The organism is Bacteroides uniformis, assembly GCF_025147485.1.
In the GTDB taxonomy this organism is placed as follows: Bacteria; Bacteroidota; Bacteroidia; order Bacteroidales; family Bacteroidaceae; genus Bacteroides; species Bacteroides uniformis.
On sequence record NZ_CP102263.1, the window covers coordinates 4426050 to 4483720 of the forward strand.

The 57671-nt window shown below is 47.5% G+C and carries 49 protein-coding genes and 1 pseudogene (2 of these 50 cut by a window edge); 31 read left to right on the forward strand and 19 right to left on the reverse strand.

Going from position 1 to position 57671, the window contains the following annotated elements:
• Positions 1 to 334, reverse strand: the start of a protein-coding gene (gene rpsA / locus NQ510_RS18000; protein WP_005831997.1) for a 30S ribosomal protein S1. 1463 nt of this gene lie to the left of the window's left edge; the window shows 334 of its 1797 coding nt (coding positions 1–334); it begins with the start codon at positions 332 to 334; its stop codon lies off the left edge, out of view.
• A gap of 196 nt (positions 335 to 530) precedes the next feature.
• Between rpsA and NQ510_RS18005 the strand changes: the two genes are divergently transcribed.
• Positions 531 to 1352, forward strand: a complete 822-nt coding sequence (locus NQ510_RS18005) for an alpha/beta hydrolase (RefSeq protein WP_005831999.1) — start codon at positions 531 to 533, stop codon at positions 1350 to 1352.
• Between the two features lie 3 nt (positions 1353 to 1355).
• On the opposite strand, the gene coaW is transcribed toward NQ510_RS18005, so the two are convergent.
• Together coaW and NQ510_RS18015 are read right to left on the reverse strand one after the other, a co-directional pair.
• Positions 1356 to 2186, reverse strand: a complete 831-nt coding sequence (coaW, locus tag NQ510_RS18010; protein WP_005832001.1) for a type II pantothenate kinase — start codon at positions 2184 to 2186, stop codon at positions 1356 to 1358.
• 167 nt (positions 2187 to 2353) lie between these two features.
• A complete protein-coding gene (locus NQ510_RS18015) occupies positions 2354 to 4675 on the reverse strand; it encodes a DUF5686 family protein (RefSeq protein ID WP_005832004.1) in 2322 nt (773 codons plus the stop codon).
• Between the two features lie 416 nt (positions 4676 to 5091).
• Between NQ510_RS18015 and NQ510_RS18020 the strand changes: the two genes are divergently transcribed.
• Together NQ510_RS18020 and NQ510_RS18025 are read left to right on the forward strand one after the other, a co-directional pair.
• The gene (locus tag NQ510_RS18020) at positions 5092 to 7281 is read left to right on the forward strand and encodes a glutamine synthetase III family protein (protein WP_005832915.1); all 2190 of its coding nucleotides are present in this window, start codon (positions 5092 to 5094) and stop codon (positions 7279 to 7281) included.
• 292 nt (positions 7282 to 7573) lie between these two features.
• Positions 7574 to 8275: a Crp/Fnr family transcriptional regulator gene (locus NQ510_RS18025; RefSeq protein WP_005832010.1), complete on the forward strand. Its 702-nt coding sequence runs from the start codon at positions 7574 to 7576 to the stop codon at positions 8273 to 8275.
• 83 nt (positions 8276 to 8358) lie between these two features.
• Here NQ510_RS18025 and trxB read toward each other — a convergent pair whose 3' ends face one another.
• The 5 genes from trxB to NQ510_RS18050 all read right to left on the reverse strand — a co-directional run bounded on the left by trxB (position 8359) and on the right by NQ510_RS18050 (position 14014).
• On the reverse strand, positions 8359 to 9309 hold the full coding sequence (gene trxB / locus NQ510_RS18030; RefSeq protein ID WP_005832012.1) for a thioredoxin-disulfide reductase: 951 nt from the start codon (positions 9307 to 9309) through the stop codon (positions 8359 to 8361).
• Positions 9310 to 9346: 37 nt separating this feature from the next.
• On the reverse strand, positions 9347 to 9997 hold the full coding sequence (locus NQ510_RS18035; protein WP_005832014.1) for a LolA-like putative outer membrane lipoprotein chaperone: 651 nt from the start codon (positions 9995 to 9997) through the stop codon (positions 9347 to 9349).
• A 3-nt stretch (positions 9998 to 10000) separates the two neighbouring features.
• Positions 10001 to 12505, reverse strand: coding sequence for an FtsK/SpoIIIE family DNA translocase (locus NQ510_RS18040; RefSeq protein WP_005832016.1), 2505 nt, complete (start codon positions 12503 to 12505; stop codon positions 10001 to 10003).
• A gap of 271 nt (positions 12506 to 12776) precedes the next feature.
• A complete protein-coding gene (locus tag NQ510_RS18045; RefSeq protein WP_005832018.1) occupies positions 12777 to 13388 on the reverse strand; it encodes an HU family DNA-binding protein in 612 nt (203 codons plus the stop codon).
• Positions 13389 to 13747: 359 nt separating this feature from the next.
• Entirely contained in the window at positions 13748 to 14014 is a 267-nt protein-coding gene (locus tag NQ510_RS18050; protein WP_005832022.1) for a hypothetical protein, read from the reverse strand.
• Positions 14015 to 14187: 173 nt separating this feature from the next.
• Here NQ510_RS18050 and istA point away from each other — a divergent pair, with 173 nt between their 5' ends.
• The 14 genes and pseudogenes from istA to NQ510_RS18120 all read left to right on the forward strand — a co-directional run bounded on the left by istA (position 14188) and on the right by NQ510_RS18120 (position 30422).
• A complete protein-coding gene (gene istA / locus NQ510_RS18055; RefSeq protein ID WP_005829261.1) occupies positions 14188 to 15768 on the forward strand; it encodes an IS21 family transposase in 1581 nt (526 codons plus the stop codon).
• A complete protein-coding gene (gene istB, locus NQ510_RS18060) occupies positions 15755 to 16537 on the forward strand; it encodes an IS21-like element helper ATPase IstB (RefSeq protein WP_005824105.1) in 783 nt (260 codons plus the stop codon). The genes istA and istB overlap by 14 nt, the downstream gene beginning before the upstream one ends.
• A 104-nt stretch (positions 16538 to 16641) precedes the next feature.
• Positions 16642 to 16848 (forward strand): annotated as a pseudogene (locus NQ510_RS18065) (DUF3874 domain-containing protein); the annotation flags it as partial.
• A gap of 64 nt (positions 16849 to 16912) precedes the next feature.
• The gene (locus NQ510_RS18070; RefSeq protein WP_008665189.1) at positions 16913 to 17467 is read left to right on the forward strand and encodes a DUF5063 domain-containing protein; all 555 of its coding nucleotides are present in this window, start codon (positions 16913 to 16915) and stop codon (positions 17465 to 17467) included.
• Positions 17468 to 17470: 3 nt separating this feature from the next.
• A complete protein-coding gene (locus NQ510_RS18075; RefSeq protein WP_005826911.1) occupies positions 17471 to 18094 on the forward strand; it encodes a 3'-5' exonuclease in 624 nt (207 codons plus the stop codon).
• Between the two features lie 39 nt (positions 18095 to 18133).
• Positions 18134 to 19315: a class I SAM-dependent rRNA methyltransferase gene (locus tag NQ510_RS18080; protein ID WP_005826914.1), complete on the forward strand. Its 1182-nt coding sequence runs from the start codon at positions 18134 to 18136 to the stop codon at positions 19313 to 19315.
• Between the two features lie 314 nt (positions 19316 to 19629).
• Complete coding sequence (locus NQ510_RS18085; RefSeq protein WP_005826918.1) at positions 19630 to 20886, forward strand: nucleoside permease; 1257 nt, start codon at positions 19630 to 19632, stop codon at positions 20884 to 20886.
• Positions 20887 to 20912: 26 nt separating this feature from the next.
• The gene (locus NQ510_RS18090) at positions 20913 to 21497 is read left to right on the forward strand and encodes a bifunctional nuclease domain-containing protein (RefSeq protein ID WP_005826921.1); all 585 of its coding nucleotides are present in this window, start codon (positions 20913 to 20915) and stop codon (positions 21495 to 21497) included.
• Between the two features lies 1 nt (position 21498).
• On the forward strand, positions 21499 to 22197 hold the full coding sequence (locus NQ510_RS18095; RefSeq protein ID WP_005826923.1) for a 16S rRNA (uracil(1498)-N(3))-methyltransferase: 699 nt from the start codon (positions 21499 to 21501) through the stop codon (positions 22195 to 22197).
• Between the two features lie 22 nt (positions 22198 to 22219).
• Positions 22220 to 23773, forward strand: a complete 1554-nt coding sequence (locus NQ510_RS18100; protein ID WP_005826925.1) for a DUF4836 family protein — start codon at positions 22220 to 22222, stop codon at positions 23771 to 23773.
• Between the two features lie 41 nt (positions 23774 to 23814).
• Positions 23815 to 24459 (forward strand): ATP-binding cassette domain-containing protein, encoded by a 645-nt coding sequence (locus tag NQ510_RS18105; protein ID WP_005826927.1) that lies wholly within the window; start codon positions 23815 to 23817, stop codon positions 24457 to 24459.
• 11 nt (positions 24460 to 24470) lie between these two features.
• Positions 24471 to 25676, forward strand: a complete 1206-nt coding sequence (locus tag NQ510_RS18110) for a hypothetical protein (protein ID WP_005826929.1) — start codon at positions 24471 to 24473, stop codon at positions 25674 to 25676.
• A 2-nt stretch (positions 25677 to 25678) separates the two neighbouring features.
• Positions 25679 to 27985 (forward strand): helix-turn-helix domain-containing protein, encoded by a 2307-nt coding sequence (locus NQ510_RS18115; RefSeq protein WP_005826931.1) that lies wholly within the window; start codon positions 25679 to 25681, stop codon positions 27983 to 27985.
• An 85-nt stretch (positions 27986 to 28070) separates the two neighbouring features.
• Positions 28071 to 30422 carry a glycoside hydrolase family 31 protein gene (locus tag NQ510_RS18120; protein ID WP_008665178.1) on the forward strand — a complete coding sequence of 784 codons (2352 nt, stop codon included), beginning with the start codon at positions 28071 to 28073 and terminating at the stop codon, positions 30420 to 30422.
• Positions 30423 to 30569: 147 nt separating this feature from the next.
• Here NQ510_RS18120 and NQ510_RS18125 read toward each other — a convergent pair whose 3' ends face one another.
• Together NQ510_RS18125 and NQ510_RS18130 are read right to left on the reverse strand one after the other, a co-directional pair.
• Positions 30570 to 32429: an SLC13 family permease gene (locus tag NQ510_RS18125; RefSeq protein WP_005826934.1), complete on the reverse strand. Its 1860-nt coding sequence runs from the start codon at positions 32427 to 32429 to the stop codon at positions 30570 to 30572.
• Positions 32430 to 32507: 78 nt separating this feature from the next.
• Positions 32508 to 32783 (reverse strand): putative quinol monooxygenase, encoded by a 276-nt coding sequence (locus NQ510_RS18130; protein ID WP_005826936.1) that lies wholly within the window; start codon positions 32781 to 32783, stop codon positions 32508 to 32510.
• A 166-nt stretch (positions 32784 to 32949) separates the two neighbouring features.
• On the opposite strand from NQ510_RS18130, the gene NQ510_RS18135 reads away from it, so the two are divergent.
• Positions 32950 to 33243, forward strand: a complete 294-nt coding sequence (locus NQ510_RS18135; RefSeq protein WP_005826938.1) for a YtxH domain-containing protein — start codon at positions 32950 to 32952, stop codon at positions 33241 to 33243.
• Between the two features lie 169 nt (positions 33244 to 33412).
• On the opposite strand, the gene NQ510_RS18140 is transcribed toward NQ510_RS18135, so the two are convergent.
• Positions 33413 to 33763, reverse strand: coding sequence for a winged helix-turn-helix transcriptional regulator (locus NQ510_RS18140; protein ID WP_005832992.1), 351 nt, complete (start codon positions 33761 to 33763; stop codon positions 33413 to 33415).
• 213 nt (positions 33764 to 33976) lie between these two features.
• Between NQ510_RS18140 and ung the strand changes: the two genes are divergently transcribed.
• On the forward strand, positions 33977 to 34639 hold the full coding sequence (gene ung, locus NQ510_RS18145; protein ID WP_005826944.1) for a uracil-DNA glycosylase: 663 nt from the start codon (positions 33977 to 33979) through the stop codon (positions 34637 to 34639).
• Positions 34640 to 34643: 4 nt separating this feature from the next.
• On the opposite strand, the gene NQ510_RS18150 is transcribed toward ung, so the two are convergent.
• The gene (locus NQ510_RS18150) at positions 34644 to 35351 is read right to left on the reverse strand and encodes a TIGR02757 family protein (protein ID WP_005826947.1); all 708 of its coding nucleotides are present in this window, start codon (positions 35349 to 35351) and stop codon (positions 34644 to 34646) included.
• 193 nt (positions 35352 to 35544) lie between these two features.
• On the opposite strand from NQ510_RS18150, the gene NQ510_RS18155 reads away from it, so the two are divergent.
• Both NQ510_RS18155 and NQ510_RS18160 read left to right on the forward strand, forming a co-directional pair.
• Positions 35545 to 36402 carry an AraC family transcriptional regulator gene (locus NQ510_RS18155; protein ID WP_008665173.1) on the forward strand — a complete coding sequence of 286 codons (858 nt, stop codon included), beginning with the start codon at positions 35545 to 35547 and terminating at the stop codon, positions 36400 to 36402.
• Between the two features lie 342 nt (positions 36403 to 36744).
• Positions 36745 to 37641 carry a DMT family transporter gene (locus NQ510_RS18160; RefSeq protein ID WP_005826953.1) on the forward strand — a complete coding sequence of 299 codons (897 nt, stop codon included), beginning with the start codon at positions 36745 to 36747 and terminating at the stop codon, positions 37639 to 37641.
• 6 nt (positions 37642 to 37647) lie between these two features.
• Here the strand turns inward: NQ510_RS18160 and NQ510_RS18165 are convergent, their stop codons facing one another.
• Positions 37648 to 38664 carry an N-acetylmuramoyl-L-alanine amidase family protein gene (locus tag NQ510_RS18165; RefSeq protein ID WP_005826955.1) on the reverse strand — a complete coding sequence of 339 codons (1017 nt, stop codon included), beginning with the start codon at positions 38662 to 38664 and terminating at the stop codon, positions 37648 to 37650.
• 137 nt (positions 38665 to 38801) lie between these two features.
• Here NQ510_RS18165 and NQ510_RS18170 point away from each other — a divergent pair, with 137 nt between their 5' ends.
• Positions 38802 to 40082 carry an O-acetylhomoserine aminocarboxypropyltransferase/cysteine synthase family protein gene (locus NQ510_RS18170; RefSeq protein WP_005826957.1) on the forward strand — a complete coding sequence of 427 codons (1281 nt, stop codon included), beginning with the start codon at positions 38802 to 38804 and terminating at the stop codon, positions 40080 to 40082.
• 111 nt (positions 40083 to 40193) lie between these two features.
• Here NQ510_RS18170 and NQ510_RS18175 read toward each other — a convergent pair whose 3' ends face one another.
• Positions 40194 to 42698 carry a family 20 glycosylhydrolase gene (locus NQ510_RS18175; RefSeq protein ID WP_005826959.1) on the reverse strand — a complete coding sequence of 835 codons (2505 nt, stop codon included), beginning with the start codon at positions 42696 to 42698 and terminating at the stop codon, positions 40194 to 40196.
• Positions 42699 to 42873: 175 nt separating this feature from the next.
• On the opposite strand from NQ510_RS18175, the gene NQ510_RS18180 reads away from it, so the two are divergent.
• The 3 genes from NQ510_RS18180 (at position 42874) to NQ510_RS18190 (ending at position 48231) form a co-directional block, all read left to right on the forward strand.
• The gene (locus NQ510_RS18180) at positions 42874 to 45162 is read left to right on the forward strand and encodes an NADP-dependent malic enzyme (protein ID WP_005826960.1); all 2289 of its coding nucleotides are present in this window, start codon (positions 42874 to 42876) and stop codon (positions 45160 to 45162) included.
• A gap of 363 nt (positions 45163 to 45525) precedes the next feature.
• Positions 45526 to 46863 (forward strand): NADP-specific glutamate dehydrogenase, encoded by a 1338-nt coding sequence (locus NQ510_RS18185; protein WP_005826963.1) that lies wholly within the window; start codon positions 45526 to 45528, stop codon positions 46861 to 46863.
• Positions 46864 to 47049: 186 nt separating this feature from the next.
• Positions 47050 to 48231 carry a GTP-binding protein gene (locus NQ510_RS18190; protein ID WP_005826968.1) on the forward strand — a complete coding sequence of 394 codons (1182 nt, stop codon included), beginning with the start codon at positions 47050 to 47052 and terminating at the stop codon, positions 48229 to 48231.
• Between the two features lie 95 nt (positions 48232 to 48326).
• Here NQ510_RS18190 and NQ510_RS18195 read toward each other — a convergent pair whose 3' ends face one another.
• From NQ510_RS18195 to NQ510_RS18215, 5 genes are all read right to left on the reverse strand, one after another.
• Positions 48327 to 50531 (reverse strand): beta-N-acetylglucosaminidase, encoded by a 2205-nt coding sequence (locus NQ510_RS18195; RefSeq protein WP_005826970.1) that lies wholly within the window; start codon positions 50529 to 50531, stop codon positions 48327 to 48329.
• Between the two features lie 119 nt (positions 50532 to 50650).
• A complete protein-coding gene (gene nadD, locus NQ510_RS18200) occupies positions 50651 to 51229 on the reverse strand; it encodes a nicotinate (nicotinamide) nucleotide adenylyltransferase (RefSeq protein WP_005826971.1) in 579 nt (192 codons plus the stop codon).
• 22 nt (positions 51230 to 51251) lie between these two features.
• Positions 51252 to 51488: a hypothetical protein gene (locus NQ510_RS18205; protein ID WP_005826972.1), complete on the reverse strand. Its 237-nt coding sequence runs from the start codon at positions 51486 to 51488 to the stop codon at positions 51252 to 51254.
• Positions 51485 to 52048: a guanylate kinase gene (gene gmk / locus NQ510_RS18210; protein WP_005826973.1), complete on the reverse strand. Its 564-nt coding sequence runs from the start codon at positions 52046 to 52048 to the stop codon at positions 51485 to 51487. Before gmk ends, NQ510_RS18205 begins: the two co-directional genes overlap by 4 nt.
• Positions 52049 to 52084: 36 nt before the next feature.
• On the reverse strand, positions 52085 to 52969 hold the full coding sequence (locus tag NQ510_RS18215; protein ID WP_005826974.1) for a YicC/YloC family endoribonuclease: 885 nt from the start codon (positions 52967 to 52969) through the stop codon (positions 52085 to 52087).
• Between the two features lie 91 nt (positions 52970 to 53060).
• On the opposite strand from NQ510_RS18215, the gene tsaB reads away from it, so the two are divergent.
• The 6 genes from tsaB to NQ510_RS18245 form a co-directional block, all read left to right on the forward strand.
• Positions 53061 to 53753 carry a tRNA (adenosine(37)-N6)-threonylcarbamoyltransferase complex dimerization subunit type 1 TsaB gene (gene tsaB / locus NQ510_RS18220; protein WP_005833019.1) on the forward strand — a complete coding sequence of 231 codons (693 nt, stop codon included), beginning with the start codon at positions 53061 to 53063 and terminating at the stop codon, positions 53751 to 53753.
• Positions 53754 to 53874: 121 nt separating this feature from the next.
• On the forward strand, positions 53875 to 54495 hold the full coding sequence (locus NQ510_RS18225) for a DUF4290 domain-containing protein (RefSeq protein ID WP_005826977.1): 621 nt from the start codon (positions 53875 to 53877) through the stop codon (positions 54493 to 54495).
• Positions 54496 to 54586: 91 nt separating this feature from the next.
• Entirely contained in the window at positions 54587 to 55894 is a 1308-nt protein-coding gene (gene murA / locus NQ510_RS18230) for a UDP-N-acetylglucosamine 1-carboxyvinyltransferase (protein WP_005826979.1), read from the forward strand.
• A gap of 1 nt (position 55895) precedes the next feature.
• Positions 55896 to 56432 carry a ribosome maturation factor RimM gene (gene rimM / locus NQ510_RS18235; RefSeq protein WP_005826980.1) on the forward strand — a complete coding sequence of 179 codons (537 nt, stop codon included), beginning with the start codon at positions 55896 to 55898 and terminating at the stop codon, positions 56430 to 56432.
• A complete protein-coding gene (locus tag NQ510_RS18240; protein ID WP_005826982.1) occupies positions 56429 to 57286 on the forward strand; it encodes a M23 family metallopeptidase in 858 nt (285 codons plus the stop codon). The genes rimM and NQ510_RS18240 overlap by 4 nt, the downstream gene beginning before the upstream one ends.
• A gap of 36 nt (positions 57287 to 57322) precedes the next feature.
• Positions 57323 to 57671, forward strand: partial view of a 1-deoxy-D-xylulose-5-phosphate reductoisomerase gene (locus NQ510_RS18245; RefSeq protein WP_005826984.1) — the 5' portion only. Its footprint extends 797 nt past the window's final position; only the first 349 of its 1146 coding nucleotides appear in the window; it begins with the start codon at positions 57323 to 57325; the stop codon falls past the right edge of the window.

Below are 57671 nucleotides of genomic sequence, written 5' to 3' on the forward strand. Positions count from 1 at the left end.
GAGCTTTACGGTGAGACAGAACGAGCTGTCCTTTCTTGTCTTCCTGGTTTTCGATGTATACCTCAACAGTATCACCAACCTTCAGTTCAGGATTGTAACGGAATTCACTCATCGGAATGATACCGTCTGATTTGTAACCGATGTTCACAACTACTTCACGCTTGTTCATTGCGATTACGGTTCCATCAACTACCTCGCGGTCGTTAACCTTGTTCAACGTATTGTCATACGCCTTTTCCAGTTCTTCGTGGCTTGCACTGGCTACTGATTCGCCGTTCTCATAAGCATCCCAGTTGAAGTCTTCAATAGGAGCTACATTCTTTAAATTTTCCATTAATAAATAAATTGTTTAACTCGTTAATTAAGTGAGACTTTATGTTGACTCATTGTAAATCGGGCGCAAAGATAGAAGTATTTTCTTGAACTACAAAACAAAAAGCATTCAAAACAGCAGTGGAATAATCAATTAAAGAATAAAAAAAATGTTACCTTTGCATCGTTTCATTTATACATAATCTCAATAATTTATCATGAAAAAGATAATCGCATGCATTTCCATCATTTGCTATACATTATTATGTTATAGCCAAAATCAGACAACGGACAACAACTACCGTACGCAAAAGAACATTTCCTATCTTCATCCCGGCGAAAAAGACAGTTATAAGCTGGAGCGTTGCAAGCTCGACCTCCATTATCCTACTGATAAAAAAGGATTTGCCACCCTTATCTGGTTCCACGGCGGAGGACTGGAAGCCGGAGAAAAACATTTTCCGAAGGAGTTCCTGGAGCAAGGCTACGCCGTGATAGCCGTAAACTACCGACTCAGCCCGCGTGCCCAAAATCCTGCCTACACGGAAGATGCCGCAGAGGCCGTTGCTTGGACTTTCGAGAATATAGAAGAATTCGGAGGAGACAAAGACAAAATATACATAGCCGGTCATTCAGCCGGTGGTTATCTCTGTCTGATGCTCAATCTGGACAAGAGTTACCTGGCAAAGTGGAATATTGATGCCAACAGCCTGGCAGGCGCTTTCCCCATCAGCGGACAGACCACCACTCATTATACCATCCGCAAAGAACGCGGGCTGCCTTCCGACACTCCGATTATAGATAAATATGCTCCTTCCAATAACGTAAGAAAAGACGCTTCACCCATGATACTTATCACTGGCGACAAAGAGTTGGAGATGCTGGCACGCTATGAGGAAAACGCCCACCTATATGCCCTCCTCAAAGCATTGGGACAAAATACCGTCCTCTACCAGATGGAGGGATTTGACCACGGAACGGTGGCTGCTCCCGCCTGCACCTTGATAAACAGCTACATGAAGAAGGCAGGCAAGAAGTAACCACTACCCTTGCCTTTCTTTTATATATGCCAATGCCGCTCCTATTGCTGTTCTATATTCAGCATAGGGCGGTATATGAAAATGTACATGATAGATGGCTTCCATTTTAGAAAACACCTCCCGGCACTGGGGCAGTTGGGTGAGATTTCCTATCAGAACGAAATCCTTGATAGGACTGTTCAAAGCTGACAGTACAGCAGCTCCTCCAATGGTTTGAAGTACCGTATAAATTATACCGCAGGCAATATCTTCTTGAGAAGCATTGCTATCTGCTTTCCCGAAAAGAGAGGCGGTAGCACTCACTGGCAAGTCAGGCAAAGCAGTGTTGCAAATATCACCTATCTGCAAGTTGACACGAGTTACATCCCCTTTCTCAGCCAACTCGGACACCTGATGAATATCATGAGTTTTCAACAGCAACCTCGATAATCCCTGCAAGGTACCTCCACCAATCCCCAAGCCGCCAATATGCTGCACCTTGTCTCCGTCTATTTTCACAAAAGAAGTGCCGGTACCCATGCTGACTACAATCAGTTGGTCTATATCCGTTGCATGTCTAGCTCCCAAACCATTGGCAATAAACTCATCCGTTTTGCGAGTAGGCAGTCCATATAGAGGGCTGTTGACAAATGCGCTTCCCACTCCCGTCAGCATCACCTGCTCCACATCGGCCAGCTGTATACCATTGTCATAAATATACTTACCGAATGCTCCGAATAAGGAAGTCACCGGGTCGGTAGCCGTAATAAACATTGGAGACTGTATCTGTTCTCCATTGATTCCAACGATTTTCGTGGTACTTCCACCCACATCTATTCCTATTACTATACCCATAGCTCCAAGTAATTTGCAGCAAAGTTACAAAAGAATCAATAATTGACAATTGATTAATGTGATAATGTGCCAATATGCTAATTGGCTAATTGGCTGCGCTATGTTTATGCTACGCCATCACGTCCTGGTCATTGACACATTGGCACATTAATCACATTACCACATTGCTATCTGTTAAACAGTTCGAAGGTAAATTTGCAACCTATTTCCTGATACTTCCAGTTTGCAAAGCTGGCAAACAAGCCAAAGTCAAATATATGTGTACCAATGCCATACCCTACTTCCAGATAAGGTTTCAAGTGAGGAACCACCAATGCATTCAGATACAGACGTTCATTCAATACATATTGGGTATATTTCATCAGATGGCGGAGCAGGAGGAAAGGAGCTTCATAGGTAAGGTGTCCGCGGATATATTTACGGGAAGAGTTATACCAGCGGCCGTCCAGCAACTGGAACACCCCGCCAATATCATCACTCCAACCCATAGGAAGATTGGAACGCCGCAAATTGGCAAAGTCCACAAAGTACAGTTCCTTCTGATTGATAAACTCTCCCCAACCAAAACGCCAATAAATATCACGCATCAAGCCCAAAGAAACCTGATGCTGCAAATCAATCTCTACACGCTCGTACGAACCACTGCTCTGCAACACTCCACTGAGTCCCCGCTCCCAATCTACTGAGATGGAAGGATACTTGGAATGAAGATTTACTTTACGGTCGCCATTCATATAATAGTATTGTCCCGGAGTCCAGGTGAGGCGGACGCGGGGAGCAAAACTATTATAGGTATGGCGGAACTTGTTCAGGATATTCGGGTCAAAATTCGGAAAGAAGGATGAACCTCCGGAACCGGCACGGGTGGCCGACTTGGTAGGCGGCATGCTCGGGTAGTTCAGTTCAAACCGGGAGCGGTTCACTTCCGTACGTCTGTGCATGGATACACCCACTTCCAGCGACAGACCGTTTACTATTTCCCAGCTATGACGCAGATTCAGATACAAATCCTTGAAATAATCCAAGTGTATCTGGTTGAAGTCAAAAATACTGTCGGGGATGGCTTTCAGGTCGTCCAGCACATCACTGCTGTAAATCCGGTTACCGTTACCAAACTCCAGATGCAATGCTGCACGCTTACGGGGCCAATAATCAAAATCGGACCTCACCCTCCAGTAAAACTCTTTTTCCTTAAAATTATAACCTATCCGGGGAACGATGCGCAGCAGGCGATCACCGGTAAAAATACGGTTGTACTTGAACTCCTGCCGATACGAAATTCCATGCTTGCCGCTATAGCTCAAAAGAAAAGGATTGATTAGTGGTGAACAGCGCACACTCCCCAATTTATCAAGGTCTACCGTATAGCGACTGATCAATGCATCTCCAATCTGCCCCCAAAACTCCAAGTTCTTATTCACCGGTTTCTTTTTCCGGGCGAGCGTATCCCGACGCAAGAAGAAATCCTGATACAGTGTCTCCTCATGCGGAGTCAAAGGAATGGGACGCAAAGTTTTAAAGTAAGCAGTATCACGTAGATAAGCATTCGTATCAGTACGCAACGTGTATGAATCGGACAAGTCATATTTACTTTTCTTCACCGACCTCCGTATATCACTGCCAGAAGTTTTCTGAATGATGTTCTTATAATCGAGTACAGCTTCATAAGTGCCATCTACCACATTTCCCAAAAAACGAAACGTTGCATCCACATCATACTGCAACGGAAGAAATTCGTCCGAATCGCCCACATTACCCATCTTCACCAGATTATTGAACCGCACCATCTCATTACGTCCGGAAAAACGCATCTCGCGTACACTCCACACGTTATCACTCACAATCAGATAACCGCCCACCAGCTGAAAGCTTTTGCTTTTTGGCATAAAACGGATTTTATACTGAAGGGCATGCCGTTCCCCCATCACCGTATCAATCCGATAGGTATAATATTTTTTGGCATTGGGTGCTAAAGGAGAGAGTAGTTTGTCATATAATAAGGTAGAAGAATAGATGTTGATGTGAAAATATTCCGGCAGCCGTCCGTCCATTTCCCAAAACTCGGAAGCAGTACCGACACTTGCCTTTACCTTCTGGTCATAGATGTCGGGAGCAGTAAAATGCAAATCGCTATAAGTTTCCATCATATATTCCCGCACCCCTTTCTTGGGCCGGAACATGGAAGGGATGTAGCGGAGAATATGATTCTTCTTACGGATATTCACCCAGCCCTTTATGTAAAGCTCAGCCTTGTAACTTTCAATAATACGTTCATAAAGGGGGGCAAAGAAGATGACTTTCTCCATGATGGAGTCTGCCGAACTCACATGTTTGTCAACCGGATAAGATACACGCTCCGCCCCTGCCTTCTGTACAAAAGAAAACAAGAAGCAAATCCAAATCCATATAAACAACAAACGTTTCAACCGCAATTTCTCCTTATAGAATCGGGACAAATATACGGAAGAATTTGTGTAATGCAAAAACATGTTCCATAAAGAAGCGGGAATGACACTTGTGACACCCTTTATTATAAAACATATGTTACGCGCGAGAGACAATAATACACAAGCACACATAGTTTGTGCGAGATAAATACGAACCTATATTAATTGTTATAAAAAGGGTGCCACAAGTGTCATGTACAGAATGATTCGTAATTGTGACACATGAAAATTACTAATCACGACGCACTAAGATTACTAATCGTGATGCGGAAAGATTACTAATCATGGCATGTAACAAACGCAAGCTTTTGGTCGTTTTTCCATAACAAGCAGACTTTTTTAGGGGGTCTATTCTCAAAAAACACTAATATTTTCGAGAATACCCCCTAAAAAAGAGGGGGTAGTTCAGAAAAAACATGTATTTTTGCGCCCAACAACCAATAAAAGGAGAGACTTATATGTCAAAAATGCGATTTTTTGCTTTGCAAGAACTTGCCAATCGGCAACCTCTTGAAGTGACCACCCCTTCAAACAAACTGTCCGACTACTACGGCAGCCATGTCTTCGACCGTAAGAAAATGCAGGAATACCTGCCTCGTGAAGCCTACAAAGCCGTGACCGACGCCATCGAAAAAGGCACTCCCATCAACCGCGAAATGGCAGACCTGATTGCCAACGGCATGAAAAGTTGGGCAAAGTCCCTCAACGTCACCCACTACACGCACTGGTTCCAGCCTCTGACGGACGGAACAGCCGAGAAACATGACGGCTTCATCGAATTCGGAGAAGGAACGGAAGTGATTGAACGTTTTTCCGGCAAACTGCTCATCCAGCAGGAACCGGATGCATCCTCTTTCCCCAACGGGGGTATCAGAAACACATTCGAAGCACGAGGATATACTGCTTGGGATGTTTCCTCACCTGCCTTTGTGGTAGATACCACACTTTGCATCCCCACTATCTTCATCTCTTATACCGGCGAAGCGCTCGACTACAAGACTCCATTGCTCAAAGCCTTGGCAGCCGTAGACAAAGCAGCGACAGACGTATGCCAGTTGTTCGACAAGAATATCACACGCGTTTATACCAATTTAGGCTGGGAACAAGAATATTTCCTCGTCGACTCGGCACTGTACAATGCCCGCCCGGACCTTTGTCTGACCGGACGTACCCTGATGGGACACTCCTCGGCCAAAGACCAGCAGCTGGAGGACCACTATTTCGGCTCCATCCCCCCACGTGTCACAGCTTTTATGAAAGAACTGGAAATCGAATGTCACAAACTGGGTATCCCGGTCAAGACCCGCCATAACGAAGTAGCTCCCAACCAGTTTGAGCTGGCGCCTATCTTTGAGAATGCCAACCTTGCCAACGACCACAACCAGCTTGTGATGGATCTGATGAAACGCATCGCACGCAAGCATCACTTCGCCGTACTGCTTCACGAAAAACCCTACAACGGCGTGAACGGCTCCGGCAAGCACAACAACTGGTCGCTTTGCACCGATACGGGTATCAATTTGTTTGCACCGGGCAAGAATCCGAAAGGAAACATGCTGTTCCTTACCTTCCTGGTAAACGTACTGATGATGGTATACAAAAACCAGAACTTGCTGCGCGCCTCCATCATGAGTGCCGGAAACAGCCACCGTCTGGGAGCCAATGAAGCACCTCCCGCCATTCTGTCCATCTTCCTGGGCAAACAGCTGTCTTCCATCCTCGACGAGATAGCTCGCCAGATAAGCAGCAGCAAGATGACATCGGAAGAAAAGACAACACTGAAATTAGGCATCGGACGTATTCCCGAAATATTACTGGATACCACCGACCGTAACCGTACTTCTCCATTCGCCTTTACCGGCAACCGCTTTGAGTTCCGTGCCGCAGGTTCGTCCGCCAACTGTGCCGCCGCCATGATTGCCATCAATGCAGCTATGGCAAACCAGTTGAACGAATTCAAAGTCTCCATCGACAAACTGATGGAAGAAGGAGTCGGCAAGGATGAAGCCATCTTCCGCATTATGAAAGAGACCATCATCGCCTCCGAGCCTATCCGCTTTGAGGGTGACGGCTACTCCGAACAATGGAAGCAGGAAGCCGCCCGCCGTGGGCTGACCAACATCTGCCACGTTCCCGAAGCCCTGATGCACTACATGGATAACCAGTCCCGTTCCGTACTCATCGGCGAACGTATCTTCAACGAAACGGAGCTTGCCTGCCGCCTGGAAGTAGAACTGGAGAAATACACCATGAAGGTACAGATAGAAAGCCGTGTGCTGGGCGACCTTGCCATCAACCACATCGTACCGACTGCCGTTATCTACCAAAACCGTCTGCTGGAAAATCTCCGTGGCCTGCGCGAGACCTTCTCTCCCGAAGAATACGAAGTCCTCAGTGCCGACCGGAAAGAGCTTGTACGCGAAATTTCCAAGCGCGTAACAGCCATCAAGGTACAAGTACGCGAAATGACCGAAGCCCGCAAAGTAGCCAACCACATGGATAACTACAAAGACAAGGCTTTCGCTTACGAAGAAACCGTACGCCCTTATCTGGAAAGTATCCGTGACCACATCGACCACCTTGAGATGGAAATTGATGATGAAATCTGGCCGCTTCCGAAATATAGGGAGCTGCTGTTTACAAAGTAGGCCTCTCCCTAGCCCCTCCCCCGTAGGGAGGGGGATAGAGATACTACGATAAACAATTAAGTTACTACGATTTACGATTTGACGGTTTACGGTTGGAGTTACTCATACAATCATAAACCCACCTGCTAATGAGTAGTTGTTTAACAATACAAACTTCAATCGTAAATCGTCTAATCGTAAATATATAGATTTTCCTTCATCTCCCCCCCTACGACATCTTTTTGTCATATTTGTGCAATATTTAATTTTTTCTTTTTACATTTGTGCTGTATAACACAGTTTTGCAGCAGTTATGGTAAAAGTAAACTTATCTGATATTAATGTTCCGGAGTTGATTGCAGATATATGGTCTCCCCTGAATGACGAACAACGGGAATTCCTCGCCAACCACTTCACACTCCAGAACTACAAAAAAAACGAAGTCATCCATTGCGAAGGCGAGACACCTACGCACTTGATGTGTCTGCTGAGTGGAAAGGTAAAAATCTATAAAGACGGAGTCGGTGGTAGAAGCCAGATTATCCGTATGATTAAACCTGTCGAATATTTCGGTTACCGCCCTTACTTTGCAAAAACAGACTATGTCACGGCAGCATCTGCATTCGAGCCGTCTCTTGTTTGCCAAATCCCCATGACTGCCTTGATGACTCTGCTCACACAAAACAACGACCTTGCCATGTTCTTCATCAAGCAATTGTCCGTTGACTTGGGCATTGCCGATGAACGTACCGTAAACCTGACGCAGAAACATATCCGCGGAAGACTCGCAGAATCCCTGCTGTTCCTCAAAGAAAGTTATGGTTTGGAGGAAGACGGCTCCACCTTGAGTATCTATCTCTCGCGTGAAGATCTGGCCAATTTGTCAAACATGACCACTTCCAACGCCATACGTACGTTGTCACAGTTTGCCACAGAACGGTTAATCACCATCGACGGACGTAAAATCAAAATCATAGACGAAGAAAAGCTGAAGAAAATCAGCAAGATAGGATAAGGAATAAGTGACAAGGGATAAGCGATTAGGGGTTAGCATAATAAAAACACATTGTTACCATCCTAACCCCTAATCACTAATCACTAAATCAGTCCTTTCGCAGACAAATATCTTTCCGCTTCAATGGCTGCCTGGCAACCGGTTCCGGCAGCGGTGATGGCTTGACGATAGTGAGGATCAGCAACGTCTCCGGCAGCGAATACGCCCGGCACTTTCGTACGCGGTGTTCCCGGCTCGGTGACGATATAACCTACTTCGTCCGTATCTACATAAGGTTTGAAAATATCAGAGTTGGGTTTATGGCCGATAGCCAGGAAGAAACCGTCAATAGCCACATCATAGCGCTTCTCATCAGGTTCACCCATACGCTGTACCAAATGCACCCCTTCCACACCGTTTTCTCCAAACAAGCCTACGGCATTATGTTCGAACAGTACTTCAATCTTGTCATGCTTCATCACACGCTCCTGCATAATCTTGGAAGCGCGAAGATAAGGTTTGCGGACAATCAGATAAACCTTGGCAGCCAGTCCGGCAAGGTAAACGGCTTCCTCGCAGGCAGTATCTCCACCCCCTACAACAGCTACCGTTTTCTTGCGGTAGAAGAAACCGTCACAAGTGGCACAAGCGCTGACACCCATTCCCGCATATTTCTTTTCATCCTCCAGTCCCAGATACTTCGCTGCGGCACCCGTAGCAATAATCAGCGTTTCAGCCTCAATCACCTTTTCGTCATCAATTGTAATCTTGTAAGGTGCTTCAGCAAGATTGGCGGCAGTAGCGACTCCATAACGCAAATCTGCACCAAAACGTTCGGCTTGCTTCCGCAGGTCTTCCATTAATTCCGGACCAGCGATACCTTGGGGATAACCGGGGAAATTCTCCACATCAGTAGTGGTTGTCAACTGGCCACCGGGCTGCAATCCTGCATAAAGTACCGGTGAAAGATTGGCACGGCCTGCATAAATAGCGGCAGTATAGCCGGCAGGACCCGAACCGATAATCAGACATTTTACTTTTTCTGTTTCCATCATTATATTATTTACTATTTGACTATTTACAATTTACTATTTAGCGCATGTCGATGACTTCAGCTGTGGGATAGGCTTTTTTGTCAAAGACAAAGAAACTATCCGGATAGGATTGTCCTGTCTGGTAGCTATCAATAAGGATAGTAGTCATATACTTACTCCCCCGTGGTGCCAAGTCCACTTGATGCAGACGATACGTATCCTTTGTCACAAACAGATAGACACTTTCAGGGTCTTTTCTCTTGTCGGCAGCAGTCATGGTGATGTAATAAACAGACTTGTCTTGCTTACCACCGACACTGCTCAACTTCAATCTGTATCCCTGCTTGTAGAGGGACAACCAAGCATACGGATTAAGAGTCTGCAATTCCTCCTGCGTAGGTTCCGATACATTCACCTCATCTGCCGAAGCCACATAGCTCCACTGCGTATGTCCGTCAAACCAAGTCTTCATTCCCTCGGTCTCAACCACAAACTTCTCACCTTCCAGATAGAGAACTCCCGCATAAGAGCCTTGTTGTTCGTTCACGGTAAACGCCAGCTTCACCCCTCCCGCTTTCCGAAAGGCTTCGGCTGTACGCTCCAATATATTCTTGGCATCCGGTTGTTGTGCCGACATCGGCACAGCAAACAACAGCAATAGCACACCAAGTAAAAGCTTATCAAATTTCATCATTCTATAAATAACCATTCCTTATTGCAAATTGTTTAACCGCATTTCCAGGTCACTCTCATCTATACAGAACACCTCACGCGCCTTACTACCTTGCGCCGGTCCCACAATCCCCGCTTTCTCCAACTGGTCCATGATGCGGCCGGCACGATTATAACCGATGGCAAACTTACGCTGAATGAGCGATGTGGAACCCTGCTGGTGAATAACAACGAGACGGGCTGCATCCTCGAACAAAGGATCGAGACGTCCCATATCCACATCCCCCAAATCACCTCCTGCATTTTCATCCACATATTCGGGCAGATAGAAAGCAGTGGGGTAACTCTGCTGGCGGGCGATAAACTTCGTAATCTCCGCCACTTCGGGCGTATCGATAAAGGCACACTGCACACGCACCGGGTCAGCTCCCTGCAGGAATAACATATCACCGCGGCCTATCAGCTGGTTGGCTCCCGGACGGTCGAGGATGGTACGCGAATCGACCATTGCCGATACACGGAAGGCGATACGCGCCGGGAAGTTGGCCTTAATCGTACCCGTAATGATATTTGTTGTCGGTCGCTGTGTAGCGATAATCATATGTATACCCACGGCACGCGCCAACTGGGCGATACGTGCGATGGGCAGTTCCACATCCTTACCGGCTGTCATAATCAAGTCACCGAACTCGTCGATAACGACTACGATATAAGGCATGAACTTATGCCCCTTTTCCGGATTCAGACGACGGTTGATGAACTTCTCGTTATACTCCTTGATATTGCGCACATGGGCAGCTTTCAGCAAGTCATAGCGAGTATCCATCTCCACACAGATGGAGTTCAAAGTCTGCACCACCTTCGTGACGTCCGTAATGATGGCATCTTCCCCGTCGGGTAATTTCGCGAGGAAGTGATGCTCAATTACGGAGTAGATGCTGAATTCTACTTTTTTGGGGTCTACCAGCACAAACTTCAGCTCTGCCGGATGCTTCTTATATAATAAGGAGGTGATGATGGCATTCAACCCCACGGACTTACCCTGACCGGTAGCACCGGCAACGAGCACGTGCGGCATCTTGCACAAATCCACCATAAACACTTCATTCGTAATCGTCTTACCCAGTGCGATGGGCAAGTCGTAAGTAGACTCCTGGAACTTCTTGCTGCCGATAATACTCTGACCGGATACAATCTTCGGATTGGAGTTGGGCACTTCGATACCAATCGTACCCTTTCCCGGAATGGGAGCGATGATACGGATGCCGAGCGCCGAAAGGCTGAGGGCAATATCATCTTCCAGACCGCGTATCTTCGAAATGCGGACGCCCTGCTCGGGAGTGATTTCATACAGTGTCACCGTAGGACCTACCGTCGCCTTAATGGTACTGATTTCTATACCGAAACTACGCAGAGTATTGATAATCTTATCCTTGTTCGCGTTCTGCTCTACCATGTCAATGGTCGGACCATTGTCATCGTAATGCTTCATCAAGTCTATTGTGGGGTAATGATAGTTTTCCAAATCCAGACGGGGATTGTACGGCTCCTTCTCCGTTCCCACATACTCCTCCTCTTCAGCCTTCTCAACCTGGAATGCCGGCTCCTTCTCTACCGGCTGTTCCCGAAAAGGGGGTACCGGCTCCGGTACAGGAGTCTCAAAAGTCATGGTAACGTCCTCATCCGCAGACTTGGCTGGCTTTACCTTTCCATCACTTCCACCCAAGTCAAGGGTGATTTCATTCTGCGGTTCGTCCTCTTCTTCCTCTGTAGCAACCTCCTCCTCCTTTTCAAGAACCTTTTCCGGCTCCGCAGCTTCCGGTGTCGGAGCAGTAGTCTTTTCCTTTGCACCCCAAGAGGTCTTGAACTCTTCCGGCGTTTCACCCTGCACACTTTCCGCCTTCTCCTTACGCTTCAAGAAGCTGAGACTAAACAATCTGCGCAACCAGATGACAGTCCGTGCACTCAGATAGATGAGGAAGCAGATGGCAGTTACCAACAATAGCAGCCATACTCCCGGCACACCGACTTGAGACACAAGCCAGTTGCTGACATTGTATCCGTGCATACCGCCCAGATAGAGGAAAGAGTCCTTGTACTGGTCTACAAACACAAAACCGAAAAATACCGAGAACCACACCAGCATCAACGAACAGCCGATGAACCACTTCCACAAACGCACCACACGCACCCGCATCAGCTTCAATCCCGCCACAGCCAGGAACACGAGAATCAGGAAAGACGATACGCCGAAACAATCATTTATCAGATAGCTGGCCAACTGCGCACCGCGGCTACCGGCGTAGTTCTTCACCCCATTATTGGTGGAAATCAGCTCCTGCGCACTGCCTCCGTCAATGATGCTCTGGTCTGCCGCTCCCGTGAAAAAGAACGACGAAAAGGCGAGCAACAAATAAACCGAAAAGATTACCAGTACCAAGCCGATAACGAAATGAACAGTTTCACTTCTAAATAACGCTGCCACTTTCCCAAAAAACGAGAGTGACAGCTCCGTATCTTTAGCTGTTGAATTTTTCTTTGCCATATTTTTTAAATAACTATTGAGAATTGATTGCAAAAATAATAAAAACTATCCTTCTGCCGCGTTGTTTTCATTCTTTAATTTCTCGTCTGCCGATTATAGGTATTCCTAATCTACAACTGTAGTTTTATCGCATGTTTTACTTACATGCTTGCATGAAATGATATAGCGCACTAATTTACAACAGATTGTGCCATGCAAGCAGACCTCATGCAAGCATGTAGGCAGATTTTGGCTACATGGTGCAATCCATGCAAGCCCTATACGCATCAACCTACTCTTTTCCCTTCAAAAAATAAATCGGCTGTTTCTGCAACCCTTTGTTCACCAACACATTCTCCTCACAAAGACGACGAATCTGCCGCGTCGCAGTCGTGCGGGTCATGCCGCAAATCGACTGTACAACACTGCGGGTGATGAACTCATTTTTACGTAAATATTCCACCACTTTTTGCTTCACCTCATCATCTGTCAGCCTCTTTTTCGTGAGATTCCGCAATTTCAGCGGCTTTACCTTCAATACTCCTATCTCACTGCGCAGCGCCTTGTCCGGTCTGAAAGTAATATTTTTCAACTTTACCTTAGTACTTTTCCGCTTTGTCTCCAGTGTCACCGGTTCCGTGCAGGTCAGTGTAGGAACAAAGTAACCGATGCCGTCCAAATGAACCTGCCTGCCCTCCCCCAGCTCGCGTCCCACAAAATGCGACAAAGCATCGAGTACCGCCAGTACATCCGTCTCGGTCAGCGAGCAGTATTCTTGTATATGCCTGCGCAGTTCATTGGTCGTTGTGGAGCCGTTCAGTTTAATCCGGGGGTGCAGGGTCAGCTCTTCCCCTTGTTTATCCTTCGTTTTCGGGTTTTCGTACCAATCAAATAAAATTGCCATATTCTTTCCTCCTTTTTTAGATTCATTTCTGTTGCTGTCTGCAGGTTTCGCTCATGCAAAGTACCGGCTTTCATTAGGCAGAGCATAGGTCTTCCTTACGCAAAGAAGCGTTCTTCCTTCTGCTGAAAGCTTATCAACAAAAGATGCGCACAGCTGTGGTTCACCTTCTTCATATTTGTGATACACCTTCTTCACAACTATGAGAAAGACATTCCACGACTGTGCGCAACTACAAACTACAGAGGCAAAGATAATGAAAAGCAGGGGGCTTGGCAAAGGAATGCTAATCTTTTTCAGATTGAAGCATGTAATAATGCGGTAATAATAGCGCTATTTGCCCAGTTCCATAATTGCAATAATTAATCTTCATCATCATCGTCATAATCTTCATCGTAGTCATCATCGTCACCATCCCATCTACACCCACAAGCATCACAAGCATAATCATTAATACCACTTGAATCAGGATAGACCAAATGCGAGCCACACTCAGGGCAACGCAACTTGTTGTTATCATCATCGTCATCCGCAATTTCATCACATGGCCATTCTCTTCCACAATCCGGACAAACATAATTCACGCCATCGAAATAGGCATTCTCATTCAAACAAAAAATACATTCCATGGAAAATCCAGTGTAAGCTGCCCCCTAAAACCAAGCGATTCTGCCCCCTTGTGCTAAAATAATCCTACCCCCTTGATTCCAATATAAAAATACCCCTGCTTGGCAATGCCCGGCAGGGGATTTTTCGTAGATTTGATTCCCGTCTTGACCGGTGGGATAAAATCATTTCTACTATGACAACAAAGATAGCAAACATCCTCCAATGTTACGCATTGGGGATGGGGATAAAGCAGATAAGCAGGAGCTTTGAGCTTTCCCGCAACACGGTGCGCAGATATGTGCGCCTGTTTCAAGAGTGTGGTATACCGATAAAGGAGTTGGCCGCCATGCCTTCCGCTCGCATCCAGGAAATGTTCTCTGAAGGTGTTGGCCGTAACAGGGAACCGTCACAACGCCAGCTTGAGCTTGAGGCACTCCTTCCTGAGTATGCTGCCCGGCTTAGCCGCCGAGGCGTAACAGTGAAAACCCTGTACGAAGAGTACCGCGAGACCCATCCTGACGGATACAGACATGCCAGTTTCGGCAACTATCTCATGCGTTACCGTATGGTGACACATGTCGTAGGCCATGTCGAGCATTATGCCGGAGACCAGATGTATATCGACTTCGCCGGTGACAAACTGGAAGTCGTTGACAGTGAAAGCGGTGAATGTCGCAGCGTTGAAGTGTTCGTGGCCATACTTCCGTGCAGCCACTATACCTATTGTGAGGCGGTCTGGTCCCAGTCAAGACAGGACTTGATTAAGGCGTGTGAGAACGCGCTTCATTTTTACGGCGGGGTTCCGATGGCGATCGTACCAGACAACCTCAAATCGGCGGTAACCCGCAGCGACCGTAACGAGCCGGTAATCAACGAGGAGTTTGCGGCATTTGCCGAACACTACGGATGTACCGTATACCCCACACGGGTACGTCATCCAAAGGACAAGGCCTTGGTGGAGAATGCCGTGAAGCTACTTTACCGATCCGTCTACGCTGACATCGAGGGTCTTGTATTCCACTCGCTGGAGTCTCTGAATGCGGCCATATCCGAATCGCTCTCGGCCTTCAACGGACGCAGGATGAGCGGGCGTCCCCAGTCCAGACGGGAACAGTTCGAGCAGATTGAGTCCGACTGCCTCCGCCCGCTTCCCGCCATACGCCATCAGATGAAAGAGCGACGCTCCGCAACAGTAATGCGTAACGGCTATGTCACCTTCAGGCTTCACCATTACAGCGTACCGAAAGAGTATATAGGCAAACGTGTCGAGATTGTCTATGATGCGGACACGCTGGAAATATATCATGGCCTGCGTCTGGTGACCACACACCAGCGCGATGACACGCCATACTCCTATACGACCAAGGATGCCCACGGACTGCCCGGACGTCATGGAAGTTATGAAAAGGATCTGGAACAGATTTACGAACGGGCCGGCCAGACAGATAACGTCCTGCTGCTGTATCTGCGCAAGGTGGCGGAACTCAAGAAGTATCCTCCCGCGGCGTTCCGTTCATGCAGAGGCATCATGGCGTTGGAGAAGACCTTCGGGCTGGAACGGTTGGTGGCGGCAAGCGCATGCGCCACGCAACTGCGCCTATACGGATATCAGGAGATAAGGCGGATCCTTGAACGCGGGGATGATGCAGACTTCCTGTCAAAAGACGACATTGACGATGAGGTCCCCGTAACATCTATCCACAAAAACATCCGCGGAGCAGCCTACTTCGCACAATTAAAACATTTAAATAGAGACAACAATGGAAACAAATAATCTTACCGCACCGATAGCTGTCGAAAAAGACCGCAACACGTTGACAATCGAACTGATGAACCGTATGAAGCTGCACGGCATGGCCGCCGCCTTCACTGAAAGCCTAACCTCCACTATGGCAGAAACAATGACAATCGACTCTTTCCTGCACATGTTACTTGCCAGGGAATGGGACTACCGTGCCAATGCAGCCATCCAACGCCTTATACGCGGGGCGGCGTTCCGCTACAAGGCCTGCCTCGAGCAGATAGACTATGCAATCCCGCGTGGCCTTGACCGCAATCAGATGGAGCGGCTTGCATCGCTGGAGTTCATCCGCAAGGGACAGAACCTCTTCATCACAGGGTCATCCGGTACCGGGAAGAGCTTCCTTGCCACAGCAATGGGGTATGAAGCCTGCAAGAAGGGCATACGGACATATTATGCGAATGCTCCGAAACTTATGGGTACGCTTAAGGTGGCAAAAGTAAAAGGCACACTGGAATCGGAACTCAAGAGAATCGAACGGAGCACGCTGCTCATATTGGATGACCTCTTCCTTGTGAACCTTGATGCCAAGGAACGACCCATCCTGCTCGATATAATAGAGGACCGACATGGGCGCAAGTCCATCATCATCACCTCGCAACTGCCAACGGACAATTGGTATGATGCAATCGGAGACCCTACAGTAGCAGATGCCATTATGGATCGTATTATACATACGGCGCACCGGATTGAGCTGACAGGAGAAAGTGTCCGTAAAATGGCTGCATACAGAGGGAAATAAACTAAAATAATAATAACCCCATCGGTCAAGACTTTTTAAGGGGGCATTGTTGAATGTTTTAAGGGGGCAGAATCGCTTGGTTTTAGGGGGCAGCTTACACTGGATTTTCCAGCCACTTCCATCCCGCCGAAAATGAAGAGGAAGGAGACTGGATGACCCCTATGGAGATTCTCTCCTTCTTGCAAACCAAGACCAAAGACCGGCTGTCCATCAATAAAGTGGCTCTGTTCGGACGTGCACTCCACAAACTGGGCATCAGCAGCCGCCGGAAGACAAGAGGAACAGAATATCATGTAGTGAAAAAAGAATAATCCTGCCAATTAATTTGCTTCTACTTTCGGTTTGCGCTATCTTTGCGTTTCAAATCAAGAAGATATGAAAAAAGAAAGTCAAGTGATATTCGACCGGAATGCCGTAGAGTTTGTGACCGTAGCCGCCGAGTTTTGCAAGTTTCTGGAACAAGCGGAAGGGGTGAAACGTTCCGCGTTCGTCGATACCTCCTTAAAAATACTTCCGCTGCTCTACCTGAAGGCCTCCATGCTGCCCGAGTGCGAAACCATAGGAGACGAGGCGCCGGAAACATTCGTCACCGAAGAGACCTATGAGGTACTCCGCATGAACCTCGCCAATATCCTGGCCGAGAAAGACGACTACCTGGACGTATTCGTATCTGACATGAAGTATAGTGACCAGCCCATCACCAGGAACATTTCCGAAGACTTGGCCGACATATACCAGGACATCAAGGACTTTATCTTCGTATTCCAGCTGGGTTTCAACGAGACGATGAACGATTCGCTTGCCATCTGCCAGGAAAACTTCCGCCTCCATTGGGGACAGAAGCTTGTCAACACCCTGCGTGCCCTGCACGAGGTGAAGTATGCGCAAGGCGAGGATGAAGAGGAGGAAACCGCAGACTTTGAATATTAAATTATGGTTATCAAAAGAACAATAGATAAAGAAACAGTGAAAGACCTGCCCAAAGCCGCCTTTCCGGGACAGATACATGTCGTACAGACACCATGGGAAGCGGAAAAGGCAGTCGCCTATCTGAAGTCCTGCCCGTTGCTGGGCATAGACAGCGAAACCCGTCCATCGTTCACAAAAGGACAGATACACAAGGTGGCCCTGCTACAGATTTCCTCAGAGGAACATTGCTTTCTGTTCCGCCTCAACCTGACGGGACTGACTCTGCCGGTTATCACATTGCTGGAAAACCCAAGCGTAACGAAAGTAGGCCTTTCCTTGCGGGACGACTTCATGATGCTGCACAAACGCGCGCCCTTCGAACAGCATGCCTGCATCGAATTGCAGGAATATGTCCGCGCTTTCGGCATCCAGGACAAAAGCCTGCAGAAGATATACGCCATCCTCTTCGGGGAAAAGATTTCGAAAAGCCAGCGCCTTTCCAACTGGGAAGCCGAAACCTTGACCGAACCGCAGAAACTGTATGCCGCCACCGATGCCTGGGCATGCCTCAACATCTACAACAAGCTGCAAGAACTGAAACGGACAGGAGATTTTGAGATAGAAGCCAATAATAATGTGGTAATGTGATGCACATTATCACATTACCACATTAATCACATTATATATATGTACAAAGTATACCTTAAACCCAATAAAGAGGAGTCATTAAAGCGTTTTCACCCGTGGGTGTTTTCCGGCGCCATCGCACATTTCGACGGAGAGCCCGAAGAAGGGGAAGTTGTTGAAATCTACACGTCCAAAAAGGAATTCATAGCCAAAGGGCATTTTCAGATTGGCAGTATCGCCGTACGCGTACTGACCTTCCGTCAAGAAGAAGAAATCAATGCGGACTTCTGGAAACGCAAACTCAGCATAGCATACGACATGCGCCGCAGTATCGGCATAGCCGGAAACCCGACAAACAACACCTATCGCCTGGTGCACGGGGAGGGAGACAACCTGCCGGGGCTTGTTATCGACATTTATGCCCGCACCGCAGTGATGCAGGCACATTCTGCCGGCATGCACCTCGACCGCATGGCCATTGCCGATGCCCTTACCGAAGTGATGGGCAGCCAGATTGACAATATCTATTACAAATCGGAGACGACCCTTCCCTTCAAGGCCGACCTCTATCCGGAGAATGGTTTCTTGAAAGGCGGCAGCACGGACAATGTAGCCATGGAGTACGGCCTGAAGTTCCACATCGACTGGCTGAAAGGCCAAAAAACCGGTTTCTTCGTAGACCAACGCGAGAACCGTTCGCTACTGGAACGCTATGCCAAAGGCCGCAGCGTACTGAATATGTTCTGCTATACCGGCGGCTTCTCCGTATATGCTATGCGTGGAGACGCCAAACTGGTGCATTCCGTGGACAGCTCCGCCAAAGCCATCGACTTGACCAACAAGAACATCGAACTGAACTTCCCGGGTGACACCCGCCATGCCGCCTATGCAGAAGATGCCTTCAAATACCTTGACCGCATGGGCGACCAATACGACCTGATAGTTCTTGACCCTCCTGCTTTTGCCAAGCACCGCGATGCTCTGCGCAATGCCCTGCAAGGCTACCGCAAACTGAACGTCAAGGCTTTCGAGAAAATCAAGCCCGGCGGCATCCTCTTCACATTCTCGTGTTCGCAAGCCGTCAGCAAAGAAAACTTCCGCACCGCCGTGTTCACAGCCGCTGCCATGTCCGGCCGCAGCGTACGCATCCTGCACCAACTGACGCAACCTGCCGACCACCCGGTCAGCATCTATCATCCGGAAGGGGAATACCTGAAAGGACTGGTTCTATATGTAGAATAAAGGAAAAAGCAGGCTTTGTTAGCCTGCTTTTCTTAAATAGAGTTAATAAAAAGCAGAAATACGCCAAAACAGCATGTTATATAACATAAACCGTGTATATTTGCACTGTGTTTTTCATGGTATTAGATTTAAGGTTAATAAAGATTGGGTGTCTGGGATAGATACCCTTCTTTTTTTATAATACATTCCTTCCCAAAATCCATCCCTCATTAATCTCTTTCGTTGAAGAAAAAGCCGTACAGAACTTGTTTTTCTCCTAGTCTCATTGTACATTTGCATCTATTACATAATTTAAAATATAAAAAGCTAATATTATGAGCATCAAATTCCGACTCACTGCCATGCAATTCCTGCAATTCTTCGTTTGGGGAGCATGGCTGATTTCATTAGGTGGTTACATGGGCGGTACGTTACATTTTGAAGGCGGACAAATCGGAGCAATCTTTGCAACCATGGGTATAGCCTCACTGATAATGCCCGGACTGACCGGTATCATCGCCGACAAATGGATAAACGCCGAACGCCTTTATGGCATACTCCACCTCATCGGTGCCGGTGCTCTGATTTATGCTTCAACTGCCACCACATACAACCACATGTACTGGGCCATGCTGCTCAACATGCTTGTTTACATGCCTACACTATCTCTGGCCAACACCGTATCCTACAATGCATTGGAAAAATATAAGATGGATTTGATAAAAGACTTCCCTCCCATCCGTGTATGGGGAACGGTAGGCTTTATCTGTGCCATGTGGGCTGTGGACCTTACCGGGTTCAAGGCAAGTTCGGCACAGCTCTATGTGGCAGCCATCTCGGCAGCCATGCTGGGGCTTTACGCCTTCACCCTGCCTGCCTGCCCCCCCATGCGCAGCGAAGGAAAAACGATGCTCTCCGCTTTCGGACTGGACGCACTGGTGCTGTTCAAGCGCAAGAAGATGGCTATCTTCTTCCTATTCTCCATGTTGCTGGGAGCCGCCCTTCAAATAACAAACACCTATGGTGACCTTTTCCTGGGTTCGTTTGCTTCCATACCGGAATATGCAGATTCGTTCGGTGTGAAACACTCCGTCATCCTGCTCTCCATCTCGCAAATGAGTGAGACGTTGTTTATCCTTGCCATCCCCTTCTTCCTAAAACATTTCGGAATCAAGCGTGTTATGTTAATTAGTATGTTTGCATGGGTATTCCGTTTCGGGCTCTTCGCCCTCGGAGACCCGGGAAGCGGACTCTGGATGCTCATTCTCTCAATGATTGTCTACGGTATGGCATTTGACTTTTTCAATGTATCGGGCTCGCTGTTTACAGAAATGGAGGCACATCCCAGTATCCGCGCCAGCGCACAAGGATTGTTCTTTATGATGACGAACGGTGTGGGAGCCATCATCGGAGGCTATGCCAGCGGAGCCGTGGTAGATGCCTTCTCGGTATATGCCGAAGGTGGAGGACTGGTAAGCCGCGACTGGACACCGGTATGGTTTATCTTTGCAGGATATGCCTTAGTCATTGGTCTGTTATTTGGAATAGTATTCCGCTATAAACATAATCCGGAGAAAATAGAGAAAAACTGATTGAGAATCAGGTTGATTTAATAGGTATGAATAAGAAAAAGATAGAACTACAAGTACTAAACATTTCCAACAGCCAGGCGCAAGCGGGTGCCTATGCCTTGGTACTGGGTGAAGTGGGTGGCGAACGCCAGCTTCCGATTATTATAGGTGCCACCGAAGCACAAGCTATGGTCATCGAGATGAAAGGTATTGTACCGCCCCGTCCGCTGACCCATAACCTATTTGCTTCCGTCCTTGAAGTGCTGGGTGTAAAACTGATGCGTATTCTTATCTATAAAGTAGACAACGGAGTATTTTACTCTTACCTTTATATGAAAGCCGAAGAAACCATTCTCCGGATTGACGCGCGTACCAGCGACGCAGTTGCCCTGGCATTGCGCATGAATGCCCCTATCTTTGTCTACGAAGACATCCTCGAAGCAGAATGTCTGAAAACCGTCGAAGGTTCCATCGACCCGATGGAAGGCAGCGAACCGGACAAAGACGAACTGCTGCAGGAAGACACGATAGGCATACTGAAAACGGCCCTGCAAAAAGCAGTCGATGAAGAGGACTATGAACGTGCCGCACAGCTAAGAGACCAGATTAACCAACTCAAGAACAATTTGTAATATGCACGTATTCTATACCCCCGACATACAAGCCCACGCAGAGCTGCCCGAAGAGGAAGCCGCACACGCCGTACGCGTCTTGCGCTTGCAGGCTGGAGACGAGGTCATGTTGACAGACGGAAAAGGCTGCTTTTATCGTGCCGAAATCAGTACGGCTACAAACAAGCGCTGTCTGGTGAATATCCTGGAAACCCTTCCGCAAGCCCCCTTGTGGAAAGGTCATCTGCACATTGCCATGGCGCCTACCAAGAATATGGACCGCACAGAGTGGTTTGCCGAGAAAGCGACGGAAATTGGGTTTGACGAACTGACATTCCTGAACTGCCGTTTCTCGGAACGGAAAGTCATCAAGACGGAGCGCATCTCCAAAATTCTGGTTTCCGCCATCAAGCAGTCGCTCAAGGCACGCCTGCCCCAACTGAATGAAATGACAGACTTCAACAAGTTCATCACACAGCCTTTTCCGGGTCAGAAATTCATCGCCCACTGTTATGAAGGCGAAAAACCGCTTTTGAAGGATATGGTACATCCCGGAGAGGATGCCCTCGTACTAATCGGTCCTGAAGGAGACTTCAGCGAAGAGGAAGTCCGGAAGGCGACGGAAAACGGTTTTATCCCCATCAGCTTGGGAAAATCAAGGTTGCGTACAGAGACGGCGGCACTGGTTGCCTGCCACATCCTCAATTTACAGAATCAATGATACTCACTAAAACAAAAACTATATGAAAAAGAACCTATTCTTCCACTTCTCAGTACTGGCAATGCTCATCGTGCTGATAAGCGCTTGTTCGTCCAAAAAGCCAGAATACACCAACGTTATTCCTTCCGATGCCTCGCAAGTCATCGCTGTCAATTTAAAATCATTGGCAGACAAGGCCGGTACCAAAGATAAAGAGACTAAAGAAGCACTGCAAAAGCTGACAGATGCCTTGAAAAGCGATATGAATGCAGCTACTTTCCAACAATTGGAGGCTGTACTGAAAGACCCTGCCAAATCGGGAGTGGACGTCAATGCGCCGATTTATGTCTTCAACGCTCCCTCGTTCCCCTACACCACCATGGTAGCCAAGGTTCAAAGTGAGGATGATTTGCTGAAGCTTCTGGAAGTTACGGAGAAAGAACAGATAATCAGCCATGTGGCAGAAGCGGACGGTTACAGTTTTGCACAAATCAACAAGCGGGCATTGCTCGCTTTCACTCCTACCACGCTTATGGTGGTGAACTACACCGGCACATCACAACTGGAAAAAGTCAAAGAAGGAATTCCCGCCTTGCTGAAACAGACCGGAGAAAACAGCATCAACAGCAACACCGCTTTCAAGAAAATGCAAAAGCAGGATGGAGACATCAATATGCTCATCTCTCCTTCCAGCCTGCTGAGTGCATACGCCAATCCGCTGAATTACGGAATATCCCACAATATCGACCTGAAAGACTTGAAGATGCTGGGAAGTCTCTCCTTCGAAAAAGGGAAAATAGAACTGAAAGTAGAGAGCTATACCGAGAACACAGAATTGAAAGCACTTTTCGAAAAGCAAATCAAAAGTACTTGTCCCATCGAAAACACGTTCTTGAAGTATTTCCCAAAATCTACCCTGGCGCTATTCAGCATAGGTATCAATGGAGAAGAGTTCTACAATGTGCTGCAAGAGAATGAGCAGTTCCGCAACGATTTCTCCATTACCAAAGCCGCTGAAGTAAAAGACTTGTTCAGTGCTTTCCACAACGACCTGACCATAGGCCTTATCAATGTAACCATGAACAGCAATCCTTCTTTCCTGGCCTATGCCAGCGTAAAGAACGACGCTCCCTTGAAAGCCCTTTATGAGAAAAAGTCCGAACTGGGACTGAAACGCGGCGAAGACATCGTGAAATTGAATGAGAATGAATATGTCTATAAATCACGCGCTATCAACATATTCTTCGGCATACGAGACAAACAGATGTACGCCACCAATGACGAACTGCTGTATAAGAATGCATGCAAGACCGCTGACCCGTCTGCCAAAGAGACGGACTTCGCTTCTAGTCTGAAAGGCAAGCGCACAGCCTTTGTCATCAATGCGGAAGCCGTACTTGACCTGCCCGTTGTAAAAATGCTAGCTGGATTTGGCGGACAAGAGTATAGCACCTATTACTCGCTGCTCGGCAATATCTCGTATCTGGAAGCTGTCGGCAACGAGGACAAGGCAACCGTCACCCTGCAGCTGAAGAACAAGAATGTTAATGCACTGAAACAGATTGTGGACTTTATCAAGCAGTTTGCAGGAATGTAATTTAAGGATTAAGGATTAGAGATTAAGGATTAATACCACTCATGAATAGGATTCACCTACGGCAAACACTACCTCAAGTGTTTGCCGACCGTGATGCCATTACCTCAGACGTATGGCATCGGGACATTACGTTCCACAAAGGGAAACGTTATCTCATAGAAGCCGCTTCGGGCACCGGAAAATCATCGCTTTGCAGCTATGTTTACGGTTACCGCAACGATTATCAGGGAATCATCAACTTTGATGAGCGCAATATCCGTTCACTCTCCGTCAATGACTGGACAGATATACGCAAACACTCCCTCAGCATTCTTTTTCAGGAGTTGCGTATCTTTCCCGAACTTACCGCCATCGAGAACATACAACTGAAGAACCGGCTTACCAACTTCAAAAAAAGGAAAGAAGTCCTTACCCTATTCGAGGCAATCGGCATTGCCGACAAGGTAAACGAAAAAGCCGGGAAGCTATCTTTCGGCCAGCAACAAAGAGTCGCTTTTATCCGCAGCCTCTGCCAGCCTTTCGACTTCATCTTCCTGGACGAACCCGTCAGCCATCTGGATGACGAGAACGGAACAATCATGGGCAGGCTGCTGACAGAAGAAGCCAGCCGCCAAGGAGCGGGAATCATAGTGACTTCCATCGGCAAACATCTGGAATTGGATTATGATGAAATTTATCAATTATAAATGTGGCTAATATGAACCGACTTGTTTGGAAACTTCTCCGCCAGCACATCAGTGTCGGACAGTTGGCAGGCTTTTTCCTCGCCAATCTCTTCGGCATGATGATTGTATTGCTGAGCGTACAATTCTATCGTGATGTCCTTCCCGTTTTTACGGAAGGGGACAGTTTCATGAAGAAGGATTATATCATTGCTACCAAGAAAATCAGTACTTTGGGCAGCTTTGCCGGGAAAAGCAATACCTTCTCCAAAGATGAGATAAAGGACCTGAAAGCCCAACCTTTTACTAAGGGGGTAGGCGCGTTCACTCCTTCCCTGTTCAAGGTTTCTGCCGGACTCGGTATGCAGGAAGCCGGTATCCGCTTGTCAACGGAGATGTTTTTCGAGTCTGTACCCGACGAATATGTGGATGTCAGTCTGGAGAAATGGCATTTTGACGAAGATGCCCGGGTAATCCCCATCATCATTCCGCGCAATTATCTGAACCTCTATAACTTTGGCTTTGCACAAAGCCGGAGTCTGCCGAAACTCTCCGAAGGTTTGATGAGTCTGGTACAGATGGATATCATGATGCGGGGCAACGGACGTGTGGAACAATATAAAGGCAACATTGTAGGATTCTCCAACCGGCTGAATACCATTCTCGTCCCCCAATCCTTCATGGACTGGGCCAACAAGAATTTTGCACCGGAAAAAGAAGCTGAACCGTCCCGACTTATTGTGGAAGTGAAGAATCCTACCGACACAGCCATCACCGACTATTTCCAGCAAAAGAATTACGAAACCGAAGGCAACAATCTGGATGCCGGAAAGACAACTTATTTCCTGCGCCTCATTACAGTTATTGTCATGGGAGTAGGACTGTTCATCAGCATTCTGTCATTCTACATCCTGATGCTGAGCATCTTCCTGCTTCTCCAAAAGAATACGGTAAAACTGGAAAACCTGCTGCTGATAGGATATAGCCCGACGCGGGTAGCCACGCCTTATTATATACTGACAGTAGGGCTGAATGTACTGGTACTGCTCCTCGCCATCGGCTGCGTGGCATGGGTACGCAGTTACTATATAGAAGTAGTCCAAAACCTCTTCCCGCAACTGGAGAGCGGTTCACTGCTTCCATGCATATTGACCGGTTGCCTATTATTTTTTGCTGTATCACTGCTGAATATTTTGGCAATAGGCAAAAAAATTATCAGTATCTGGAAAGGGGGAAAATAAAGATGGGAAAAATCCATCCAACAGATATAAAGTTCATGGTAGTGTTGGTATTATGTCTCAGCATGGCATTTCCCATCTCTGCCAATGACTTTCTATTCACTTCCATTGACACCTCGCACGGTCTGAGTGATAACCAGATACGCTATATCCTCCAACTTCCGGACGGAAGAATGGTATTTACCACCACCCAGAACGTCAATCTGTATGATGGAGCCAACTTCACCTCTCTGCAGCCTACCCCCGAATATATATATCCGCTGAAACAATACAAGGGCTTCTACCATGTCTATCTGAGCGGTGATTCCCTCTTGTGGATAAAGGATTACCAACGGCTGATGTGCATCAATCTCCATAACGAGCGATACATTGCCAACCTGGACTCCGTCTTTCAACAGAAAGGTATGCAGCATCCCATAGAGGATTTGTTTGCGGACGAACGGGGGCTCGTCTGGGTAATCAGCCATGGCGAGCTGTTACAGCCGGAACTTTCCTTCCGATTGAAACTGTCTGAAGGCCGAGGAACAATACAAGACCTGACTGCAGACGAAGAATCTCTGTATCTGTTCCATGACACGGGAGAAATCGTGTGCTATGATGTAAAAAACGGAAAACAACAGTATGACATTGCCGCATATCCCCGGACGGAACAAGAGAAGTTCCAAAACACCTCCCTCATACTCAGAGGAAAAAACGGGTTCTATCAACTGCGCAACGGCTCTAAAGGAGGATTTTTCCATTTCGACCTCCATAAGCGAGCATGGGAGAAGCTGATGGAAACAGAGTATACCCTCAATACACTGATGATCTCCGCAGATGAGAAAGCATACATCAGCTGCATCCGTGGCTTTTGGATTATTGACCCCGAAAAGAGGACACGCCACTACATGCCCACCTTGAGGACCCGAAAGGGCAACGTCCTTGCTACAGAAATCAGTACGATTTTCCAGGACCGGCAAGGAGCTTTATGGCTCGGAACATTCAACAGAGGATTGCTGTACTACCATCCGGCCTTATATAAGCACATCCACATAGACAAGAAGGATTTCCCCCTATCACTTGAAAGAAATACAGCCGTAGCAAACTTTACGGAAGACCGGGACGGCAACATATTCATAAAGGACCGGACAGCTATCTATAAGCTCGACCTGCAGGAAGACGGCAACCGGATACTCATACCGGTAGAAGCATCCACCCTGCCCAAAGAGCTACAAGGGGAATACGGTTCGGAAGCGGCATTCGTGTCACATGACGGAACGCTCTATTTCGGAGACGCCGACGGATGCAACATCTTTTCCCCCAATCCGGAGCCCCCATCTTCCAGTCTGCCCTATCCACCGGTTTTCACGGCAATCCATGTGCATGGAGAATGCATCCTCCCGGGCAGAAGCTATGAAAACCGGACTATACTACCCGAAGCCTCTCCTTATGTGAAAGAAATATCATTGAGCCACAGCCAGAACTTCCTTACTCTCGAGTTCTCCGCATTGAATTACTTCAACCGCGAGCACACCCATTACCGCTATCAGCTGGAAGGTATCGACGCACAATGGGTAACCGCCGGCAACATGAAGCAGAGCAACGGCATTCTCCAAGCTCCCTATACCAACTTGCCACCGGGAAGCTACACCTTCAAGGTAATGGCCTCTAACGATGGAAAGCATTGGAATGAAGAGCAAACGGCCCGGATAAGCCTAACAGTCCATGCTCCCTGGTGGAAAACCGGCGTTGCATACGTCATCTATATAGTCTTGTCAATCGCCATCATTGCGGCAAGCATCCGCCTCTACATACACCGCACCCGGAAGGAGATGGAACGGAAACACAAAGAAGAAATCCTTTTGCTCCGCATCCGCAACTTGATAGAGCAGTGCAACCGTTATGAAGCGGAACAAAAGAAATCACCGGAAGGAAAAAACATAACTTGTGTACATAGCCATACCGAACCTCACCAAACAGAAAACAAGCAAGACGCATCCGAATCTGTTTTCCTGACAAAAGCTATCGAACTGGTGGAAAAGAACCTGCATGTACCCGGCTACTCCGTAGAGCAGCTAAGCCGCGACTTGTGTATGGAACGCACCGGACTTTACCGGAAACTGGTAGCCATGCTCGACCAGTCCCCCAGCCTCTTCATCCGCAACATCCGCTTGCAACGTGCGGCACAACTCATCCTGGAAGGCAGCCTCAGCATTACGGAAATCGCAGAGCGTACCGGCTTCAGCAGTTCCAGCTATCTCAGCAAATGTTTCCAGGAAATGTACGGCTGCCGTCCCTCGGAATATGCGGAGAAAATGCAGAAATCAACTTGAGTGTTGTTCCGTTTCAACAAGATTGTTGCCACCTAAAGGGGATTCAAGGCTACTTTTGCAGCATAATTTTAAAAGAACCATGAAAATGAATTTTATGAAAAGAGCCGGCTTCGTGCTGACTTGTGCAACCATGCTTGCAAACTTGTGTGCCGCCCAGAACACAGAGCGCACACCTCAAGGAATGAAATGCACCACACAAGGAATGGACATCCGTGTGGAATTCTATTCGCCTTCCATTGTGCGGGTTTACAAAACTCCCGAAGGCAAACCCTACAACAAAGAAAGTCTGGTAGTGGTCAAATCACCCGAAACGGTCAAAGTGGACTTTTCGGAGGAAGCAGGACAAACCGTGCTGAAATCTTCTATATTGAAAGTTCTTGTCAATCCGGCAACCGGAGGCATCAGTTTCCATACCATCGCCGGCAACGAGCTGCTGAAAGACAAGGACTACGGCACCTCTTTTGCCGATAAGAATGATGCCGGCACTCCCTCCTATCAAGTAAGGGGCTCTTTCCTATTGGATAAAGACGAACCCATCTACGGAGTAGGACAAGTGATGGACGGCAAATTCAACCGCCGCAACTCCATGCACCACATGCAGAACGAGAACATGTTCACCTATTCTCCTTATTTCATGTCGCCCGTGAAAGGCTATGCCGTATATTGGGACAACTACTCCATTTCAGAATTCATGGATACTCCGCAGGAACTCGCTTTCCAGAGCCTGGGACACTGTGCGGACTATTATTTCATGTATGGCGGAAACGCCGACGGCATCATCGCCCAGGTGCGCGACTTGACGGGACACTCCCCCATGCTTCCACTGTGGGCATACGGTTTCTTCCAAAGCAAGGAGCGCTATCATACGCAGGAAGAAAGCCTGAATGTCTTGAAGAAGTATCGCGAACTACAAATTCCCATTGACTGTATGATTCAAGACTGGCGCTACTGGCCCGAATATCAGAAGACGGACAGTGCGTGGAACTCACACAGCTTTGACCCTGAACGCTTTCCCAACCCCAAGAAGTGGGCCGACGAAATACACAAGCTGAATGCCAAGCTGATGATTGTGGCATGGCCCGGCTTTGGCACCCACACAGAGCAACGCAAGGAGCTGGATGCCAAAGGCATGATTATCAATTTTGATACCTGGCCTCCACAAAGTGGCGCACGCCCCTACGACGTCTACAATCCCGAAGCAAGGGATATTTATTGGAAATATCTGAATAAAGGCATTTTCAGTTACATCGGCAACGACGGCTGGTGGCTCGATTCTACAGAGCCCGACCATATCAACCGACAAGAATCGGACTATGACCTCCCCACTCACTTGGGATCTTACCGAAGTGTAAAGAACGCCTACTCACTGATGCACAACAGCGGAATAGCCTCGCATCAAAAGGCTTTGAGCAAAGACAAACGCGTTGTCATCCTAACCCGTTCCGGATTTATCGGACAACAACGTTACGGCTGCAACACCTGGAGTGGTGACGTGACCTCCACTTGGGACATGCTGGAGAAACAGATTCCTGCCGCACTGAACTACACCTTAATGGGCATTCCGAACTGGAACAGTGACATAGGCGGCTTCTTTGCCGGACGCTGGAACCAAGAAGGGGGAGCCAAGAACCCCAAATACCAAGAACTGTATGTACGCTGGATGCAGTTCGGCACTTTCTGCCCGATGATGCGTTCGCACGGTACGGAGTTGCCCCGTGAAATCTGGAACTTCGGCAAGCGTGGCGAGTGGTGTTTCGATGCCCAGGAGAAGATGATTAATCTGCGCTATCGCCTTCTGCCCTACATTTACAGCACTTCCTGGGATGTGTCCCACAATGACGGTACATTCATGCGTCCTTTAGTAATGGATTTTGCAGCAGATTCTAAAACACATGAAGTTGGCGGCGAATTTCTTTTCGGACGCTCCCTACTGGTAGCACCGGTCACCCGGCCGGAAGTGACGGAATGGTCGGTTTACCTTCCTCAAGGCGCAGACTGGTGGGACTTCTGGAGTAACGAAAAACAGCAGGGCGGACAGACCTTGAACCGCTGTGTATCGAAAGAGATTCTGCCCGTCTATGTAAAAGCCGGCAGTATCCTGCCGTTCGGTCCCAAAGTACAGTATTCCGCCGAAAAGAATTGGGACAATCTGGAGATACGCATCTATCCGGGTGCCGACGGCACATTCACCCTCTACGAGGACGAAAATGACAACTACAACTACGAAAAGGGAGCTTATTCCACCATCCGCTTCCATTGGGACGACAAGGCTCGTCGCCTGACAATAGAAGAGCGGGAAGGCAGTTTTCCGGGTATGCTGAAAAGCCGCAAGTTCAAGGTTGTTCTGGTCGGTCAGAACTCCGGTACGGGAGACCGGCCGATGAAAGGCGGAAAGACAATAAGCTATGCAGGAAAGAAAAAAAGTATAAAGCTGTAACAGTAAAAAGGAGGAACGTGTCAAAACTACCTTACTATTTTTTAGGCGCGGATTACGCAGATTTCAAGAATTCAATTTGCATAGTCCGCGTTATTCCACGTAATCCGCGCCTAATATTACAGCATAATGAAGTGGTCATATACTTTATTAAAAAGGAAACAGCAACGGCAACACAAATACCATCACCACTCCCATAATAATCTGCAACGGGAGCCCCACTTTTATATAATCCATGAATGTATATTGTCCTGCCGGCATCACCAGTGCATTGGGCGGTGTAGAGAATGGAGAAGCGAAACACATGCTTGCCGCAACCGTCACGGCAAACAAGAACGGAACGGGACTTACTCCAATCTGAACCGCACTTTGAAGAGCAATAGGGGCCATCAGCACTGCCGTCACCGTATTGCTGATGAACATGGTCATCAATGAAGTGGTGAAATAGATACCTGCCATCAACACAATAGGACCATAACTGCCCAATCCGCTCACAAGACTGTTGGATATATATTCCGAGGCACCGGTTTTTTCGAGTGCAAGAGACATGGGGAGCATGGCTGCAAAGAGCACAATCGTTTCCCAGTTTATCGTTTTATAGGCGGCTTCCACATTCCTGAAACATCCCGTCAGCACCATCAGCAAGCCGGCAATCATCACCGCTGTCACCGGGGCCACGGGAATAAAGTCGAAGACCATCATGGCAACCATCAGCACCATGATAGCGGCAGCTATGGGCGCTTTATAATCCAGCGTCACTTTGGCGGCTTCTGCCAAAGGCTGCCCCAATACCACCCAATCGGAATCTTCCCTGCTTATCCGTGCGATGTCCTGCCACGCACCCTGCACCAGCAAAACATCGCCACTATGCATACGCTCACGTCCCAATTCACGTAATATATATTCCTTCTTACGACGGATGCCCAATACATTTACATTAAATTTATCACGGAACCCCGCTTCCTTCACCGTCCGGTTCACAATATTGGAAGAGGGCATCAACACGATTTCGGCAATTCCGATGTCATAAAAGTCAAGGGACTTGTCGGCTTTGGAGGCTTCTTCAGTGGTATGCCCGTCGAGCATTTCCATTAAAAAGTCTTCAGCAAAACGATTTACGTTCGACACCTCTCCCGTAATGTAAAGCACGTCGCCCACCCAAATAGTCGTATCGGGTGATGCCAATTTCTGGGTAATAGTTTTCAGGAATCTATGTTGGGAAGAGTCTACACGCCGTACTTCAATGATATTCAGACCATACTTGCGGCGTACATCCAGGTCTATGATGGTTTTTCCTATCAGACGGGAATCATTGACAGCCCTCAAACGGAACAGGTTGCTGGAAAGTCCGTACTCCTGTACCAGTTGGTCCAATGATTTACCCGACAATGTTCCGTCATTCTTTTTGCCTTTCTTGGAGAGAAACCATTTGGTCAGAGGCATTAAAACCAAAGTTCCCACTATCACGCACACAATGCCCACCGGCAAGAAGGAGAAGAAAGACAGCGGTTCAAAGCCCGCTCCCGTCAATGTATTCTGAATGACCAAGTTAGGAGGCGTACCGATAAGTGTCATCATACCGCCCATACTGCTGGCAAAAGCCAAAGGCATCAATAGACGGCTGGGATTCATTCCGGCACTCAGCGCCAAGCTCACCACGATAGGCAGCATCAAAGCCACCGTTCCCGTATTGCTCACAAAAGCACCAATGGCAGAGGTAACCAGCATCACCAGCAAGAAGAGTTTCAGCTCGCTCTTGCCTGCCAGCTTTAAAATGCGCGAACTTATCATTTTAGCCAGCCCGGTCTGAAAAATGGCGCCGCCCACAACGAACAAGCCCACCATCATAATCACCACCGAGTTGGAGAAGCCGGAAAGGGCCTCTTCAGGAGTAAGAATCTGAAATATCAATAAACCAATCAGCGCACAAAGCGCCACAATGTCCGAACGGACTTTGCCTGCTACAAAAAAGGCAGCGGAGAGAACAAGGATAATAAGGGTAATCAGCATAAATATGTATATTAAGAATGCACAAATATACTTATTTACGCATGATCACACAACCCCTTACTACCTCAAATTACTGATTCAGAACTCGAATTTTTCCAACTTCATGGCAGCCAGCCCCTGGATTTTGGGCACCAGGGCCACAAAATGGTCTGCTTTTTCATGGGCAGACAATGACTCTGCATCTTTCCATGTTTCACAAATCATAAGAACATCGCTGCGAGTGGCGCTCTCAAACACATCATAAGCAATGCATCCATTGTCCTTCAAGGAATATGCGACCAGTTCTTTGGCAGATTCCAATACTGCGGCACGGTTCTCCGCACTTACCTGAATAAAAACATTTAATCTAATCATACTTGTATAAATTTTAAGTGCATCGCAAATTTAAGCAGAATAAATATCTCCACCAACAAAAGTAAATTGTTATTAATTCCTTTCCCGCCGGATGAACCAATCTTTGGCAAGTATGTTGTCTCATCAGAATTGATTCTAACTTTAACTATTAAAAACTGACTTGATTATGAAATGTAAAGATTCTAATTTCTGGATCGGACTGGGAATAGGTTCGGTTGCCGGTGCATTGGCCTACCACTTCTCCCGTACGGAGAAAGCTAAAAAGCTGGAAGATGCCATATGCCGTGCCATCCACAAAGCAAATGGCGAAGCCAAGGAGTTCATCAACACTGCTGAAGAAGAAGCATTGCACGTTGGCACCAAAGTAGCAGACAAGATGGCCCATGAGGCCCATGAGGCCGCAGAGAAAGCTGACAATCTGAAAAACAAGGTTCACAATTTTGCCGATGCTAAGAAATAAAACAAGCACTTGGAAACTTCTGAAGGGGTGTGTCAAAATTCACCACAGATTACACGGATTAACACAGAATGAGCTTAATCTACTGATAATCAAAGATGCTTATCTGTGCAAATCTGTGTAATCTGTGGTGAATACCAGTTTCGACACACCCTCTTTGCATATCGACCCATCAGTTCTGCAGACTGCGCCGATTCAAAATATCATTCATATGCTCCAATGCCCATCCTACCAAAGATTCAATATGCGGCATCAGGCTACATCCGATTTCTGTAAGGTTATACTCCACACGGGGAGGAACTTCCGCATAGACTTTCCTGACAATCAGCCCGTCCGTCTCCAATGAGCGCAATGTAACCGTCAGCATCCGCTGGGAAATATCCCCTATGGTTTTCTGTATATCGCAAAAACGCATCGTTCCATTCGCTTTCAGTGTGACCAGCACAAGCATTGTCCATTTGTCTCCCAACCTGCTCAGTACATCCCGTACCGGACAAGCATCCATACGATGAAAATTTTCCATTCCTTTATTTTACCAATCAGTTCAACCTCAGCAATGGCGACTCTATGCTTAGTGTCCGGCATTGCACCACAAAAGTAATAAACTTACTCAAAATAACTATCGTTTCATACGATAATTAAAACATTCTTTATACTCGTAAATGCATCTGCCTCATCCGGATTATTTGTATTTTTGCAACATCGTTTCCTATTCATATGTAACTGCAAGACTCTTATGAACGTAAAAATAGAAGAAAGCTGGAGAAAACGCCTACAAGAGGAGTTTGACAAACCTTATTTTGAGAAGCTGGTAGCATTTGTAAAAAGTGAGTATGGACATGCCAACGTGCTACCTCCCGGCCATCAAATTTTCCACGTCTTCAACTCTTGCCCGTTCGAGAAAGTGAAAGTCGTCATACTCGGACAAGACCCTTATCCTAATCCCGGTCAGTATTATGGAGTCTGCTTTTCCGTACCGAAAGGAGTAGCCATTCCCGGTTCTCTGGCAAACATATTCAAGGAAATACATCAGGACCTGGGAAAGCCCATTCCGACTTCCGGAAATCTGGACCGTTGGGTAGCGCAAGGCGTGTTTCCTATGAATTCCGTCCTCACAGTACGTGCCCACGAAACCGGCTCGCACCGGAACATGGGATGGGAAATCTTCACAGACGCTGTTATCAAGAAACTGAGTGATGAACGGGAGAATCTTGTATTCATGCTTTGGGGAGCGTACGCCAAAGAAAAAGCCGCTTTAATCAATAGCAGCAGACACTTGATTCTGACTACCGTCCATCCGTCCCCACGTTCTGCCGAATACGGATTCTTCGGTTGCAGGCACTTCAGTAAAGCCAACGATTTCTTACGGAGCAGAGGGATACAAGAAATTGACTGGTAACACGCTACAATACTCCGCTGACTCCGCTTCCAAACAAAGCAAAGTCCCCCAGGCACGGGTCGTCCGGAAAGGCCTCTGCCAGAGCTTCAGTAATCCGGCGGGCATTCTTCAAAGAAAATGTTTCTGTCTCGGTGAGTCCCAAAGCATAGGCCACACGGCAGACATGCGTGTCCAAAGGCACAATCAGGTCCCTGCAATCAAATCTCTCCCAAATACCAAAATCCACTTCCGGACCTTTCCTTATCATCCAGCGCAAAAACATGTTCAGTTTCTTTTGGGGGCTCTTTGCCGAGACTTCCAAAAATGCACATAACCTTTCCATCGGATTACCGGCATACGTACATAAGGCATCCTCCAGACTGTCAAAAGCAGAATAGGCAGCATGCAAACGCCTGAAATAGGAATGAAAGTCAGCATAAGAAAGCATTCGGTAAAAACAGCTTCTGTCCGTAGCAGGGAAGTCATTCTTCCATCGGCAGGACAACACGTATTGATGAGGTGATACCCCCATCAACCTATGCAACTCTTCAGCCTTTTTCAATATCTGTTTACGGTTGCCGAAACTCATGATGGCAGTCAGCAGCCCACTGATTTCAATATCCTGCTTCCGTTCATAGCGATGTGGAAACTGTACGGGGTCGTTCTGAATGAAGCCGGCGCAATGATAGGCCGCCGCCCACTCCCAAAGTTGTCTTTTAATCTCCTCGGTCATCTGCAAGCATTTGTTTTTTCATCTGAAATGCAAAGATATTGCAAATCGAATGCAAAACTTTCATGCTTGCACGAAAAAGTTGTGCCGGGATATAGCTTATCTTATTTAAAGATATTGCATTTATAGCAACATCGGACAAGTAACCTATTTCTTTTCCTCCTATTTTTGCAACATGAAAAAGCCCAATAGAGCCATGCAGCAGAAAAAGACAACCCAGGAGGAATACCAAAAGTGTGTGAACGCAGTAGTGGATTATATAAATCTGCACCTCGGAGAAGAAATTGACCTGAAATCTTTGGCCAGGATTTCCCATTTCTCTCCCTTCTACTTCCACCGCATCATGAAAGCTTTCCTGGGTGAACCCGTCGGTACGTTCATTGTCCGGACGCGTACCGAAGCCGCTGCCCGGTTGCTTCGTTACTCGGACATGCCGATAGCGGACATAGCCTACCGTATAGGCTACTCTTCGCCTTCGTCACTGTCGAAAGTATTCAAGCAGTTCTACGGCATTTCACCATTAGAATACCGTAACAATAAAAACTTTGTAATTATGAAACCAGCCATTATTCGTCCGGAACTGGAACTGAAACACGAAATCAAAGAAGTTCCTGCCAGAAATGTGATTTACATCCGCCTCTTTGGCGACTATAAACTGAACGACTATTGCAGCGCATGGATGCGCCTTTGCCAGTTCATCCAGGAAGAAAAACTGCCTATGGGAGAAGTGATGCCCTACTGTATCTATCACGATGACCCCAAAGTGACGCCCGCTGAAAAGCTGCGTACCGATGTATGTATAGTCCTACCCTCATCTGCAACGGCCAAAGGAGACATAGGATTTAAACAGCTCGCGGCAGGCCGCTATGCCATATTCCTATACAAAGGTCCATACGAACATCTGCAGGCCGTATACGATACCATCTACGGGAAGTATATCCCCGAAATGGAATGTAGCTTACGGGATGAGTCCAGTGCGGAACGTTACTTGAACAACCCCGCAGATACGGCGCCGGAGGAACTGTTGACAGAGATTTATATTCCGGTAGAGTAGGCAAACTGTTCTGCCGGAGCCATCAGGATTTCTCCCCGGAAGAGTTTAGGAACCGGGCAGCGAACAAGTATTCGTTCCTCCATGGAGTAAAAATCGTTCCACCATGGTGGAACGATTTTTACTCCGCGGTGGAATGATTTTTACCTCATGATGGAACGAATAAATATTAGGCAAGCCGGTCGATACTATATTAGATACCCATATCTATACTGTATTGTAAAAAAGGGACACTCCCTTGTCTGTATGCTTGTTTTTATTCATTAATTTTGCACGACGCAATGCGAATCAAGCAATTGACGCAAACAGATAATTTTAAAATCTCCATTAAAATCAAGATAAAAGATGCAAAATGTTTCCATAAAAGGGTTTATATATGCGGCTCTCTCCTCTGCCACCTTCGGGCTGGCTCCTTTTTTCACCATTTCATTACTCCTTGCGGGCTTCTCCTCTTTCGAAGTATTGGCCTACCGATGGGGAATAGCTTCACTTGCCTTGGTCGTTTTCGGCATTATGCTGGGCGAGACATTCCGCATCAGCAGGAAAGACTGGGGAACGGTGTTCATCCTCAGCCTGCTCCGGGCAGCTACCTCCTTCAGTCTGGTCATCGCCTATCAGAACATAGCCAGCGGAGTGGCATCCACCATTCATTTCATGTATCCGCTGGCCGTGGCACTGGCCATGATGGGCTTTTTCGGAGAAAAGAGGTCATTCGCCATTCTGTTTGCCGTGTTGGTGTCACTAAGCGGAGCTGGACTTTTGTCATCCGGCAAAATAGACTTTGAAGGAGGAAACACGACCATCGGGCTGATTGCTGCCGGTCTGTCCGTATTCTTTTATGGAGGATATATCGTAGGAGTAAGGAAGAGCCGTGCCGTGCAGATTCCCTCCACTGCATTGACATGCTACGTAATGGGGCTGGGAGCCTTGTTCTTTATTATAGGAGGATATCTGACCGGAGGCATCCGGCTGGCCAATGATACCCACACATGGCTGAATATTCTCGGACTGGCGCTGCCGGCAACAGCTATATCCAACATCACCCTGGTAAAAGCCATTAAATACATAGGGCCTACACTGACTTCCATTTTCGGGGCCTTGGAACCTCTGACAGCCGTAGTTATCGGTTGCCTGATATTCAATGAAAGCTTCACACCGGCCAGCGCCATCGGCATGGCGCTGATAATAACGGCCGTTACAGTCGTGGTGGTACACGAAAAGAAAAAGGAGAGTGAGAGTTGATTGTCCTTATTTCGCCTTTTTATAATCCGTGATGAAACCCTCCATCATCCACTTGGCCAAGGCCTGGCGGTTCGAACTGATTACAAAACGGCGCTGGTCAAAAGTGTTCTGGATATTTCCCAATTCCACGAATACGGAAGCGGGAGAAGTATTGGCTAACACATAAAGATTGCGTGCGCTGACAGTTCCGGTAAACCCACGGTTGGGCTGGTGCTTGTCATATTTCGATTCGAAAGTTTTCTTCATGGTCTTAGCCAGACGCTTGCTGTCGGGCTTGCTTTTAGAGTGGTAAAAGAACACATCGGTCTGATGGCTCTTACTGCGACTGTCCACATGAAGAAAAATGGCACGGCAATATTTATAGTTCTTGCGGTCCTTCTTGTAAAACTCATTGATTTTGGCGCAACGTTGCCGGAGACGTGCCACTTGGTTCAAGGGTATGGGAGCTCCCATGCACGTCTCACGTTTGCTGTTGGAAAGGTACTTGTCATCACGGATTCCGTCTTTAGCATCCTGGATAATGATACGGACTTCCGCCCCCTCTTGCATCAAGTTACGGGCAAGGCGCAAAGCCACATCATACGCATACTCATCTTCATGCAGTTCTATTTTGCCGATTCTGCCGATAGCTCCGGGGTCGGGGCCTCCATGCCCGCTCACTACATAAAAACAAGCGCCCTGCAAACGGTTGGATGTCACTTTTACACTGGCAAGCGCTTTCCCGAACAAAGGTTCATTGATTGTCTTCTTCCCATTGCCAACCGGCTTTGATAATGGGGGCAGTACATACTTCACTCCCAGCCGCAATTCCTCCTTCCCTTTAAGAAGTTTCTTGTTCAGCTCCAAAAACTCCTTATAATAGGCTCTCCCCAGGCGCTTGTTACGTTCCAGGAAAACAGAGATTCCTTCTCCACGTCTCGGACTATCCCGCTCTTCCTGAGCCGAAGCATTAAAAGCAAACAAAGTACAAAAGAGGATGGTCAGTAAACAAAATATGCGTTTCATATTCCAATTATTCATCATTTATTCGGTTCGCTACAAATTTCCAGCCGCTAATTTATAGCATTTTACCATACTTAAGCACAAAATTATAATTTTTTCCCTACTTTTGCGACAACTTACGCGATAATAGATAAGAAACTTTTAAAACAGATAACATTATGGCAAAGCAATTCAAGCCGGAGACGCTGTGCGTACAAGCCGGATGGACTCCTAAAAAGGGCGAGCCCCGTGTACTCCCCATCTATCAAAGTACAACTTTCAAATATGATACCAGCGAACAGATGGCACGCTTGTTCGACCTTGAAGACAGCGGCTATTTCTATACCCGCCTGCAGAACCCTACGAACGATGCTGTAGCCGCCAAGATTGCCGCCCTCGAAGGTGGTGTGGCCGCTATGCTGACATCCAGCGGACAAGCAGCCAACTTCTATGCCATTTTCAATATCTGCCAGGCAGGAGACCATTTTGTTTGCTCCTCTACCATCTATGGCGGAACATTCAACCTCTTCGGAGTAACTTTGAAGAAATTGGGCATCGACGTCACTTTCGTCAACCCGGATGCCAGCGAGGAAGAAATTTCCGCTGCTTTCCGCCCCAATACCAAGGCCCTATTCGGCGAAACCATCTCCAACCCTACGCTCGAAGTGCTCGATATAGAGAAGTTTGCCCGCATTGCCCACAGCCACGGCGTGCCCTTGATTGTGGACAACACCTTCCCTACCCCTATCAACTGCCGCCCGTTTGAGTGGGGTGCCGACATCGTAGTACACTCTACCACCAAATACATGGACGGACATGCCACCAGCGTAGGTGGAGCCATTGTAGACAGCGGTAACTTCGATTGGGATGCACACGCCGACAAATTCCCCGGACTGTGCACACCGGACGAGTCTTACCACGGACTGACTTATACGAAAGCCTTCGGCAAAATGGCTTACATCACCAAGGCTACAGCCCAACTGATGCGCGACCTGGGCAGCATCCAGTCTCCACAAAACGCATTCCTACTGAACCTGGGTCTGGAAACACTGCACCTGCGTATGCCCCAACATTGCAAGAATGCACAAGCGGTAGCCGAGTATCTTGCCCAGAACGACAAAGTGGCTTGGGTGAATTATTGTGGTCTGCCGGGCGACAAATACTACGAGCAGGCACAGAAGTACATGCCGAACGGCTCTTGCGGCGTTGTCACCTTCGGCTTGAAGGGCGGACGGGAAGAGTCTATCAAGTTTATGGATTCACTGAAACTGGCAGCCATCGTGACTCATGTGGCCGATGCACGTACTTGCGTGCTGCACCCAGCCAGCCATACACACCGCCAGTTGACAGACGAGCAACTGATGGAGGCAGGTGTACGCCCCGACCTGATTCGCTTCTCGGTAGGTATAGAGAATGCAGAGGATATTATTGCGGATATAGAACAAGCGCTGAACGCTTGATAAGGATAGAAATTTTAAAACTTTCTTGATATTTTTTTAGGTGCGAATTACGCGGATTTCACGGATTTAGTCCATTACATCCACGTAATTCGCGCCTAAATATTACAACAATTATTTTACCTGCCACGTTATCGGCAAACTTTCCTTTCCTTGATAGAATGTCTTTACCTTCAATACCGAAGCATCGCATTTCACCGGCTCCTGCCACAAAGCAGACTGGGCAGTAGGTTCCGACCCATCAGTCGTATAACGTATCTCAGCCCCATCAATGGCCACATTAGCAAACAGATTTCCCTCTTCTATCCATAAACCCGGCTGAGGCAAGCGGAAGTTAATCCCATGCTTTGCCCAATAAGGCATTTCACTCTTGCTGATTTTCTCATAATAAAGTGCCAAAGCCTGATTGAAAGCCTGCTCCTCCCGTATACCGGATAAATTTTCCCATGCCGGATGGGCATTCCAGCCACGTTCTGCCAGCCCTAATATTTTTGGGAAAAGAAGATATTCCACGCCATCAAAACTACGGATAGTTTCGGCAAACAATTGCCCTTGTACACCCATAATATGCTTCTTGCCTATCTCTGTCAAAGCAGTCTTCCCCTTTTCCGCATTATTCAAATCAATGGGATTGCCTGCCATATCCACACGCAGCGAACGATAAATGCTGAAAGGAAGCATAGAGAAAGAGACAGACTCATCCACATAACCTCCCCAATCGAGTCCACGCTCGTCCGGATGACCATTGTAAGCCATATCCATATAGAAATTGCCCACGTTGCAAAGGATGACCGGGTAACCGTTATTGGCTGTCTGATAAACCACTTCATCAGAGCCCGGTACAGTATTCCAGCAATACACACCGGCAGCCTGGCCCCTCAACTGTTGATGAGCCTCTTCAGTATGCCCCAAAGCAACTTCCTGCCAACCACTGAATTTCAGTCCGTTCTTCTGCATCACATCCGCCATTTGCGTAATGAAATACTCCGACAAATCATGAGCTTTCGTCATGCCTTTTTCCTTCATCAGTTCCTGGCATTTCGGGGAGCCCATCCACACACCGCGAGGCACTTCGTCACCACCCAAATGCACTGTGTACAGTGAAAGACCAGCTTCCTGATACATCGCATTAAGTTCCTGAATCACCTTCTCCATAAAACGGTAGGTAGAAGGCAAGGCGACATTCATCACATTGTCCGTATAATATTGTACAGAAACATAACGTGAAGTATCTTCCGGTTCACTCAATATATATTCTGTAGCTTTCCCCGGATCAGTTTCAAAATATTTGTTATAGCGTGCCTTCATGGAGACAATGGCAGCGCGGGCATGCCCCGGAGATTCTATTTCCGGAACAATGCGGACATGTCTTTCGGCAGCATACTTCAGCAAATCAATAAATTCCTCGCGGCTATAATATCCATTGCCTACAGTCTTTGCATCAGGGTCATAGCCACCGTCATAACATGGGTAGAGGCACTGGCTTTCGTCAGTGGTATGCCCGCGACGGCTACCCACAGCAGTCAGTTCCTCCAAACCGGGAATCTCCAAACGCCAGGCTTCATCATCACAAAAATGGAAATGCAGGACATTCAATTTATAAGATGCAAAAATATCCACCAGTTTCTTCAAGTTCTCCGGAGCGGTGAAATTACGGGCAATATCTATCATTTGTCCACGATATGCCAAGTCCGGATAATCCCGAATGGAGACTGCCTCCAGCAAATAAGGTGTCTGCTTGCCCTTCAACATTGACAAAAGTGTCTGTGTACCATTAAAAATGCCATGAGGAGTGGCAGCACTGATTTTTATCAGGTTGTCACCTATATTGATAGTATAATATTCATCATTTACGGCCTCCTTCCTATCAAGCAGTTCTTCCAGCACAATCTTCACGGAAGCATTTCCGACAACTTCCAAACCATACAAACCAGTCAGTTTCTCTTTCAGCAACTTGGCTTCACCGGCAAAGTTCTCCGGAAATGCCAAAGCTACCTTACCTTCCAATACGACATTATCGCCTTCAATGGCTACCACTTTCTTTACAGACGGAAGAATGTCTGACTGCACCAAAGCAGGAGCACCAGCCAAGCGAAGATTGGATTCATAAATCTTAGTCGCATCCGGATAGCCGCTCATTGACTCGGGAGAAGGAAGCGGCAGCGCCTTCAAAGCCACGGGCAACGGACTGCCCTCTTTACCATCCACAGTCTCCACCCAATAAGTTCCTTCCGGTACATGGGAGTTCCGGTCCAGCTTGTAAGTACAAAGGAAAGTGATCCGCATGGAATCACCGGGAGCCAGCGGAGCAAATTCGTCTGTCGGATACATTTTGAAAAAATTACCGTTCACTACCTCTACCTTCACTTCAGAGGCTCCTTCCTGCTTCACCCCTCGGGGAAGCTGTGAATAGTAAATCGTCCAGTTCTTTTTTAGAGGTTTTTGAGAGATATTCTTGAGAATAAAGGTATTCTCATAATATCCGGGTTCGATGTCACTTGCACCCATTTCCCAGGTCAGAGCAACCGGTGCCTTAGGTTCATTACTCGTTTTACATCCAGCAAATAGTGCCATTACACAAAATAATAATCCTGCCAGAGGAAGTTTCAAAATTCTCATGCAACTCATGTGTTAAGTTAATAAATGGGGGTAATTTCTAAAATCTGATGCCAAAAATAAGCATTTTAAGCTAATTAACTGATAAAAGTAATAGATTTTATTGACAGCGAGCTACAATTTAGAACTTTTATACCTACATTTGCAGCCAAATTATAACCAATTTAACTATTCTACCATGGCTAAAATAACCAAAGAAGCAGCCTTGCTCTACCATTCGCAAGGCAAACCGGGTAAGATTGAAGTAGTACCCACCAAGCCTTACAGTACACAAACCGATCTTTCTCTCGCCTACTCTCCGGGCGTTGCAGAACCGTGCCTCGAAATTGAGAAAAACCCGCAAGATGCATATAAATATACAGCAAAAGGCAATCTGGTAGCTGTCATCTCCAACGGAACCGCCGTGCTCGGCCTGGGCGATATTGGCGCCCTCAGCGGCAAACCCGTCATGGAGGGTAAAGGTCTGTTGTTCAAAATTTATGCAGGTATCGACGTATTCGACATCGAAGTAAATGAAAAAGACCCCGACAAGTTCATCGAAGCTGTCAAGGCTATTGCCCCAACATTCGGAGGTATCAACTTGGAAGACATCAAAGCACCCGAATGTTTCGAAATAGAACGCCGCCTGAAAGAGGAATTGGACATCCCCGTGATGCACGACGACCAGCACGGCACCGCCATCATCTCCAGCGCAGGATTGCTGAACGCCCTGGAAGTGGCAGGCAAGAAGATAGAGGAAGTGAAAATCGTCGTAAACGGTGCCGGGGCTTCCGCCACCTCATGTACCAAACTGTATGAAGCGCTCGGTGCACGCCGTGAGAATATCCTGATGCTGGACAGTAAGGGAGTCATCACCAGCGACCGCGAGAATCTGACCGAGCAGAAACGTTACTTTGCCACCGACCGTCGCGACGTACATACACTGGCAGAAGCCATCAAAGGTGCCGATGTATTCCTTGGACTGTCAAAAGGTAATGTGTTGACCCAGGACATGGTTCGCAGCATGGCAGACCATCCCATCGTGTTTGCCCTTGCCAACCCTACTCCGGAAATCTCTTACGAAGACGCCATGGCAGCACGTCCGGACGTACTGATGTCCACCGGTCGTTCCGACTATCCTAACCAGATTAATAATGTAATCGGTTTCCCCTACATCTTCCGCGGCGCCCTCGACACGCAGGCAAAAGCCATCAACGAAGCCATGAAAATTGCTGCCGTGCACGCCATTGCCAACCTTGCCAAGCAGCCCGTGCCCGATGTTGTGAATGAAGCATACCATGTAAACAACTTCACCTTCGGTCCCGAATACTTCATCCCGAAACCGGTTGACCCGCGCCTCATCACCGAAGTGTCCTGCGCTGTGGCCAAAGCTGCCATGGAAAGCGGTGTAGCTCGCAAAGACATCGAAGACTGGGATGCCTACCGCCTGCAACTGCGCGAGCTGATGGGTTACGAAAGCAAACTGACCCGCCAACTCTACGACACCGCCCGCCGCAACCCACAACGTGTGGTATTTGCCGAAGGCATCCACCCCAATATGCTGAAAGCTGCTGTGGAAGCCAAGGCTGAAGGTATCTGCCATCCTATTATATTGGGCAACGACGAAGCCATCGAGAAGCTGGCAAAAGAACTCGACCTTAGCCTTGAAGGTATCGAGATAGTAAATCTGCGTCATCCGGATGAAGCGCCGCGCCGTGAACGCTATGCCCGCATCCTATCTGAAAAACGTGCCCGCGAAGGAGCCACTTACGAAGAAGCCAACGACAAAATGTTCGAACGTAACTACTTCGGTATGATGATGGTGGAGACGGGTGAAGCAGACGCTTTCATCACAGGTCTTTACACCAAATACAGCAATACCATCAAGGTTGCCAAGGAAGTCATCGGCATCCGTCCGGAATACAAGCATTTCGGCACCATGCATATTCTGAACTCCAAGAAAGGCACATACTTCCTGGCAGATACGCTGATTAACCGTCATCCCAATGCCGAAACGCTGATTGACATTGCCAAGCTGTCGGAATATACCGTCCGCTTCTTCAATCATACACCGGTAATGGCCATGTTGAGTTACTCCAACTTCGGTGCGGATAAGGAAGGAAGTCCGGTAAGTGTACACGAAGCAGTGGATTATATGCAACAAAACTATCCTGACCTTGCCATTGACGGAGAAATGCAGGTGAATTTCGCCATGAACCGCGAAATGCGTGATGCCAAGTATCCGTTTACGCGCTTGAAAGGAAAAGACGTAAACACACTGATTTTCCCGAACTTGAGTTCTGCAAACTCTGCTTACAAGCTGCTGCAGGCGATGGATACGGACTCCGAACTGATTGGTCCTATCCAAATGGGGCTGAACAAGCCTATCCACTTCACCGATTTTGAAAGCTCCGTGCGAGATATCGTGAATATCACCGCAGTGGCAGTTATCGATGCTATCGTAGACAAAAAGAAAGCAGCCAAATGAAACGACCGTTATCAAAATTCCAAATAGTTTGCATTATGCTGCTTTGGGCAGCACTTTGCTACATTGTTTTGATATCTGTCGAACGAATTGACGGTCCAATCATCCTAACGCTTGCCATTTCGGCGGCTTTAGTATTTATTCCCGTCATAAAGTCTCTAAAAAGAGGATAAATAATATCTTTTTATTCCATTTTGCGGTATAAAACAATAAAATTGTTGTTTTATACCGCATTTTCTTTATAAAATGTTTGTTCGTTTCATTTTTATGTGTACTTTTGCAACCGCAATGAGAGGAAAAGGAAACAAACCGAAAATCGAATTGTTTTAGGTAATATATAGTAGCAACCAATAAAAGAAATAGATTATGAATGCAGCTAAGGTATTAGAAGACCTGAAAAGACGGTTCCCCAACGAACCGGAGTATCATCAAGCAGTAGAAGAAGTTCTTTCTACGATTGAAGAAGAGTATAACAAGCATCCGGAGTTTGACAAAGCCAATCTGATTGAACGTCTTTGCATCCCCGATCGCGTTTACCAATTCCGTGTTACTTGGGTAGACGATAAAGGTAACGTACAAACCAACATGGGCTATCGTGTGCAGCACAACAACGCTATCGGCCCTTATAAAGGCGGTGTTCGTTTCCACGCTTCTGTAAACCTGAGCATCCTGAAATTCCTTGCTTTCGAGCAGACATTTAAAAACTCATTGACAACTCTGCCTATGGGTGGCGGTAAAGGCGGTTCGGACTTCTCTCCGCGCGGCAAGTCAAATGCTGAGGTCATGCGTTTTGTTCAGGCTTTCATGCTGGAGTTATGGCGTCATATCGGCCCTGAAACAGACGTACCTGCTGGTGATATCGGTGTAGGTGGTCGCGAAGTAGGTTTCATGTTCGGTATGTATAAGAAGCTGGCTCATGAATTTACGGGTACTTTCACCGGTAAGGGCCGTGAGTTCGGCGGTTCGCTGATTCGTCCGGAAGCTACCGGCTACGGTAACATCTACTTCCTGATGGAAATGTTAAAGACTAAGGGTACTGACTTGAAAGGCAAAACTTGTCTGATTTCCGGTTCCGGTAACGTAGCTCAATATACGGCCGAGAAAGTATTGGAATTGGGTGGTAAGGTATTGACCATGTCTGATTCTGACGGTTATGTATACGATCCGGACGGCATTGACCGCGAAAAGTTGGATTACATCATGGAGCTGAAAAACCTCTATCGTGGACGTATCCGCGAATATGCTGAACAATATCCGGGTGTCAAGTACGTAGAAGGTGCACGTCCTTGGGGTGAAAAGGCAGACATCGCCCTGCCTTCTGCAACTCAGAATGAAATAAATGGAGATGATGCCAAAAAACTAATTGCTAATGGTGTCATGGCTGTGTCCGAAGGTGCAAACATGCCTTCTACCCCTGAAGCAATCCGCGTATTCCAAGATGCAAAGATTCTGTATGCTCCGGGTAAGGCAGCCAATGCCGGCGGTGTATCAGTATCCGGTCTCGAAATGACTCAGAACTCCATCAAGTTGAGCTGGAGTGCAGAGGAAGTGGACGAGAAATTGAAGAGCATCATGAAGAACATTCACGAAGCTTGCGTGCAATATGGTACGGAAGCCGACGGTTATGTAAATTACGTGAAGGGTGCCAATGTGGCCGGATTTATGAAGGTGGCAAAGGCGATGATGGCGCAAGGGATTCTGTAAGAACTAAAGCCATAGTACAACTACAACAGAAGAAAGGTGAGGGGCTCAAAGCTTTTCACCTTTTTTCTGTTTAATAATATAGAAGAAACAAAATTTTGTTTTTTTCAATCCATTATCACATAAATCAGATAACTTTGCGGAAGTTAATAAAAGAAGACCATTATCATTGAAGCAAACCAAACGATTATGAATACAATAGAAATCCCCGTACTGCTGTTGACCGGTTATCTAGGCAGTGGCAAAACGACGTTGGTAAATCACATTCTTTCTAATAAACGTGGCATTAAGTTTGCCGTTATCGTCAATGACATAGGCGAAGTGAACATTGATGCAGACCTTATACAGAAAGGTGGCGTGGTGGGAAAGAAAGACGACAGCCTGGTAGCTCTACAGAATGGCTGTATCTGCTGTACGCTGAAGACAGACTTGATAGAGCAGATGTTCGAAATCATGAAGATGCAACGCTTCGACTACATCGTGATTGAAGCGAGTGGCATCTGTGAACCGGAGCCTATTGCCCAAACACTCTGCTCCATTCCTCATATGGGAGGAGCGTATACTAAATACGGTATTTGCCGCTTAGACTGCATTACCACCGTGGTGGACGCCTTACGTCTGCAAAGTGAATTTTCTTGCGGAGATGATTTGACACGCAAAGGCATTGATGAGGAAGATATAGAAAACCTCATCATTCAGCAAATTGAGTTCTGTAATATTATCCTGCTGAACAAAGCAGCAGAAGTACAGCCCGAGGAATTAAAACGTATCAGGCAGATTATCCACACCTTGCAACCCGGTGCCCAAATTATAGAGTGCAATTATGCAGATGTAGACCTGGATAAGATTATCCATACCCACCTCTTTAACTTTGAACGTGCCGCAACTTCCGCCGGATGGATTCGTGGCATAGAGCAACAAGTAAGCGAAGAGGAGGAAAAAGAGGCGCATTACCATCATGAAGAGGGTCATCATCACCACCATCACGAAGGAGGTGAAGTAGAAGAATACGGTATTGGCACATTTGTCTACTACCGCCGTCCTGCATTCGACATTCATAAGTTCGACCACTATGTCGCTACCAAATGGCCCCGCAGCGTTATCCGCGCCAAGGGTGTCTGCTACTTCAGCCACAACCGCGACATGTCCTTCCTCTTTGAACAAGCAGGTATACAGAAGAAAATAACTGAAGCCGGACAATGGTATGCCACCGCCCCCGAAGAAGACATGATAGAACTGATGCGCCAAGAACCGGGATTGCTAAGAGACTGGGACGAGCAATACGGCGACCGCATGCTGAAGATAGTATTCATCGGACAAAATATGGATAAAGAGCAAATCATCCGCGACTTGGACAAATGCCTTGAATAACTTCCTAAAAAAGTGCTCCCCGTCATTCCGATCTTAAGAACAACGGGGAGCATCGTCCCAGACGCGTAACTCTATTTTAAGAATCAAGAACCATATCAATTCTCCGTAAAACGGAACATTTTGAAATACACCTTCTGCTCTGTGTCGGATACATTCACCAGCCTCATCTTCGCAACGCTCAAATCCTTGAGAGATGCCTTCACCTGCGTTCTGTATCCCGGTTTCAAATCCACCGCCTGCCAGTTTGTACCATCCGAAGTTACTTCCAGTTTAAACTTAGAATTAGCCACCTCCGCATCTCCCAAATCAATAAGCACCGAACTCAACTGGCGGGCATAATCCATCGAAATGGTCAGCACACCGCCTGCCTGCCAGTTGATGACTTCATTGGACGGAATAATTGTATTCACCTTTCCCTTCTGCTGAATAGGAAGCGAAGCCAACTGATTCACGTCGCTCTTCAACGTGTAGGGAGAATAAACAGCCTTTGTATCAAGCCCGGCATGGAACGCTGCATTATAGCCCGTTGTCGCCGCTTCGAACAAAGCATTGAAAGTAGGCATCAGATGCAGGCTGCCGCTCTTTATGCCCGCTTTATATTGGGCATCCGTCTCACCCATCAGCACCAGCAGGGCGCGGGCGTGTTCGTAGCTACCTATAAATGCATCCTTCTGCTGGCGCAGGCGTATCATGTTCAGCACCTCCGCACCATACTCTCCCACTTGTTTGAACTGAATGAGCCAAGGCCTTATTTCAGTTATCAACGGACGATTCTCATTTCCCGACGCAAGCAATCCATCAGCGGCAACGATTATCTTCCGGCATTCCTCAGCTACCTGCCGATAGGCATCTTCATCTATCTCGTTTTTCTCTTGATAGGCTTTCAACAAGGCAGAGAGAGCAGGCTGAATGGCAACGGACTCTTCACGACGGAAGCGATGTCCATTCTGTCCCGGGTCGGAATTATGAGCAGCGAAGATTTCCAAATATTCGGCATGAAGTGGCATAAGGTCTCTGACTGCATGTTTCCAAGAAGTTTCACTATCATAATTCTCCATATTCCAAGTATAATCAGCTACACTGTACAGAGAGATTTTGGAAGCCTCGGCATGTTCCATCGGATTGGAAACAAAAGCAGACATATCATCTTTTACATCAAGCCCGTTTCCATAAACCGGCCCTAGCAGCAAATGGTCTTGTACATAATCCGAAACGGGGAAATTCCACCAAATGTACGCCTTACGTTTCAGCAGCGGATTGACGAAGTCCAGCGTAGACTTATCTATAGTAGCAACTACCATATCACCGGTCCACATCACCTTGATACCCTCGTTCAACTTATCACCAAGCGTAGTGAGATAGCCTCCCTCCACATCGGTCCATGACTTGTTGTACTCTGTGGGACACAATATCAATGGTGCAACATCCCGCTTGACTTTTACAAAATGGTCGTCAATATAGTTCAACAGTTCAGCCTGCTTGTCCGCCTTTGTCCCCTCACCCGAAATATCATCAAAGAAAACGGCAAAACCACGCACACCCAACTGGTACATGCTTTCGAACTTCTGCAACAATAACGAGCGGTCTTCTTCATTCCAGCGAATATCCTGACCCGGATGAATGGCCCAATAGAAAATAACATTGTTCTCCTTCGCCCTATTCACCAATACTTTCAACTCTTCTCCTTCTCGAGCAGGATAAGGCTTGCGCCAGTTGGGAGTCCGGTGATAAGGATCGTCTTTCGGTCCATAGATATAGACATTCATTTTGTTCCGACCATAAAAATCAAGCTGGCGTATACACGCCTCCTGACTCCAGGGAGCACCGTAAAAACCTTCTACCACACCCCGATAGGGAACATCAGGATAGTCCGTCACTTCAGCCAAAGGCAGCTTGTCTAAAGCAAGCAACTGCGCAAGAGTCTGTACACCATAGTACGCTCCCCGTTCGTCAGCACCGGCTATGACGATGCAGTCTTTTTCTATTTTCAGGAAATAACCTTCGGATTTGCGTGGAATCCGATGTTGGTATTTCTTGATAATCTTATCTCCTTTCACTCCTATATATACACGGAAAGAAGCGCCAAGCACCTCTTCCGGCATCAATGAACGGAGTAAAGGCAACGCAGGTCCGTCCTGCACGGAATTGCCGGAAAGGATCTGGTATTGTCGGGGAATATCAACAGAATCTTTTTGCGTAATATATTCTTGGGGAGTAGGTTGCAAATGAAATTCTTGCGCACAAAGCGTCGCTGTCGTCAGCATACCGAATGCTCCCAGTAACAGTAGTTCTTTTCTCATATGCGGATTATTAAATTAAGGAATATCTATGTATTAAGAAAATCTTCCATGCATTCAAGGTTGATACGTTCAAAAATAAGAAATAAATATGAAAACACGTACAAATACAGACATTTATTTCAGTTTAAAGATTCATTCTGCATCCGTTTGAGTTCATCGCACACAGCCGGATGCAGGAAGTAGCGTACGTCTTTTCCCTCCTCTATGGCCCGACGGATAAAAGTGGAGCTGATTTCGAATACCGGAGAAGAAACTGTCCGCACATTCTGCGGTAAAAAGGTGGCCTCTACCGGATAGCCGGGACGGGGATAAACCAGAAGATGATTTTCGGCAATAATGCGTTCCGACTCGTACCAACGGTGGAACAGCCTCCAGTTGTCCGAACCAATGACAAGATGGAAAGTGTGTTGGGGATAAGTCCGTTTCAGTGCGTCCAACGTATGAACAGTATAAGAAGGCCGAGGCAGATGGAATTCAAAATCGGAAGCGCGAAACTTGGGATAACCCTCAGTGGCTAGCTGCACCAGCTTCAAACGTAACTTGTCATCCATCAGTTCGTTTTCTTCCTTCAGCGGATTGTGGGGGGTGACCATAAACCACACTTCGTCCAGGTCCCCGTATTCGCAAAGATAGTTGGCGAGGGCCAAATGTCCGATGTGTATCGGGTTGAACGAGCCGCTGAAGATTCCTATATTCATTTATTCTTATTCATATACAACCTTACAAAGGACGTCTTTGCAACGCACGCCAGGCAGCCCAAGCATTGAAAATCGTCACTACAGAGATAAGAAACATTGAAATACTGGAACGAGGCTCGCCATGATGTATATACAATACACCCACAACAAGGGAGCAGACGAACAGAACGCTATTAATAATTAGCAATGCCTTGTTCAGCTTCGGGCTATTCTTCCTCCTCGGTGCCAACTGGTTGTACACTCCTCCACGTTGTTTCATTCGTTCAAGAATTGAGAGATTACTTTCAATGCTTCCGCTTTGGCTGTCTCCAGGTCATCGTTCACAATCACGGTATCGAACTTCGGTGCAAAGCCCAGTTCGTATTCGGCTTTCGCCACGCGGCTCTCTATCACTTCGGGAGCATCTGTTCCGCGCCCCACCAAGCGTTTGCGCAATTCCTCCACTGAAGGTGGCTGAATGAAAACAGACAAAGCACGCTCACCATAGAATTTCTTGATATTGCAACCACCCACTACATCCACATCGAACACTACATTCTGTCCGGCAGCCAATTGCTTTTCCACCTGCTCCTTCAGTGTTCCGTAAAAACGGTCCTGATATACCTCTTCATACTCCAGGAATTCATCATTGGCTATGCGACGACGGAACTCGTCAGGAGTCAGAAAGAAATACTCCACTCCATCTTTCTCCGTTCCGCGGGGCGGGCGGCTGGTCGCTGAGATGGAGAATGCCAAGTTCAGATTTTGAGTCAGCAGATAGTTGATAATCGTTGACTTGCCGGAGCCCGAAGGGGCTGAAAATATGATAAGTTTTGCCATCGAATTATTTACGATTTGACGATTTACTATTTGATACTACATGACGTTCAATACTTGTTCCTTGATTTGCTCCAATTCATCTTTCATCTGAACGACAATCTTCTGCATCTCCGCATGATTGGACTTACTGCCCAAGGTATTGATTTCGCGTCCCATCTCCTGGGCGATGAACCCTAACTTCTTGCCTTGTCCGGTTCCGGTTTCCAGCGTATTGATAAAATATTTCAGATGATTGCCAAGACGCTGTTTCTCTTCGTTCACATCCAGCTTTTCGATGTAGTAGATGAGTTCCTGCTCCAGGCGGTTCTTGTCATAATCCACACTTAAGGTCTTTTCCAGTGCATCTGTAATACGTTCCTTCACTTTGGCTACACGCTCTTTCTCATAGGGAGCGATAGTCTCCAACAGATGGGAGATATTGGCGATCTTCTCACGGAACTTCTTTTCAAGGGCAGCTCCTTCCTGCTTACGGAAGTCCACCAGCGCACCAACAGCCTTTTCCACAGCCGAATAAACCACAGCCCATTCCTCCTCACTCAGTTCCTGCGTATCATTCTTAGTCATCACATCCGGCATACGGAGTAACGTGGCAAACCAGTCCGTCGCATCCGGCACAGGTATTCCTAGATTTTCTGATATAGCACAAATCTGCTTGTAATATCCCTCAACCAATGTCTGGTTGATGGGAGTGGCGCTTTCCGCACTCTCTTTCTTTTCTATCCAAAGGCTGAAATCCACCTTTCCGCGCTCCAGTTTCCGTGATATTTCATTACGGATTTCCATCTCCTTCTCACGATAAAGCGGAGCAATGCGGGCAGATAGGTCCATTGCCTTACTATTGAGCGACTTTATTTCAACGTTGATTTTCTTATCAGGCAGTTCGACGGTTGCTTTGCCGTAGCCTGTCATAGATTGTATCATAATGTTATAGTTTTGCGCAAAATTACACGATTATTTTAATTAGTGAAAATAATCACGTAAATTTGCCACAATAAAATCAAGAATAAAAGTTATGTCATGTATCTTGCATATTGAAACGTCCACTTCTGCCTGCTCCGTAGCCGTGAGCGAGGATGGACAGAACGTTTTCAAGAAAGAGGACCTGAATGGCCCTTCACACGCCGTTTCATTGGGAATCTTTGTGGACGAGGCGCTATCCTTTGCCGATAGCCATGCCATGCCGTTGGATGCAGTCGCCGTGAGCTGCGGCCCTGGTTCGTATACCGGGTTGCGTATCGGCGTGTCGATGGCAAAAGGTGTCTGCTATGGACGTAACCTGCCACTTATCGGGCTGGAAACCCTGAAAGTCCAGTGTGTACCGGTATTGCTCTACCACGATGAGTTACCCGACGACGCATTACTCTGCCCGATGATTGACGCCCGCCGTATGGAAGTCTATGCTGCCATCTACGACCGTGCCTTGAAATCGGTGCGCGACATTGCAGCCGATATTGTGGACGAAAACTCCTACCTGGAATTTTTAGAGCAACATCCCGTCTATTTCTTCGGTGACGGTGCAGCCAAATGCAAAGAGAAAATCACGCATCCCAATGCACACTTCATCGACGGCATCCGCCCGCTTGCCGGCATGATGTTCCCGTTGGCAGAAAAGGCAATAGCCGAACAAGATTTCAAGGATGTGGCCTATTTCGAACCCTTCTATTTGAAGGAATTCGTAGCCGGCACGCCAAAGAAACTTATTTAGGGTTTAGCGATTAGGGATTAGGGATGAATACCATGCGGTATCACTACGTAGCCCATTAATCACTAACCACTAATCGCTAAACCCTAATCACTAATCGTTGAACATTAATCACTAATTAAAGATGCAATATAACACTCAACAAAAACGGATGCCCCTACCCGAATATGGTCGCAGCATCCAGAATATGGTAGACCACGCGCTGACAATCGAAGACCGTGCAGAACGCCAGCGTTGCGCAAACACAATCATCAACATCATGGGAAACATGTTTCCCCATCTGCGCGATGTGCCCGACTTCAAACATAAGCTATGGGACCACCTTGCCATCATGGCCAACTTCCAATTGGATATAGATTATCCGTACGAAATTATCCGCAAGGACAATCTGAATACCAAGCCGGAGAGCATCCCCTACCCCAGTACCAAAATCCGCTACCGCCACTATGGCCGTACACTGGAAGTACTGATAAAGAAAGCCATCGAATTTCCGGAAGGAGAAGAGAAGCAGAACTTGATAGCGCTCATTTGTAACCACATGAAGAAAGACTACATGGCATGGAACAAAGATACCGTCGATGACCGTAAGATTTCAGATGATCTCACCGAACTCTCTGACGGAAAACTGCAAATGACAGACAGTATCGTCCGTCTCATGGCCGAACGTATTGACCAGAACTACCGTCCGAAAGTGAACAACCAGAATAACCGGAACAACAACCGGAACAATAAACGGAAATACTAAAATTGAATGATTAGTGGTTAGTGATTAATGCCATGCGGCATCACCATGCAGACCACTAATCACTAATCACCAACCCCTAATCACTAATTTCATGGCATCATTTGTAATCGAAGGAGGACACAGACTTTCCGGTGACATTTACCCCCAAGGAGCAAAAAACGAGGTGTTGCAAATTATCTGCGCCACATTGCTCACTGCCGAAGAGGTGACTGTGCACAATATCCCGGACATACTGGACGTCAACAACCTTATCCAATTGATGCGGGATATGGGAGTCAGCGTATCTAAAAAAGGCATTGACACTTACAGCTTTCAAGCTGCCAACATTGATTTCGCCTATCTGGAAAGTGACGCGTTCCTGAAAAAATGTTCCAGCCTGCGCGGTTCCGTCATGCTGGTGGGGCCGATGGTGGCACGTTTCGGCAAGGCCATGATTTCCAAGCCGGGCGGAGACAAGATAGGACGCCGCCGTCTGGATACACACTTTATCGGTATCCAGAATTTAGGAGCCGACTTTGTCTATAATGAGGAGCGTGGCATCTACGAAATCTCAGCCAAACAACTGCATGGCAGTTATATGCTACTCGACGAGGCATCTGTTACGGGAACTGCCAATATCGTAATGGCAGCAGTCCTTGCCAGAGGCAAGACCACCATCTACAACGCCGCCTGCGAACCCTACGTGCAGCAACTTTGCAGAATGCTGAACCGGATGGGAGCTAAGATAGAAGGCATCGCCTCCAACCTCCTGACTATCGAAGGAGTGGACGAGCTGCACGGAACCGAGCATACCATCCTCCCCGACATGATTGAAGTGGGCAGTTTCATCGGCATGGCAGCCATGACCCGTAGCGAACTGACCATCAAGAATGTCTCCTACGAGAACTTGGGAATTATCCCCGACAGTTTCCGCCGCCTCGGCATCAAGATGGAGCAGCGAGGAGATGACATTTACGTGCCCTCACAAGAGACGTACCAGATAGAGTCCTTTATCGACGGCTCCATCATGACCATTGCCGACGCACCCTGGCCCGGACTGACACCAGACTTGCTCAGTGTGCTGCTGGTGGTTGCCACCCAGGCAAAAGGCAGTGTACTCATTCACCAGAAAATGTTCGAAAGCCGCTTGTTCTTTGTGGACAAGCTGATAGATATGGGAGCGCAAATTATCCTCTGCGACCCGCACCGCGCCGTTGTCATCGGTCACGACCACGGCTTTAAACTACGTGGCGGCAACATGACCTCGCCCGATATCCGTGCGGGCATCGCCCTGCTGATAGCTGCCATGAGTGCGGACGGCATCAGCCGCATCCACAACATAGAGCAGATAGACCGTGGCTATCAGAACATCGAAGGGCGACTGAATGCGCTCGGAGCAAGAATAACAAGAATAGAATAAGATGATAAAGAGAGAAGAAGTATATAAGATAGGTATATTCAACAAGCCCCACGGCATTCACGGAGAACTATCGTTCACTTTTACGGATGACATCTTCGACCGGGTGGAAGCCGAATACCTAATCTGCCTGCTGGATGGTATACTGGTGCCTTTCTTCTTGGAAGAATACCGTTTCCGCTCCGACACCACCGCCCTTGTCAAACTGGAAGGCGTGGACACGGCAGAACGCGCCCGCATGTTCACTAATATTGAGGTCTACTTCCCCGTAAAGCATGCAGAAGAGGCAGGACCAGGTGAACTGAGTTGGGACTTCTTCGTCGGTTTTCGTATGGAGGAAGTACATCACGGCACGCTGGGAGAAGTGACGGACGTGGACACATCGACCATCAACACACTGTTTGTGGTAGATTATCAGGGAGAAGAACTGCTGGTGCCGGCACAAGAAGAGTTTATCATAGACATTGACCAGAAGCACAAGGTCATCACCGTAGACCTGCCGGAAGGTTTGATAGCTTTGGACGAAACAGAAGAGGTATGAAAAAGAAACGAAGAAAAGCATTTTGGAGTAACATCAAGTTCAAGTACAGACTGACGATTACGAACGAGAATACCCTTGAGGATATCATCACGTTGCGCGTATCCAAGCTGAACGGACTGTCCGTATTGCTCTCCGTGCTGTTCGTATTGTTTCTCATCGCCTCCCTGATCGTAGCCTTCACCCCGCTGCGCAACTACCTGCCGGGATATATGAACAGTGAAATCCGTGCCCAGGTAGTGGAGAATGCCTTGCGCGTAGATTCCCTCCAGCAACTGGTGAACAGACAGAACCTCTATATCATGAATATCCAGGACATCTTCCAGGGCAAGATAAAGGCAGATACCATACATTCCATCGACTCGTTGACCCACCTGCGCGAAGATTCGCTCATGGAACGCACACAACGGGAAGCCGAATTCCGCAAACAGTACGAGGAGACAGAAAAGTACAACCTGACGAGCATCACCGCTCGCCCCGAAATAGACGGACTGATTTTCTACCGCCCCACACGCGGCATGATTTCATCTCCCTTCAATGCCGAAACAAAACACTTCGGCACGGACATTGCCGCCAATCCGGGCGAAAGCGTATTGGCCACCTTAGACGGTACCGTCATACTGAGTACCTACACTGCCGAGACGGGTTATCTGATAGAAATACAGCACAACCAGGACTTCGTGTCAGTCTACAAGCATTGCGGCTCTCTGCTGAAACGGGAAGGAGATGCGGTGAAAGGGGGTGAAGCCATCGCACTGGTAGGAAACACCGGCGAGCTGTCCACCGGTCCCCACCTTCACTTCGAGCTGTGGCATAAGGGCAGGGCCGTAAATCCCGAGCTTTACATCGTATTTTAGTCTCCAAATAGTAAATTGTAAATAGCATAATAGTAAATGAAACAGATTGCCATACTCGGTTCTACCGGTTCCATCGGTACACAAGCGTTGCAGGTCATCGAAGAACATCCCGACCAGTACGAAGCATACGTATTGACCGCCAATAACCGCGTAGAGGAACTCATAGCCCAGGCACGCAGATTCAAGCCTGAGGCAGTGGTAATAGCCAACGAATCGAAATACACGCAACTGAAAGAAGCGCTTGCCGACCTACCTATCAAGGTATATGCCGGCGCAGATGCCCTCTGCCAGATTGTGACCGAAAATCCCATTGATATGGTATTGACCGCCATGGTGGGATATGCAGGGCTGAAGCCCACCATGAATGCCATCCGAGCCCGTAAGC

What these genes read in the sequence shown, in the direction of transcription:
- NQ510_RS18005 (WP_005831999.1), top strand. Translation starts at nt 531, where the DNA reads ATGAAAAAGATAATCGCATGCATTTCCATCATTTGCTATACATTATTA.
- coaW (WP_005832001.1), bottom strand. Translation starts at nt 2,186, where the DNA reads ATGGGTATAGTAATAGGAATAGATGTGGGTGGAAGTACCACGAAAATC.
- NQ510_RS18015 (WP_005832004.1), bottom strand. Translation starts at nt 4,675, where the DNA reads ATGTTTTTGCATTACACAAATTCTTCCGTATATTTGTCCCGATTCTAT.
- NQ510_RS18020 (WP_005832915.1), top strand. Translation starts at nt 5,092, where the DNA reads ATGTCAAAAATGCGATTTTTTGCTTTGCAAGAACTTGCCAATCGGCAA.
- NQ510_RS18025 (WP_005832010.1), top strand. Translation starts at nt 7,574, where the DNA reads ATGGTAAAAGTAAACTTATCTGATATTAATGTTCCGGAGTTGATTGCA.
- trxB (WP_005832012.1), bottom strand. Translation starts at nt 9,309, where the DNA reads ATGATGGAAACAGAAAAAGTAAAATGTCTGATTATCGGTTCGGGTCCT.
- NQ510_RS18035 (WP_005832014.1), bottom strand. Translation starts at nt 9,997, where the DNA reads ATGGTTATTTATAGAATGATGAAATTTGATAAGCTTTTACTTGGTGTG.
- NQ510_RS18040 (WP_005832016.1), bottom strand. Translation starts at nt 12,505, where the DNA reads ATGGCAAAGAAAAATTCAACAGCTAAAGATACGGAGCTGTCACTCTCG.
- NQ510_RS18045 (WP_005832018.1), bottom strand. Translation starts at nt 13,388, where the DNA reads ATGGCAATTTTATTTGATTGGTACGAAAACCCGAAAACGAAGGATAAA.
- NQ510_RS18050 (WP_005832022.1), bottom strand. Translation starts at nt 14,014, where the DNA reads ATGGAATGTATTTTTTGTTTGAATGAGAATGCCTATTTCGATGGCGTG.
- istA (WP_005829261.1), top strand. Translation starts at nt 14,188, where the DNA reads ATGACAACAAAGATAGCAAACATCCTCCAATGTTACGCATTGGGGATG.
- istB (WP_005824105.1), top strand. Translation starts at nt 15,755, where the DNA reads ATGGAAACAAATAATCTTACCGCACCGATAGCTGTCGAAAAAGACCGC.
- NQ510_RS18070 (WP_008665189.1), top strand. Translation starts at nt 16,913, where the DNA reads ATGAAAAAAGAAAGTCAAGTGATATTCGACCGGAATGCCGTAGAGTTT.
- NQ510_RS18075 (WP_005826911.1), top strand. Translation starts at nt 17,471, where the DNA reads ATGGTTATCAAAAGAACAATAGATAAAGAAACAGTGAAAGACCTGCCC.
- NQ510_RS18080 (WP_005826914.1), top strand. Translation starts at nt 18,134, where the DNA reads ATGTACAAAGTATACCTTAAACCCAATAAAGAGGAGTCATTAAAGCGT.
- NQ510_RS18085 (WP_005826918.1), top strand. Translation starts at nt 19,630, where the DNA reads ATGAGCATCAAATTCCGACTCACTGCCATGCAATTCCTGCAATTCTTC.
- NQ510_RS18090 (WP_005826921.1), top strand. Translation starts at nt 20,913, where the DNA reads ATGAATAAGAAAAAGATAGAACTACAAGTACTAAACATTTCCAACAGC.
- NQ510_RS18095 (WP_005826923.1), top strand. Translation starts at nt 21,499, where the DNA reads ATGCACGTATTCTATACCCCCGACATACAAGCCCACGCAGAGCTGCCC.
- NQ510_RS18100 (WP_005826925.1), top strand. Translation starts at nt 22,220, where the DNA reads ATGAAAAAGAACCTATTCTTCCACTTCTCAGTACTGGCAATGCTCATC.
- NQ510_RS18105 (WP_005826927.1), top strand. Translation starts at nt 23,815, where the DNA reads ATGAATAGGATTCACCTACGGCAAACACTACCTCAAGTGTTTGCCGAC.
- NQ510_RS18110 (WP_005826929.1), top strand. Translation starts at nt 24,471, where the DNA reads ATGAACCGACTTGTTTGGAAACTTCTCCGCCAGCACATCAGTGTCGGA.
- NQ510_RS18115 (WP_005826931.1), top strand. Translation starts at nt 25,679, where the DNA reads ATGGGAAAAATCCATCCAACAGATATAAAGTTCATGGTAGTGTTGGTA.
- NQ510_RS18120 (WP_008665178.1), top strand. Translation starts at nt 28,071, where the DNA reads ATGAATTTTATGAAAAGAGCCGGCTTCGTGCTGACTTGTGCAACCATG.
- NQ510_RS18125 (WP_005826934.1), bottom strand. Translation starts at nt 32,429, where the DNA reads ATGCTGATTACCCTTATTATCCTTGTTCTCTCCGCTGCCTTTTTTGTA.
- NQ510_RS18130 (WP_005826936.1), bottom strand. Translation starts at nt 32,783, where the DNA reads ATGATTAGATTAAATGTTTTTATTCAGGTAAGTGCGGAGAACCGTGCC.
- NQ510_RS18135 (WP_005826938.1), top strand. Translation starts at nt 32,950, where the DNA reads ATGAAATGTAAAGATTCTAATTTCTGGATCGGACTGGGAATAGGTTCG.
- NQ510_RS18140 (WP_005832992.1), bottom strand. Translation starts at nt 33,763, where the DNA reads ATGGAAAATTTTCATCGTATGGATGCTTGTCCGGTACGGGATGTACTG.
- ung (WP_005826944.1), top strand. Translation starts at nt 33,977, where the DNA reads ATGAACGTAAAAATAGAAGAAAGCTGGAGAAAACGCCTACAAGAGGAG.
- NQ510_RS18150 (WP_005826947.1), bottom strand. Translation starts at nt 35,351, where the DNA reads ATGACCGAGGAGATTAAAAGACAACTTTGGGAGTGGGCGGCGGCCTAT.
- NQ510_RS18155 (WP_008665173.1), top strand. Translation starts at nt 35,545, where the DNA reads ATGCAGCAGAAAAAGACAACCCAGGAGGAATACCAAAAGTGTGTGAAC.
- NQ510_RS18160 (WP_005826953.1), top strand. Translation starts at nt 36,745, where the DNA reads ATGCAAAATGTTTCCATAAAAGGGTTTATATATGCGGCTCTCTCCTCT.
- NQ510_RS18165 (WP_005826955.1), bottom strand. Translation starts at nt 38,664, where the DNA reads ATGATGAATAATTGGAATATGAAACGCATATTTTGTTTACTGACCATC.
- NQ510_RS18170 (WP_005826957.1), top strand. Translation starts at nt 38,802, where the DNA reads ATGGCAAAGCAATTCAAGCCGGAGACGCTGTGCGTACAAGCCGGATGG.
- NQ510_RS18175 (WP_005826959.1), bottom strand. Translation starts at nt 42,698, where the DNA reads ATGAGAATTTTGAAACTTCCTCTGGCAGGATTATTATTTTGTGTAATG.
- NQ510_RS18180 (WP_005826960.1), top strand. Translation starts at nt 42,874, where the DNA reads ATGGCTAAAATAACCAAAGAAGCAGCCTTGCTCTACCATTCGCAAGGC.
- NQ510_RS18185 (WP_005826963.1), top strand. Translation starts at nt 45,526, where the DNA reads ATGAATGCAGCTAAGGTATTAGAAGACCTGAAAAGACGGTTCCCCAAC.
- NQ510_RS18190 (WP_005826968.1), top strand. Translation starts at nt 47,050, where the DNA reads ATGAATACAATAGAAATCCCCGTACTGCTGTTGACCGGTTATCTAGGC.
- NQ510_RS18195 (WP_005826970.1), bottom strand. Translation starts at nt 50,531, where the DNA reads ATGAGAAAAGAACTACTGTTACTGGGAGCATTCGGTATGCTGACGACA.
- nadD (WP_005826971.1), bottom strand. Translation starts at nt 51,229, where the DNA reads ATGAATATAGGAATCTTCAGCGGCTCGTTCAACCCGATACACATCGGA.
- NQ510_RS18205 (WP_005826972.1), bottom strand. Translation starts at nt 51,488, where the DNA reads ATGAAACAACGTGGAGGAGTGTACAACCAGTTGGCACCGAGGAGGAAG.
- gmk (WP_005826973.1), bottom strand. Translation starts at nt 52,048, where the DNA reads ATGGCAAAACTTATCATATTTTCAGCCCCTTCGGGCTCCGGCAAGTCA.
- NQ510_RS18215 (WP_005826974.1), bottom strand. Translation starts at nt 52,969, where the DNA reads ATGATACAATCTATGACAGGCTACGGCAAAGCAACCGTCGAACTGCCT.
- tsaB (WP_005833019.1), top strand. Translation starts at nt 53,061, where the DNA reads ATGTCATGTATCTTGCATATTGAAACGTCCACTTCTGCCTGCTCCGTA.
- NQ510_RS18225 (WP_005826977.1), top strand. Translation starts at nt 53,875, where the DNA reads ATGCAATATAACACTCAACAAAAACGGATGCCCCTACCCGAATATGGT.
- murA (WP_005826979.1), top strand. Translation starts at nt 54,587, where the DNA reads ATGGCATCATTTGTAATCGAAGGAGGACACAGACTTTCCGGTGACATT.
- rimM (WP_005826980.1), top strand. Translation starts at nt 55,896, where the DNA reads ATGATAAAGAGAGAAGAAGTATATAAGATAGGTATATTCAACAAGCCC.
- NQ510_RS18240 (WP_005826982.1), top strand. Translation starts at nt 56,429, where the DNA reads ATGAAAAAGAAACGAAGAAAAGCATTTTGGAGTAACATCAAGTTCAAG.